Source organism: Nonomuraea sp. NPDC049141 (genome assembly GCF_040648415.1).
Lineage (GTDB): Bacteria > Actinomycetota > Actinomycetes > Streptosporangiales > Streptosporangiaceae > Nonomuraea.
Genome location: NZ_JBEZDR010000008.1, coordinates 337397 through 393195 on the forward strand (window position 1 = coordinate 337397; position 55799 = coordinate 393195).

General features: G+C 70.0%; 56 protein-coding genes (2 of these 56 running past the window's edge). 22 read left to right on the plus strand and 34 right to left on the minus strand.

Annotation, left to right across the window (positions count from 1 at the left end; genetic code table 11):
- Nucleotides 1–56: the beginning of a tRNA (adenine-N1)-methyltransferase gene (locus AB0B91_RS25960; protein ID WP_214636355.1), read on the minus strand. It extends 796 nt beyond the left edge of the window; the window shows 56 of its 852 coding nt (coding positions 1–56); it begins with the start codon at nt 54–56; the stop codon falls past the left edge of the window.
- A gap of 91 nt (nt 57–147) precedes the next feature.
- Here AB0B91_RS25960 and AB0B91_RS25965 point away from each other — a divergent pair, with 91 nt between their 5' ends.
- On the plus strand, nt 148–1203 hold the full coding sequence (locus AB0B91_RS25965) for a GNAT family N-acetyltransferase (protein WP_358324464.1): 1056 nt from the start codon (nt 148–150) through the stop codon (nt 1201–1203).
- Between the two features lie 131 nt (nt 1204–1334).
- Complete coding sequence (locus AB0B91_RS25970) at nt 1335–1832, plus strand: hypothetical protein (RefSeq protein WP_358324467.1); 498 nt, start codon at nt 1335–1337, stop codon at nt 1830–1832.
- Between the two features lie 350 nt (nt 1833–2182).
- Here AB0B91_RS25970 and AB0B91_RS25975 read toward each other — a convergent pair whose 3' ends face one another.
- On the minus strand, nt 2183–2884 hold the full coding sequence (locus AB0B91_RS25975) for an FCD domain-containing protein (protein ID WP_358324470.1): 702 nt from the start codon (nt 2882–2884) through the stop codon (nt 2183–2185).
- A gap of 117 nt (nt 2885–3001) precedes the next feature.
- Between AB0B91_RS25975 and AB0B91_RS25980 the strand changes: the two genes are divergently transcribed.
- Nucleotides 3002–3511 carry a gluconokinase gene (locus AB0B91_RS25980; protein WP_358324472.1) on the plus strand — a complete coding sequence of 170 codons (510 nt, stop codon included), beginning with the start codon at nt 3002–3004 and terminating at the stop codon, nt 3509–3511.
- Nucleotides 3512–3927: 416 nt separating this feature from the next.
- Here AB0B91_RS25980 and AB0B91_RS25985 read toward each other — a convergent pair whose 3' ends face one another.
- Complete coding sequence (locus AB0B91_RS25985; protein WP_358324475.1) at nt 3928–5388, minus strand: FHA domain-containing protein; 1461 nt, start codon at nt 5386–5388, stop codon at nt 3928–3930.
- A gap of 338 nt (nt 5389–5726) precedes the next feature.
- Complete coding sequence (locus AB0B91_RS25990) at nt 5727–6821, minus strand: site-2 protease family protein (protein WP_358324478.1); 1095 nt, start codon at nt 6819–6821, stop codon at nt 5727–5729.
- Nucleotides 6822–6977: 156 nt separating this feature from the next.
- Between AB0B91_RS25990 and AB0B91_RS25995 the strand changes: the two genes are divergently transcribed.
- From AB0B91_RS25995 to AB0B91_RS26005, 3 genes are all read left to right on the plus strand, one after another.
- Nucleotides 6978–7838, plus strand: coding sequence for a RecB family exonuclease (locus AB0B91_RS25995; RefSeq protein ID WP_358324481.1), 861 nt, complete (start codon nt 6978–6980; stop codon nt 7836–7838).
- A gap of 79 nt (nt 7839–7917) precedes the next feature.
- Nucleotides 7918–9075 carry a sensor histidine kinase gene (locus AB0B91_RS26000; RefSeq protein ID WP_358324484.1) on the plus strand — a complete coding sequence of 386 codons (1158 nt, stop codon included), beginning with the start codon at nt 7918–7920 and terminating at the stop codon, nt 9073–9075.
- The gene (locus tag AB0B91_RS26005) at nt 9072–9755 is read left to right on the plus strand and encodes a response regulator transcription factor (RefSeq protein WP_219528487.1); all 684 of its coding nucleotides are present in this window, start codon (nt 9072–9074) and stop codon (nt 9753–9755) included. Before AB0B91_RS26000 ends, AB0B91_RS26005 begins: the two co-directional genes overlap by 4 nt.
- A 62-nt stretch (nt 9756–9817) precedes the next feature.
- On the opposite strand, the gene AB0B91_RS26010 is transcribed toward AB0B91_RS26005, so the two are convergent.
- From AB0B91_RS26010 to metH, 8 genes are all read right to left on the minus strand, one after another.
- Nucleotides 9818–10843, minus strand: a complete 1026-nt coding sequence (locus AB0B91_RS26010; protein WP_358324488.1) for a dipeptide ABC transporter ATP-binding protein — start codon at nt 10841–10843, stop codon at nt 9818–9820.
- A complete protein-coding gene (locus AB0B91_RS26015; RefSeq protein WP_358324491.1) occupies nt 10840–11874 on the minus strand; it encodes an ABC transporter ATP-binding protein in 1035 nt (344 codons plus the stop codon). The genes AB0B91_RS26010 and AB0B91_RS26015 overlap by 4 nt, the downstream gene beginning before the upstream one ends.
- On the minus strand, nt 11871–12884 hold the full coding sequence (locus tag AB0B91_RS26020) for an ABC transporter permease (protein WP_214636344.1): 1014 nt from the start codon (nt 12882–12884) through the stop codon (nt 11871–11873). Before AB0B91_RS26020 ends, AB0B91_RS26015 begins: the two co-directional genes overlap by 4 nt.
- Before the next feature lie 93 nt (nt 12885–12977).
- Entirely contained in the window at nt 12978–14741 is a 1764-nt protein-coding gene (locus tag AB0B91_RS26025; protein ID WP_358324494.1) for an ABC transporter substrate-binding protein, read from the minus strand.
- A 56-nt stretch (nt 14742–14797) separates the two neighbouring features.
- Nucleotides 14798–15796, minus strand: coding sequence for an ABC transporter permease (locus tag AB0B91_RS26030; protein WP_358324497.1), 999 nt, complete (start codon nt 15794–15796; stop codon nt 14798–14800).
- Between the two features lie 251 nt (nt 15797–16047).
- Nucleotides 16048–16551 carry a cellulose synthase gene (locus AB0B91_RS26035; protein WP_358324500.1) on the minus strand — a complete coding sequence of 168 codons (504 nt, stop codon included), beginning with the start codon at nt 16549–16551 and terminating at the stop codon, nt 16048–16050.
- 474 nt (nt 16552–17025) lie between these two features.
- Nucleotides 17026–17667 carry an HAD family phosphatase gene (locus tag AB0B91_RS26040; RefSeq protein WP_358324503.1) on the minus strand — a complete coding sequence of 214 codons (642 nt, stop codon included), beginning with the start codon at nt 17665–17667 and terminating at the stop codon, nt 17026–17028.
- Between the two features lie 468 nt (nt 17668–18135).
- Nucleotides 18136–21600: a methionine synthase gene (gene metH, locus AB0B91_RS26045; protein ID WP_358324506.1), complete on the minus strand. Its 3465-nt coding sequence runs from the start codon at nt 21598–21600 to the stop codon at nt 18136–18138.
- Nucleotides 21601–21691: 91 nt separating this feature from the next.
- Here metH and AB0B91_RS26050 point away from each other — a divergent pair, with 91 nt between their 5' ends.
- The 3 genes from AB0B91_RS26050 to AB0B91_RS26060 all read left to right on the plus strand — a co-directional run bounded on the left by AB0B91_RS26050 (nt 21692) and on the right by AB0B91_RS26060 (nt 23944).
- Nucleotides 21692–22153, plus strand: coding sequence for a universal stress protein (locus AB0B91_RS26050; protein ID WP_358324509.1), 462 nt, complete (start codon nt 21692–21694; stop codon nt 22151–22153).
- Between the two features lie 222 nt (nt 22154–22375).
- A complete protein-coding gene (locus tag AB0B91_RS26055) occupies nt 22376–23230 on the plus strand; it encodes a PAC2 family protein (protein WP_219528497.1) in 855 nt (284 codons plus the stop codon).
- A 159-nt stretch (nt 23231–23389) separates the two neighbouring features.
- A complete protein-coding gene (locus tag AB0B91_RS26060) occupies nt 23390–23944 on the plus strand; it encodes a hypothetical protein (protein ID WP_358324514.1) in 555 nt (184 codons plus the stop codon).
- Between the two features lie 34 nt (nt 23945–23978).
- Here the strand turns inward: AB0B91_RS26060 and AB0B91_RS26065 are convergent, their stop codons facing one another.
- From AB0B91_RS26065 to AB0B91_RS26075, 3 genes are all read right to left on the minus strand, one after another.
- Nucleotides 23979–24311 (minus strand): hypothetical protein, encoded by a 333-nt coding sequence (locus tag AB0B91_RS26065; RefSeq protein ID WP_358324517.1) that lies wholly within the window; start codon nt 24309–24311, stop codon nt 23979–23981.
- A gap of 168 nt (nt 24312–24479) precedes the next feature.
- Nucleotides 24480–25226, minus strand: a complete 747-nt coding sequence (locus AB0B91_RS26070; protein ID WP_358324520.1) for a CbiX/SirB N-terminal domain-containing protein — start codon at nt 25224–25226, stop codon at nt 24480–24482.
- 44 nt (nt 25227–25270) lie between these two features.
- Complete coding sequence (locus tag AB0B91_RS26075) at nt 25271–26443, minus strand: uroporphyrinogen-III synthase (RefSeq protein ID WP_358324523.1); 1173 nt, start codon at nt 26441–26443, stop codon at nt 25271–25273.
- 227 nt (nt 26444–26670) lie between these two features.
- Between AB0B91_RS26075 and def the strand changes: the two genes are divergently transcribed.
- Nucleotides 26671–27153 (plus strand): peptide deformylase, encoded by a 483-nt coding sequence (gene def / locus AB0B91_RS26080; protein WP_358024930.1) that lies wholly within the window; start codon nt 26671–26673, stop codon nt 27151–27153.
- Here the strand turns inward: def and AB0B91_RS26085 are convergent.
- Entirely contained in the window at nt 27092–27364 is a 273-nt protein-coding gene (locus tag AB0B91_RS26085; protein ID WP_358324887.1) for a WhiB family transcriptional regulator, read from the minus strand. The genes def and AB0B91_RS26085 overlap by 62 nt on opposite strands.
- A 205-nt stretch (nt 27365–27569) precedes the next feature.
- Entirely contained in the window at nt 27570–28175 is a 606-nt protein-coding gene (locus AB0B91_RS26090; protein ID WP_358324526.1) for an HAD-IIIA family hydrolase, read from the minus strand.
- A gap of 321 nt (nt 28176–28496) precedes the next feature.
- On the opposite strand from AB0B91_RS26090, the gene AB0B91_RS26095 reads away from it, so the two are divergent.
- On the plus strand, nt 28497–28904 hold the full coding sequence (locus tag AB0B91_RS26095; RefSeq protein ID WP_358324529.1) for a glycosyltransferase family 9 protein: 408 nt from the start codon (nt 28497–28499) through the stop codon (nt 28902–28904).
- Complete coding sequence (locus AB0B91_RS26100; protein ID WP_358324532.1) at nt 28882–30081, plus strand: glycosyltransferase; 1200 nt, start codon at nt 28882–28884, stop codon at nt 30079–30081. The genes AB0B91_RS26095 and AB0B91_RS26100 overlap by 23 nt, the downstream gene beginning before the upstream one ends.
- Before the next feature lie 34 nt (nt 30082–30115).
- Here AB0B91_RS26100 and mshC read toward each other — a convergent pair whose 3' ends face one another.
- The 5 genes from mshC to AB0B91_RS26125 are packed head-to-tail and all read right to left on the minus strand — an operon-like array spanning nt 30116 to nt 34056.
- On the minus strand, nt 30116–31339 hold the full coding sequence (gene mshC / locus AB0B91_RS26105) for a cysteine--1-D-myo-inosityl 2-amino-2-deoxy-alpha-D-glucopyranoside ligase (RefSeq protein WP_358324535.1): 1224 nt from the start codon (nt 31337–31339) through the stop codon (nt 30116–30118).
- Between the two features lie 10 nt (nt 31340–31349).
- Nucleotides 31350–32000 (minus strand): NRDE family protein, encoded by a 651-nt coding sequence (locus tag AB0B91_RS26110; protein WP_358324538.1) that lies wholly within the window; start codon nt 31998–32000, stop codon nt 31350–31352.
- A gap of 50 nt (nt 32001–32050) precedes the next feature.
- Nucleotides 32051–32815, minus strand: a complete 765-nt coding sequence (locus tag AB0B91_RS26115) for an SCO1664 family protein (RefSeq protein WP_358324541.1) — start codon at nt 32813–32815, stop codon at nt 32051–32053.
- Nucleotides 32812–33360, minus strand: coding sequence for a DUF3090 domain-containing protein (locus AB0B91_RS26120; RefSeq protein WP_219528509.1), 549 nt, complete (start codon nt 33358–33360; stop codon nt 32812–32814). Before AB0B91_RS26120 ends, AB0B91_RS26115 begins: the two co-directional genes overlap by 4 nt.
- Nucleotides 33361–33369: 9 nt before the next feature.
- A complete protein-coding gene (locus AB0B91_RS26125; protein ID WP_358324544.1) occupies nt 33370–34056 on the minus strand; it encodes an MSMEG_4193 family putative phosphomutase in 687 nt (228 codons plus the stop codon).
- Between the two features lie 64 nt (nt 34057–34120).
- Between AB0B91_RS26125 and AB0B91_RS26130 the strand changes: the two genes are divergently transcribed.
- Together AB0B91_RS26130 and AB0B91_RS26135 are read left to right on the plus strand one after the other, a co-directional pair.
- Nucleotides 34121–35068: an aldo/keto reductase gene (locus AB0B91_RS26130; protein WP_219528511.1), complete on the plus strand. Its 948-nt coding sequence runs from the start codon at nt 34121–34123 to the stop codon at nt 35066–35068.
- 127 nt (nt 35069–35195) lie between these two features.
- A complete protein-coding gene (locus AB0B91_RS26135) occupies nt 35196–36026 on the plus strand; it encodes a hypothetical protein (RefSeq protein WP_358324548.1) in 831 nt (276 codons plus the stop codon).
- Between the two features lie 34 nt (nt 36027–36060).
- On the opposite strand, the gene fabI is transcribed toward AB0B91_RS26135, so the two are convergent.
- A complete protein-coding gene (gene fabI, locus AB0B91_RS26140; RefSeq protein ID WP_358324551.1) occupies nt 36061–36825 on the minus strand; it encodes an enoyl-ACP reductase FabI in 765 nt (254 codons plus the stop codon).
- Nucleotide 36826: 1 nt separating this feature from the next.
- A complete protein-coding gene (gene fabG / locus AB0B91_RS26145; RefSeq protein WP_214636319.1) occupies nt 36827–37522 on the minus strand; it encodes a 3-oxoacyl-ACP reductase FabG in 696 nt (231 codons plus the stop codon).
- Nucleotides 37523–37599: 77 nt separating this feature from the next.
- Here fabG and AB0B91_RS26150 point away from each other — a divergent pair, with 77 nt between their 5' ends.
- Both AB0B91_RS26150 and AB0B91_RS26155 read left to right on the plus strand, forming a co-directional pair.
- Nucleotides 37600–39093, plus strand: coding sequence for a TldD/PmbA family protein (locus AB0B91_RS26150; RefSeq protein WP_358324555.1), 1494 nt, complete (start codon nt 37600–37602; stop codon nt 39091–39093).
- Between the two features lie 41 nt (nt 39094–39134).
- Nucleotides 39135–40490 (plus strand): metallopeptidase TldD-related protein, encoded by a 1356-nt coding sequence (locus AB0B91_RS26155; protein WP_358324890.1) that lies wholly within the window; start codon nt 39135–39137, stop codon nt 40488–40490.
- 112 nt (nt 40491–40602) lie between these two features.
- Here AB0B91_RS26155 and AB0B91_RS26160 read toward each other — a convergent pair whose 3' ends face one another.
- Nucleotides 40603–40815: a dodecin gene (locus AB0B91_RS26160; protein ID WP_189126916.1), complete on the minus strand. Its 213-nt coding sequence runs from the start codon at nt 40813–40815 to the stop codon at nt 40603–40605.
- 99 nt (nt 40816–40914) lie between these two features.
- On the opposite strand from AB0B91_RS26160, the gene AB0B91_RS26165 reads away from it, so the two are divergent.
- A complete protein-coding gene (locus AB0B91_RS26165) occupies nt 40915–41229 on the plus strand; it encodes a DUF3099 domain-containing protein (protein WP_358324893.1) in 315 nt (104 codons plus the stop codon).
- A gap of 315 nt (nt 41230–41544) precedes the next feature.
- Here the strand turns inward: AB0B91_RS26165 and AB0B91_RS26170 are convergent, their stop codons facing one another.
- The 4 genes from AB0B91_RS26170 to AB0B91_RS26185 all read right to left on the minus strand — a co-directional run bounded on the left by AB0B91_RS26170 (nt 41545) and on the right by AB0B91_RS26185 (nt 44908).
- Nucleotides 41545–42606 carry a DUF6457 domain-containing protein gene (locus AB0B91_RS26170; RefSeq protein ID WP_358324558.1) on the minus strand — a complete coding sequence of 354 codons (1062 nt, stop codon included), beginning with the start codon at nt 42604–42606 and terminating at the stop codon, nt 41545–41547.
- Between the two features lie 137 nt (nt 42607–42743).
- A complete protein-coding gene (gene moaA / locus AB0B91_RS26175; protein ID WP_358324562.1) occupies nt 42744–43733 on the minus strand; it encodes a GTP 3',8-cyclase MoaA in 990 nt (329 codons plus the stop codon).
- Nucleotides 43734–43842: 109 nt separating this feature from the next.
- Nucleotides 43843–44607, minus strand: coding sequence for a phosphotransferase (locus AB0B91_RS26180; protein ID WP_358324565.1), 765 nt, complete (start codon nt 44605–44607; stop codon nt 43843–43845).
- Nucleotides 44608–44752: 145 nt separating this feature from the next.
- Nucleotides 44753–44908 carry a hypothetical protein gene (locus AB0B91_RS26185; protein WP_358324568.1) on the minus strand — a complete coding sequence of 52 codons (156 nt, stop codon included), beginning with the start codon at nt 44906–44908 and terminating at the stop codon, nt 44753–44755.
- An 80-nt stretch (nt 44909–44988) separates the two neighbouring features.
- Between AB0B91_RS26185 and AB0B91_RS26190 the strand changes: the two genes are divergently transcribed.
- On the plus strand, nt 44989–45255 hold the full coding sequence (locus tag AB0B91_RS26190; RefSeq protein ID WP_358324571.1) for an Atu4866 domain-containing protein: 267 nt from the start codon (nt 44989–44991) through the stop codon (nt 45253–45255).
- A gap of 91 nt (nt 45256–45346) precedes the next feature.
- Here AB0B91_RS26190 and AB0B91_RS26195 read toward each other — a convergent pair whose 3' ends face one another.
- From AB0B91_RS26195 to AB0B91_RS26205, 3 genes are all read right to left on the minus strand, one after another.
- Nucleotides 45347–45829 (minus strand): hypothetical protein, encoded by a 483-nt coding sequence (locus tag AB0B91_RS26195; RefSeq protein ID WP_358324574.1) that lies wholly within the window; start codon nt 45827–45829, stop codon nt 45347–45349.
- Nucleotides 45830–45991: 162 nt separating this feature from the next.
- Entirely contained in the window at nt 45992–47503 is a 1512-nt protein-coding gene (locus tag AB0B91_RS26200) for a hypothetical protein (protein ID WP_358324577.1), read from the minus strand.
- Nucleotides 47504–47569: 66 nt separating this feature from the next.
- Nucleotides 47570–49408: an AMP-dependent synthetase/ligase gene (locus AB0B91_RS26205; RefSeq protein ID WP_358324580.1), complete on the minus strand. Its 1839-nt coding sequence runs from the start codon at nt 49406–49408 to the stop codon at nt 47570–47572.
- A gap of 128 nt (nt 49409–49536) precedes the next feature.
- Between AB0B91_RS26205 and AB0B91_RS26210 the strand changes: the two genes are divergently transcribed.
- Together AB0B91_RS26210 and AB0B91_RS26215 are read left to right on the plus strand one after the other, a co-directional pair.
- Nucleotides 49537–51015 (plus strand): peptide MFS transporter, encoded by a 1479-nt coding sequence (locus AB0B91_RS26210; RefSeq protein WP_358324583.1) that lies wholly within the window; start codon nt 49537–49539, stop codon nt 51013–51015.
- 11 nt (nt 51016–51026) lie between these two features.
- Nucleotides 51027–51641 (plus strand): trimeric intracellular cation channel family protein, encoded by a 615-nt coding sequence (locus AB0B91_RS26215; protein ID WP_358324586.1) that lies wholly within the window; start codon nt 51027–51029, stop codon nt 51639–51641.
- A gap of 16 nt (nt 51642–51657) precedes the next feature.
- On the opposite strand, the gene AB0B91_RS26220 is transcribed toward AB0B91_RS26215, so the two are convergent.
- Nucleotides 51658–53091: a PLP-dependent aminotransferase family protein gene (locus AB0B91_RS26220; protein WP_358324588.1), complete on the minus strand. Its 1434-nt coding sequence runs from the start codon at nt 53089–53091 to the stop codon at nt 51658–51660.
- Nucleotides 53092–53155: 64 nt separating this feature from the next.
- Here AB0B91_RS26220 and AB0B91_RS26225 point away from each other — a divergent pair, with 64 nt between their 5' ends.
- On the plus strand, nt 53156–53758 hold the full coding sequence (locus AB0B91_RS26225; RefSeq protein ID WP_358324591.1) for a hypothetical protein: 603 nt from the start codon (nt 53156–53158) through the stop codon (nt 53756–53758).
- 78 nt (nt 53759–53836) lie between these two features.
- Nucleotides 53837–55600: a glycoside hydrolase family 15 protein gene (locus AB0B91_RS26230; protein WP_358324593.1), complete on the plus strand. Its 1764-nt coding sequence runs from the start codon at nt 53837–53839 to the stop codon at nt 55598–55600.
- An 18-nt stretch (nt 55601–55618) separates the two neighbouring features.
- On the opposite strand, the gene AB0B91_RS26235 is transcribed toward AB0B91_RS26230, so the two are convergent.
- Nucleotides 55619–55799, minus strand: partial view of a hypothetical protein gene (locus AB0B91_RS26235; RefSeq protein WP_358324595.1) — the 3' end only. The gene runs 689 nt beyond the window's last position; the window shows 181 of its 870 coding nt (coding positions 690–870); its start codon lies beyond the right edge, outside the window; it ends in the stop codon at nt 55619–55621.

A 55799-nucleotide genomic window follows, 5' to 3' on the forward strand; every position in this document is an offset into this window, starting at 1 on the left:
TCGGTGAGCTGCACCTGATCCCCCGCCTGAAACGGCCCATGCCTGCGGAAACCCATGGCCGCAAGGTTATAGGGCTTTCGAGCACGCCTCGACGCGCGATATCTATGAGGGATGTTTCCGCGCGAAGTGATCTCTACAGGTTCCCTGGTGTTGCGACGCCCCGCCGATTCCGACGCCGAGGCGATCGTGCGCGCGTGTGACGACCCGGTGACGGCCCGGTTCCTGTACGTGCTGCCGTCGCCGTACACGTTGCAGGACGCGCGTGACTACCTGCGTGCGGCGGAGGCGAAGTGGGCGGAGGGCGGCGCCGAGTTCACGATCACCGAGAACGGCCACTACGTCGGCGCCATCGGCGTCCGGCCGCCCGATCCCTGGGGCGTGGCCGAGATCGGCTATCTGGCCGCGCCGTGGGCACGCGGCAAGGGCGTGGTGACCACGGCGACGCGGGCGGTGACCGACTGGCTGTTCGACCATGGCGTCGAGCGCGTGGAGCTGAGCGCCGCGGTGGAGAACATCGCCAGCCTGCGGGTCGCCTTCAAGGCCGGTTTCCAGGAGGAGGGGCGCAGGCGTGACGCCAAGGTCATGCGTGACGGGCACCGCACCGACATCATCACGCTCGCCAGGATCCGGCGCGACCCCGGCGTGGCGGCCGAGCCGTACCTGCCGTTCTTCGACGGCGGCGAGCTGAGCGACGGGGTGGTGCGACTGGCGCCGATGGAGGTGGCCGACGCCGCCGACTTCCACCGGATGATGGGGGAGCCGAGCGTGGCCGCCTACGCGTTCGGACCGCGCACGACGTTGGCGGACAACGAGCGGCGCTGCCGCTACACCGGCTACTGGTGGGTGTCCGGGCAGCGGGTCGAGCTGGCGATCAGGGACGCCGTGTCCGGGGAGTTCGCGGGGCACCTGCAACTGGTGCAGGTGCAGCCGATGATCGGGCAGGGCATGATCGGCTATTCGCTGCTGCCGGAGTTCAGGGGCAGGGGGTTCATGACGCGGGCCGTGCGGCTGCTGGTGGACTGGGCGTTCGCCAACACCGCGCTGCACCGGATCGTGGCCGGGACCGACTTGGGCAACAAGCCCTCGCAGCAGGTGCTGGAGCGGGCCGGGTTCGTCCGGGAGTCGACGCACCGGGAGCTGTTCCCCAGGGAGGACGGAACCCGGGCGGACGAGCTGGAGTGGCTCCGTCTGCGTCCCCGGTGACTGAAAATTCCGATTTCCAGTTGGGGGCTGGTCAAGTGACACGCCGACGGCGAGACTCAGGGTCACCGCCCCTGAGATACGCGTGATCGGGCCGCGCGATCTCTTTCTCCCCTCCGCCGAGGGATACAGCGATGCCTTACAACCGTGTCGACGTCGCCATGCGTGAACTCATCGCCTCGTTCTCCTGCCTGGACTCCGCGGGACTGATCGACAGGCTGAGCCGGACCGCCGCCGCGGTCACCGGAACGGCCTACGCGGGATTCGTCCGGGTGGACGCTCTTCGGGAGGTCGCCCACGCCGTCCACGTGCACGCGCCCCCGGTCGATCCGCTGCGGGTACGCCCGTGGCTGGAGGAGTCGGGGGTGCTCAAGACGCTCGTCTCGGCGTCCGGCCCGGTGTTGATCGTGCCGGATCCGTCGATGGGCGAGCCGGGTTTCCTGGCCATGCCGCTGCCGCTCGCCACGAGGGACCACGCGTTCCTGTGGGTGGCGGGGCGCCGGTTCGGGGACCCGGACGAGCACCTGCTGAGCCGCTTCGCCACCGCCGCGGGCCGGGCCTTGGAGGCCGCCAACGGGCTGGAGGCCGCGGTACGCCTGTTACGCGGCGTTCAGGCTTTTCCTCGCGTTTGAGTGGCGCCGTGGTAGACCTGACCGCCTTTTTGCGATATTTACCTAAAAATGATTAGAAGTGCGCTGACGCGTGCTTTCGCACACCTTGGTCGGAGCCTCGGATCCTCACTGTCCGCGCTGCTCAGCGCCACCCCGGTGATCAATACTCTGCAGAACCTGGACACCGCGCCCGGCTGGTCTAATAACAGCCGGATCGGGCCGGAACCGACTTATACGGACCGTCTAGTTCGTACATGGGTGCGTCCTCCACAATCGGCGATGAATGGGCATCGTGCCGCCCCGCAGAACGGCGAGTGCCCATCATCAATAGCGCATCGGGCGCCTGATCCGGCATCGGGAGAATCGGCGCCTCAGCCGTCGGAGCCGAGCATGGCGTGCGTCGCCTCCTCGACGATGTCGCGCATCGCGCGTCGCGCCTCCGCGGGGTCACCGGCCTGGACCGCCTGGGCGACCTCCGCGTGCCGGCGGATCGCCGCCGGCTCCGGGAAGGCCGGCATCAGCCGGTGGTGCGTACGGCCCGCCAGCACCTCCGCCACCACCGTGGAGAGGCCGGCGAACATGTCGTTGCCCGAGGCCTCGAGCAGCGTGCGGTGGAAGACGATGTCGGCGGCCAGGTAGGGCTCCAGGTCGCCGGCCCTGCCGTGGACGGCCATCCGCATGACCGCCTCGGTCAACCGGCCGCACTGCTCGGGCGTGGCGTGGGCGGCGGCGAGGGCGGCCGCTACGGGTTCGACGCCGAGGCGGAGCTCGGACAGGGAGCGGAGCAGCGATTCGCGTTCGCCGCTGTCGAGCCGCCAGCGGATGACGCGCGGGTCGAACAGGTTCCATGAGGCGCGGGCCGACACCGTGACGCCGACGCGCCGGCGGCTGCTGACCAGGCCCATGGACTCCAGCACGCGTACGGCCTCGCGCACGACCGTGCGTGACACCCCGAACCGGGCCTCCAGCTGCTCGGTCCTGAGCACCTGCCCGGCGGCGTACTCGCCCGCGACCACGAGGGCGCCCAGCTTGCCGAGCACGGCGCCGTGCAGGCTCTCGTCCGCGACTCCCACAGCCTTATCCTCACACGAATCGGCGCCAAAAGTATGATTTATTCGCCGGTCCCGCTTGGTTGATATGATGTTAATTGTCTAGTCTGGCGCGCAGCCGAGCTCGAGAGGTTCCCCCGTATGGACGACGCAGGCCGCCCGCCACTCATCGTCGTGATGGGGGTGACGGGATCCGGCAAGTCCACGGTCGGTGCCGCGCTCGCCGAACGCCTCGGGGTGCCGTTCGCCGACGCCGACGACTTCCACAGCCCGGCGAACGTCGCCAAGATGTCCGCCGGAACACCCCTCGACGACACCGACCGGCTGCCGTGGCTGCGCTCGGTGGGCGCCTGGCTCGCCGAGCACGCCGCCACCGGGGCCGTGACGGGCTGTTCCGCGCTGAAGCGCCGCTACCGCGACCTGCTGCGGGAGGCCGCGCCCGAGGTGAGCTTCCTGCACCTCGACGGCGACGTCGACATGATCAGGAAACGGGTGGCCGGCCGGTCCGGGCACTTCATGCCCGAATCGCTGGTGGCCTCCCAGTTCGCGGCGCTCGAACCGCTCAGCCCCGACGAACGCGGCCTCGCGCTCGACCTGTCCCTCCCGGTCGACGACCTCGTGGACGCCTACCTCACCCGCACGGCATCCTGACCACACCCCCGGCACGCTCACAACGCCCCGGCCATGTCCGAGGCGCCTCCCGGAAGCAGGGGCCCGCGCGGCCCTCAGCGATGCGACACCCAGGCAAGCGCGCCACTACGTCGTGAGCGGGATGCCCCGCAGCGCCCGGCCGCCACCCCGGCATGGCAGAGTTGAAGGCTGCCCCCTGAAGGCCCTCAGCCCTGGTCGGTGGGTAGCCGAGGGCAGGTCCCCAGCGAGCTTGCGCCCAAGGAGGCGGGTGACCCGGGGGCCGGATCCCCGGGGAGGCAGGTGACCGGGGGCGGGTCCCCGGGAAGGCGGGTGACCGATGCCCGGCGTATGCGTAGAAACACCGCCCGCCCGCACAGCAGCGACTCACGAAAGAACGCCCGCACCCCCAGAGGAGAGCGGGCGTTCCGGAAGAGGGCTCAACCCCGGTGGGCCTCGAAACGCATGGTGCGGGAGACGCCGACGCGAACGGTGGTGCCCGGGACGATGGTGACGGGTTCGTTGGGCGGGATGTCGTAGAAGTTCGGGTCGCCGGGCGGCTGGATCTGGGTGCCGTTGACCGAGCCGAGGTCGACCAGGTTGACGTCCCAGCCGTCGAGCGCCACCCGCAGGTGCCTGCGGGACACCGAGCCGTCGGGGCTGGTCACCTTGGCGGGCCTGGCCGTGCCGCCCGCCACCTCCGGCGCGCGCTCGGGGTCGCGTCCCAGGAGGTAGTCGCTCTCCAGCGGCAGCGCGGTGCCGTCGTCAAGGATGAGGACGCCGAGCGGGGGCCGTGGCCCCTTGTACGGCACGAGGGTGCGCTGGACGAGCGCGATGCCGCAGACCGCGCAGTAGGGCACGCGAGGGTCGTTGAAGTGGTCGTTCTTGCAGTCGACCCCGTAGACGAGCTGCCGGTCGCCGTGCTCCTCCTGGGCGGGCGGAGGCGGCGGCTGTTCGAACAGCTCCCGAGGCTGCTCGAAGTGCTCGCGTGGTTGCTCGAAGTGCTCGCGGGGCTGGTCGAACTGCTCACGCGGCTGGTCGTACGCATCGCGTGGCTGGTCGTAGGGAGAGGCGGGCTGCTCGTACTGCTCCGGCATCGTGCCGTTGCCCGAGAGCGCCGGCGCGGGCTCGTCGTAGGTCGGGAACCCGCTCGGCTGCTCGGCCGGGGGCGGTGGGTCGGGGACCGCCGACAGGAACGGCGGCTGCTCCAGCACGGGCTGCGGCTGAGGCCCGGACGGAGGCTGGGGGTTGAACAGAGGGCCTGAGGACGGCTGCGGTCCCGAGGGCGTGGCGGGCTGGTCGTTGCCCGACAGTGGATAAGGTGCCATCTGCACCGGAGGCGGCACCACCAGCTCGGGCTCGAAGTGCAGAGCCGTGTTGGGCAGCTCGCTGGTCAATGGCCTGGACTGCGCCGGGGCCCGCTCGGGGACGTCGCCGAAGTCGCCCACCAGCCCGCCGCCGTGCACCACGCCGCCGTCGAACTGGACCGCGGGGTGCGGCTCGCCGCCGCCGGGCAGGCTCAGCCGGACGCGATGGACCGGCCCGTTGATGAGCCGGTCGGCCCAGGTCAGCGAGTCGCTACCGGCCAGCCGGGTCTCACCGGACGCGGTGGTGACCGTGGCCGACGCGGAGCCGCTGACCAGGACGGCCACGCCGTCGCCGACCGGTCCCGCGACCGCGCAGTCAGCGGGGTCGCCGGTCATGTTGGCCGCGAGCACCTGGGCGGCGCGCCTGGCCAGCGCCCGGCCGTCGCCCCCGGCGTCGGCCGTCTCGCGCAGTGCCTTGAGAAGTTCGTCGGCCGCGGCCTCGGCCGCGTCGCACACCAGCAACAGCCCGCCCAGATAGGCGACCAGCCCATCTCCGGGAAGCGGACGCACCGCCCCGAAGCCCTGGCCCGTCATGACTCCTCCTTCATGATGACCGCGCTGCGCTCATCTGTGCCCTCGCTGCGCTCGGTCACTCAACTCTCCTCCCCGGAAGCCGGCGGTATCACGGCATCCGCACTGCCGTGACGGCCACCAGCCATACGCATACCCCATACGGCGAGGCGGTGTCGCGGCCGCCCCGTCTCGATTCGGTGAACCGGTGGACCGCAACAAACCTCTCAAGTGTGCGAGTAGGCCAAACAGAACACTATCGGCCAGTCGTCGCATCCTCGAACCGCCAGGTGCGATCCGGAATCGCCTGATCACTGGACACGACACTAGCCGGGGGCTGCCGCATATACGAGTGGGACAAATCAGACGCCGCTGAAGACGCGGTTGACGTCGGCCGTGGCGAGCACGCCGTAGATCTCGCCGCCGCGCTCCACGAGCAGGTATTCGCCGGCGGGGGCCTCGCGCATGGCGTCGATGAGCGCCTCCCCCGTCAGGTCGGCGGCCAGCACCATGGACGGCTCCAGGGACTTGGCCATGGAGCCGGCGTTCACCCAGGGGCGGCGGTGCTCGGGGGTGGCCTGGACGGACGCCTCGTGCACGATCGCGACGGGGCGGCCCTCGTGGTCGACGACGACGAGGGCGCCGGCCCGCTTCTCGGCGGCCTGGCGCAGCGCCTCCGACAGCGGGGTCTCGGCGGCGACGGGGATCGCTCTGCGGGCCAGGGTGCGCGCGTTGACCTGCGGGATCCTGGCGCGGATGCGGGCCACGCGCAGCGACTGGGTGGCGCCGAGCCAGATGAAGGAGGCCAGCACCAGCGGCCAGAGCAGGTCGCGGGGGTCGACTTCCTGCCCGCTCATCAGCGACATGGCGAACGGCGACACGACCAGCAGCACGGCCAGCACCCTGCCGCCCCAGGCGGCGGCGACGGTGCCGGAGCCGGCGTTGCTGGTCAGCTTCCAGACTCCGGCGCGCAGCATCCGGCCGCCGTCGAGCGGTAGTCCGGGCAGCAGGTTGAACACGCCGACGATGAGGTTGGCCACCCAGAGCTGCCAGATCAGCACCTCGGGGATGCCGCCCCCGTTGACCAGGTAGACGTCGGCGGCCAGGCCGATCCCGGCCAGGCCGAGCGAGAGGGCGGGGCCGGCGGCCGCGACCATGAACTCCTTGCCGGGGGTCGGCGGCTCCTTCTCGATCTCCGACACGCCGCCGAGGAGGTAGAGGGTGATCCGGCGGACCGGCAGGCCGTACGACTTGGCCAGCACGCTGTGGGCCAGCTCGTGCAGCAGGACCGAGACGTAGAGGAGGACGGCGAAGACGAAGGCGACGGCGTAGGCGGCGGTGGCGTCGAGCTCGGGCAGCATGGCGCGCACCCGGTCACCGAACATCCAGGTGATGAAGGCCGCGACGATGAACCACGTCCACGACACGTAGACCGGGATGCCGAACGGCTTTCCCATCCGAAGACCGGAAAATTCTTGCTGCGGGCTCTGCTCGCTCACCGCGCTCCTTGCCGTCCAATACGTGCTGTCGCTGCCTTGATGCTACGCGCCGGATAGGGTGATCCCCGCTTCGCGGCCCCTATTCTGTCGGGCTCTTGACCTAGAGTGCGGTGCATGACGTTGACCGAACCGGTGATCATCGGAGCCCTCTCCCCCTCCCGGGCGGGCGACTTCATGACCTGTCCGCTGCTCTACCGCTTCCGCGTGATCGACCAGTTGCCGGAGAAGCCCTCACCGGCCGCCGTGCGCGGCACGGTGATCCACGCGGTCCTGGAGCGACTGTACGACCTGCCCGCGCCGCGCCGGTCGGTGGAGGCGGCGCTGGAGCTGCTGGCGCCCCAGTGGGAGCGGCTGCTGGCCGACGACCCCCACTACGCGGAGATGTTCGCCGACGACGCCGAGCAGGCGACCTGGCTGTCTCAGGCACGATCGATGCTGGAGCGTTATTTCACGCTGGAGGACCCGACGCGGCTGGAGCCCGCCGAGCGGGAGCTCTATGTGGAGGCGGTCCTCGACGGCGGCCTCATGCTGCGCGGCTACGTCGACCGGCTCGACGTGGCGCCGACCGGCGAGGTGCGGGTCGTCGACTACAAGACCGGCAGCGCGCCGGGCCCCGACTTCGAGGCCAAGGCGCTGTTCCAGATGAAGTTCTACGCGCTGGTGCTGTGGCGGCTGCGTGGCTCGGTGCCCAGGCTGCTGCAGCTGGTCTACCTGGGTGGCGGCGGCGAGGTGCTGCGTTACGCGCCCGACGAGGATGACCTGCTGGCCACCGAGCGCAAGGTGCGGGCGCTGTGGACGGCGATCGAGCGGTCGCTGGAGTCGGGTGAGTGGCGGGCGCGGCGCAGCCGGCTGTGCGACTGGTGCGACTATCAGGCGCTCTGCCCGGAGTTCGGCGGCACGCCGCCGCCGGTGCCCGACCGGCAGCCGGGCGACACGGTCAGGAGCAACCGGCGGGCGGCCACGGACGAGTTGTAGGAGGCCGGCTCTCCTCCCCTGGGAGGAGGTTCCGGGCTTTCACCTGGGCCTACAGTGAAGCGTGCGCATCGACCGGGCCATGTTCCACGACACAGTGCTCGCCGTGGTGCTGGCGGCGGCCTCGGTCGGGCTCTTCCTCTATTCCGACTCGGCCTGGCTGGAGCCGGGCGGGCTGGCGATCGACGGGATGCGGGGCGCCGACCCGTTCGGCGCCGTGCTGGTGGCGCTGGCGTGCGCGCCGGTCGCGGTGCGCAGGCGCTGGCCGCTGGCGGGTCTGTGCGCCGGGCTGGTGCCCGAGACCCTGCTGACCGCGCTCGGCTATGGCGCCGGTGCGGCGGGTGTGGCGGGGCTGGTGCTGCTGTACTCGGTGGCGTCCTACCGCGGGCTGGCCATGGCGCTGGGCGCGCTGCTGATCTCGTTCCTCGCCTACGCGCTCGCCGGGACGGTGACTCCGATCACCGGCCGCAACTGGAGTGAGCACCTGGTGGTGCTCATCGTGCTCCTGGCGGTCTGGGGGGCCGGGCGGAGCCTGCGGCTGCGCCGCGCCTATCTGGAGGAGCTGAAGGACCGTGCGGCCCGTCTGGAGCGCGCCTCCGCGGCCGACACGCGGGCCGCGCGGGCCGAGGAGCGGTCGAGGATCGCCCGCGAGCTGCACGACGTCGTGGCCCATCACGTGAGCGTGATGACGGTGCAGGCGGCGGCCGCGCGCCGGGTGCTCGCCTCCGATCCCGATCTGGCGCGCGAGGCGCTGTCGGCGATCGAGCACACGGGCCGGATGGCGATGACCGAGATGCGCAACATCGTGGGCGTGCTGCGCACCGACGCCCGTGCCGAGCTGGGGCCGCAGCCGGGGATGCAGGACCTGCCGGCGCTGGTGGAGCAGATGCGGGAGGCGGGGCTGGCCACGCGGCTGTCGGTCGAGGGCGATGCCCGGCCGATCCCCGCCGGGGTTGATCTGGCTGCCTACCGGCTGATTCAGGAGGGTCTGACGAACAGCCTGCGGCACGCGGGGCCGGGCGCCAAGGCCGTGGTGACCGTACGACATGATCCGCGTGAGCTGGACGTGCGGGTGGAGGACGACGGGCGGGGTGCGGCGGGCCTTTCTGGGCAGCCAGGGCATGGTTTGGTGGGCATTCGTGAGCGAGTTGCCCTCTATGGTGGAATCCTCAGCATCGGTCCGCGACCGGGGGGCGGTTTCGAGGTGCGCGCGAGGTTTCCGTTGAAGGACTCACCATGACGATCAGAGTGCTGCTGGTGGACGACCAGCCGCTGCTGCGCACCGGGTTCCGCCTGATACTCGAGGCCGAGCCCGACCTCACGGTGGTGGGGCAGGCCGGTGACGGCAAGGACGCGCAGGAGCAGACGCGGGCGCTGCTGCCCGACGTGGTGCTGATGGACATCCGGATGCCCGGGGTCGACGGCATCGAGGCGACGCGCAGGATCGTGCGTGAGGCTGCGCCGACGGCGCACGTGCCGAAGGTGCTGGTGCTGACGACGTTCGACCTGGACGAGTACATCGTGGAGGCGCTGCGGGCCGGGGCGTCCGGGTTCCTGCTGAAGGACGTGCCGCCGGACGAGCTGGTGCAGGCGATCCGGGTGGTGGCGGCGGGCGACGCGATCGTGGCGCCGAGCGTGACCCGCCGGCTGCTGGACCGGTTCGCGAAACGGCTGCCGTCGGCGTACGAGCAGGCGACCCCGGCCCGGCTCGACCGGCTGACCGAGCGGGAGCTGGAGGTGCTGCGGCTGATCGCCAAGGGGATGTCCAACGCGGAGATCGCCAGGAAGCTGGTGGTCAGCGAGACGACCGTCAAGACGCACGTCGGCAATGTGCTCACCAAGCTGGGCCTGCGCGACCGCGTGCAGGCGGTCGTCCTCGCCTATGAGACCGGCCTGGCCACGCCGGGCGGCGTTTCCTGATCTGGACGCCTGATCCGCACGGTCGGCGGCGGGGTGCCGCCGACCATGCCCGGGGTGCGGCGTCAGGGTGTCGCGGCGGCCGTCTTCGTCGCCGTTTCGGGGGCGTTCTCCGGGAAGTGGCAGGCCACCTGGTGACCGCTGGCGAGCTGCTCCAGCGGCGGCTCCACCGTCTTGCAGATGTCCTGGGCCTTCCAGCACCTGGTGTGGAAGCGGCAGGCCGGGGGCGGGTTGAGCGGGCTCGGCACGTCGCCCGAAAGCCTGATGCGCTCGCTCTTCGCGCGGGCCTTGGGGTCCGGGATCGGCACCGCCGACAGCAACGCGTTGGTGTAGGGGTGCATGGGGACGCTGTACAGGCTCTTGCGGTCGGCTATTTCCACGATCTTGCCGAGGTACATGACCGCGACCCTGTCGCTGATGTGGCGGACCACCGACAGGTCGTGGGCGATGACCACGTAGGTGAGGTCCAGCTCGTTCTGCAGGTCTTCCAGGAGGTTGACCACCTGGGCCTGGATCGAGACGTCGAGCGCGGAGACCGGCTCGTCGGCGATGATCAGCTTGGGCTTCAGCGCAAGCGTGCGGGCGATGCCGATGCGCTGGCGCTGGCCGCCCGAGAACTCGTGGGGGTAGCGGTTGTAGTGCTCCGGGTTCAGGCCGACCAGTTCGAGGATGTCCTGGACGGCCTTCTTGATCCCGTGCTCCGTCTGCACACCCTGGATGCGGAACGGGGCGCCGACGATGGTGCCGACCGTGTGGCGGGGGTTGAGCGACGAGAAGGGATCCTGGAAGATCATCTGCATGTCGCGACGGAGCGGCCGGAGCTTGCCCTGGCGCATGTGGGTGATGTCTTGGCCCTCGAAGACGACCTTGCCCCCGGTCGGCTCCAGCAGCCTGGTCACCAGGCGGCCGGTGGTGGACTTGCCGCAGCCCGACTCCCCCACCAGGCCGAGCGTCTCACCCTTGAACACGTCGAAGCTGATCCCGTCGACCGCCTTGACGGCCCCGACCTGCCGCTTGAACAGGCCCTTGGTCACCGGGAAGTGCTTCTCCAGGTCCTGGACGGAAAGAAGCGGCTCGTTCGTGGTGGTCACTGCGTCTCCAGCACTGGCTTGACTTCGTTCTCCCACAGCGTCCGCCGCTGCGTCCTGCTCAGGTGACAGCGCACCAGGTGGCCCGGGTCGGCCGGAGCCAGGGCCGGCACCTCGGCCTTGGACTGGCCGTCGGTCTGGTCGGAGTAGGGGCAGCGGGGGTGGAAGGCGCAGCCCGACGGCACGTTGATCAGTGACGGCGGGGTGCCCTTGACGGGCAGCAGCCGTTCGGTGGGCTCCCGGTCGAGGCGGGGCATCGAGCCCAGCAGGCCCCAGGTGTAGGGGTGCTCGGGCCGGTAGAAGATGTCGTCGGCCGAGCCGTACTCGATGCACTTGCCCGCGTACATGACCAGGATGTCGTCGGACAGCTCGGCCACCACGCCCAGGTCGTGGGTGATGATGATCAGCGCGGAGTTGAACTCGCGCTGCAGGTCACGCATCAGGTCGAGGATCTGCGCCTGCACGGTCACGTCGAGCGCGGTGGTCGGCTCGTCGGCGATGAGCAGCTCGGGGTCGCACGAGAGCGCCATCGCGATCATGGCGCGCTGGCGCATGCCGCCCGAGAACTCGTGCGGGTAGGAGTCGACCCGGCTCTTGGGCTCGGGGATGCCGACCCGGCCCAGCATGTCGATGGCGTGCTTGCGGGCCACGCTCTTGGACACCTTGTGGTGGATGCGGTACGCCTCGATGATCTGGTCGCCCACCGTGTAGAACGGGTGCATCGACGACAGCGGATCCTGGAAGATCATCGCCATCTTCCGGCCGCGCAGCCGGCGCACGTGCTCCTGTGAGGCGGTGACGAGGTCTTCGCCGTCGAGCCAGATCTCGCCGGAGACGTGCGCGTTCTTGCCGCGGTGCAGGCCGAGGATGCCGAGGCTGGTGACCGACTTGCCCGAACCGGACTCGCCGACGATGCCCAGCGTCTTGCCGCGTTCGAGGCTGAAGGACAGCCCGTCGACGGACTTGACCACGCCGTCGTCGGTCGAGAAGTGGATCTTCAGGTCCTTGACGTCGAGAAAGGCGCTCTCGCTCACGTCAGCCTCACTCTCGGGTCAACCACCGCGTAGAGCAGGTCGACGATCAGATTGGCCACGATGATGAAGCTCGCCGCGGTCAGCGTGACGCCCATCACCTGGGGAAGGTCGTTGTTGTTGATGGCGTCGACCGCGTACTTGCCGATGCCGGGCAGCGAGAACGTGCTCTCGGTGAGCACGGCGCCGCCGAGCAGCAGGCCCAGGTCGAGGCCGAACATGGTCATCACCGGCGTGAGCGTGGCGCGCAGGCCGTGTTTGACGACCACCATGCGTTCGGGCAGTCCTTTGGCCCGTGCCGTGCGGATGTAGTCCTCCGACATGGTCTCCAGCATGCCTGCTCTGGTGAGCCGGGCATAGCCGGCGGCGTACAGGAAGGCCAGCGTCACCCACGGCAGGATGAGGTTGTTCGCCCAGGTGAGCGGGTCTTCCGAGAACGGCACCCAGTCGGCGACGTCGCCGACCAGGCCGAGCTGGTCGCGGAAGATGGCCAGCGACACGATGCCGGTGAAGAAGATGGGCAGCGACACGCCCGCCAGGGCCACGCCCATCGAGAGGCGGTCGAAGAAGCTGCCGCGCCGCAGCGCCGACAGCACGCCCGTCGAGACACCGAACACCACCCACACCACGGCCGCGCCGAGCGCGAGCGACAGCGTGATCGGCAACCGGTCGAGCAGGTCGGGTAGCACCGGGTTCTGGGTGACGTAGGAGTAGCCGAAGCACGGAGCGGGGCAGTGCTCGACGCCGGGACCGTAGTTGCGGTCCACACCGAGGAAGATGCCCTTCACGAACCGCCCGTACTGCACGACCAGCGGGTCATTGAAGCCCAGCCTGACGGCGGCCTCGTGGATCATCTGATCGTTGGCGGCCTTGCCCACATAGCGGGAGGCGAGGTCGTCAGCGGACATCCCGGCGAGCCGCGGGACGAGAAAGAAGATGGCGAACGTCGCGATGCTCACCACGAAGAGCAGCATGACGGCCGCTATCAACCGTCTGATGATGTATGTGGCCACTGATCTCGGCTATGGCGGCCGGGCCTTGTGGGCCCGGCCGCCGAAGCCTTCACCTGCTTTCGACGAACGTTCCGGAGGTTTTCCCGGACCGGGTTACTGGGTGCTGAGCGTCAGGAACTCGTACATCCCGAAGTTCTGGCTGATGAACGCGTTCTTCAGCGTCGGCGGCCGGTAGAACAGGCCGTGCGCCCAGACGTAGGGCAGGATGAACGCGTCGTCGCTGACCTTCTTGTCGACCGAGGCCCAGATCGCGTTGCGCTTGGTGGCGTCCTGCTCCGCCGCGGCCTGGTCGACCAGCTTGTCGATCTCCGGGTCCTTCACGCCGAGGTTGGTGTTGCCCGCGGCACGGATGACGCGGCTGTCGACGATCTGCTGGAAGAAGCCGAAGCCCTCGGGGTAGTCGGCGCCCCAGCCGTAGACCATGAGGCCCAGGCCGTTCTTCTTGGCGAAGTCGGGCTTGCCGGCGTACAGCTTGAAGTAGTCACCCTGCGGGAAGCCCTTGACCTCCAGCTTGATGCCGACGCGGCCGAGCGACTGCTGCAGCGACTCGGCGGTCTGCTTCTCCGCCGCGCGCTCGACGCGGAAGGAGATGGTGGTGCTGAAGCCGTCAGGCTTGTTGCAGGCCTTCAGCTCTTCCTTCGCCTTGTTCACGTCGCCGCCGGGGTTGGCCTCGACGCCGTAGAGGTCGTTCTTCTCGTAACCGGTCATCTTCGACGGCATGAGGCTGAGAGCGATCTCACCGCCGGCGTCGGGACCGCCGTAGGCGCCCTGGATCGCGGAGCGGTCCGCCGCGTACATCACGGCCTTGCGGCAGTGGATGTTGTCCAGCGGCGGCACGTCCGCGTTGAGGTTGGTGAACCAGGTGCGGTCGAGCGGCGCGGAGTCGGCGTACTGCTTGACCTTGGGGTCGGTCAGCAGGGTCTTACGGGCGTTGGCCCCGACACCGGTGCTGTTGATCTTGACGTCGATCTTGCCCGAGAGCAGGCGCTGGTCGAGGTCGTCCTCGTTCTGACCGAGCAGCACCTCGACCGAGTCGTTGAGCTGCTTGCGGTTGGGGTCGGTCGCCGCGTCCCAGTTCGGGTTCTTGACCAGCTCGATGCGCTTGCCGAGCTCGTGGGCCTTGAACATGTACGGGCCGGTCGAGACCGGGTGCTCCTTGTACTTCGTGCCCGTGTCCTTGGCCGCCGGCACCGGGGCCGTCGACGGGAGCATGGCGAAGTAGTCGAAGCCGCCGTAGGCCTTCTTCAGATGGAAGACGACCGTCTGGTCATCGGGCGTTTCGACGCCCTTCCAGGAGTCGAGCTTGTCCTTCATCTTGTACGGGCCGGTGTAGTCGCCGTTGTCGAGCCAGTCGTTGAAGTAGGTCGGGCCGCTGGGCAGGATCTCCTTGTCCAGCGAGCGGGCCACGGCGTACTTCACGTCCTTGGACGTCACCGGGGTGCCGTCCTCGAACTTGAGGCCCGCGCGCAGCTTGTACGTCCAGGTCTTGCCACCGTCGCTGGCCTTGCCGAGGTCCTCGGCCAGGTCACCGACGAGCTGGAGGCCCTCCTCGCCCGGCACCGGCTTGAACATGGTCAGCGCGCGAGTGTAGAGCCGGGAGAAGTTCCACGCGTAGCCGTAGTACTGGTCGCCGGGGTCAACCGAGTCGAAGTCTCCCGGCATGCCCATGTGCAGCGTGCCACCCGTCTTGGTGGACGGGTTGACGACCTGCGTCACTCCAGCGTTGTACTGGCTGGCGGGCGCCTCGGCGGTGTCACCGCCGTTCTTCTTGGTAGAGCCGCCACCGCCACACGCGGAGACGACCAGGGCAAGAGCAGCGGTGATCGCGACCGCCGACGCCGTGGATCTTATCTTCATCGACCTGACACACCCCTTGTATCTAGGAGTAGAGAAATTGCGGATAACTCACGAGGTCATCGAGCCTTGGGATCGAAGGCATCCCTCAGGCCGTCACCGAGCAGGTTGAACGCCAGCACGGTGACGAAGATCGCGAGACCGGGAAAGAGCATGAAGTTGGGCGCCACGTCGTAGTTGTGGACCGCCTCGGCCAACATGCCTCCCCACGTCGGGGTCGGCGGCCGCACACCCACGCCGAGGAAGGACAACGCGGCCTCGAACAGGATGTTCGACGGGATGAGCAGCGTCGAATAGACCAGGATCGGGGCCAGCAGGTTCGGCAGGATCTCCTTGAACAAGATCACATGGTTGCGCGCGCCCAGGCTCCTGGAGGCGTCGACGAACTCCCGCTCACGCAGAGACAGCGTCTGACCTCGAATAATACGCCCAATGTAGGGCCAGTTGAAGAAGCCGATGATGAACACGAGCAGGCTGATCCTCAGCGTGTCACCGGACATCCCGAACGCCTTGTCGGGGATCACCCCGCCGAGCGCCAGCGCGAACACCAGCAGCGGGAAGGCGAGGAAGATGTCCATGAGCCGGCTGATGACCGTGTCGACCCAGCCGCCGAAGAAACCGGCGATCATCCCGAACACGGCGCCGAGCACCACGCAGAGCAGCGTCGCGAAGAACGCGATGAGCAGCGAGACGCGCGCGCCGTAGAGGATCCGGCTGAACAGGTCGCGGCCCGTGGTGGGCTCGACCCCGAACAGGAAGTCCTTGTCGATGCCGCCGAACGTGCCGAGCGGCGCCTGGATGGCCGGGTCGATCTTCTCCCGATGCCATTCCGCCGGTGGGTGGCCGAGCCACGACACCAGCAGCGGCGCGAAGATGGCGACGAGGATCAGCACGACGATGACGATCCCGCCGATCATCGCGACCTTGTCACGCTTCAGCCGCATCCATGCGATCTGACCAAGGGAACGCCCTCGGATGACTGAGGAGTCCGCGCCCTCCAGAACGGTTTCCGGTCCGGCTTCTATCGCCGAGCCCGGAACATCGAGCGGTGCGGTCATGCCAGTAGCCCCCTGGATTCCAGACGACGTCGTCCGTGTGGGCGCGGTCCCGATCAGGTTAGTGCGCCGCGCTGATGAAGTCGCGAGTCGCGGCCTCAGGAGGCAGAATCTATGGCCTGAGCTGCTATGACCAGTCCCTCAGGGCCCGATGTGGCTTAACTGTGATTGACGCGAAACTCATTCGTATCGATCTTGCAGTGAATGTCTACGGGCAGTCCCGGTTAAGTCTCGGAACTGTGACACACCTCGGACTAACTGATGCCCCTGCGCTTGAGAATATCCTCGATGTCGGAGAAGTCGTCGTCGTTGTTCTTCTTGGCCGCCGTCACGGCGGGCTTTCCTGCAGGCTGGCCCGCTGCCGGCCCGGCCTTCTGCCCCGTCACGGGACGTTGCTGGGGCGCGGTCGGCGCCTCCGCGCCCTTGTCCGGCTTACCGCCCCGCGCCAGCCGCAGCTTCCGGCCGCGCATGAACCCGGATACCACGAACAGCACCACGGCCAGACCTGTCACCGCGACGCCCGACCAGACGACCGGATTGAAGATCAGGCTCGTGACGAAGCCCACGACGGTGGTGCCTATGGTCCACAGGGCCTGCAGCGCACCGGTCAGGTAAGCGGCCACCGGGAGCAGCGCCCACGCGGCCACCCTCATGCCGGCCGCCGCGCCTCTGCGCCGGAAGGTCAGGAAGCTGAGCACCAATCCCGCGATGGTCACACCGGCGCACAGCGGCAACCACGCGATCTGATCGAAAGTCATTCCGCCGCCCCTCTGTCATTGCTTACGGCTCCCATCCTGGCACGCCGCTTCCCGCCCTGCCCTCCTCCCCAAGTACCGCCCCACCCTTAGGGGTCCCACTGGTTTCTCATGTGCGGCGAGGGGCCTCTTGTGCGGCAGGGGCCCTCTTGTGCGGCTCAGGATTCCCCCGTGCGACCAGGTTCATTTGCACAGATCAGGGGTCTTTCGTGCGTCAGGCGTCTTTTGCGCGACAAGGTTCCCTTGTTCGTCGGGGTTCTCTTGTGCGGCGAGCTTTCCTTGTGCCGCCAGGTTCTCTTGTGCGGCCAGGTTGTCTTGTGCGGCTCAGGGCTTTACTTTTTTGTACGGCAAGCATGGGTCACCCGCCACCCGCCGAACGGGGCTGAGGGTTTCCAGGAATACGGCCGCTGAACCCGCACATGGCCGGGCGCCGTTACGCGCGATTCTTCTGTTTCTCCAGGTCGTCGGCCATGGCGGTCAGCGAATCAACGCGCGCAGGGTGGGGACCGTGACCTCGGTCAGCGAGGGGACCACCAGGCGACCGGGAGCCGGGTCGATGGGCAGGAGGCTGGGGACCGCCACGACCGCGCAGCCCGCCGCCGTGGCGGCGGCGACGCCGTTGGGCGAGTCCTCCAGGACGACGCAGCGCACCGGCTCGACGTCCAGCAGCACGGCGGCCGTCAGGTACGGCTCGGGGTCGGGCTTGGTGCGGGTGACGTCGTCGGCCGTCACGATGGCGTCGAACCGGTCACGGCCGACGGCCTTGAGGACCGCGTCGGCGATCTCCCTGAGCGACGAGGTCACCAGCGCGACCGGGATGCCTTCCTCGCGTACGGCGTCAAGCAGTTCGGAGGCGCCGGGCATCATCCGCACACCGTCCACCAGGCGGGCCACCATGCCGTCGATCATCCACTCACGCAGGTCCTCCGGCGTGACGGACGAGCCCGAGACGGCGAGCATGTAGTCGACGGTGCGTTCCATGGAGCCGCCGACGAGGTGCACCTGGTGTTCGGGCGTCCATTCGGCGCCGAGGCGCGCCATCACCCCGGTCTCGACCTCCAGCCACACCTTCTCGCTGTCGACCAGCAACCCGTCCATGTCGAAGAAGACGGCTTCCATGCATTCCCCCGATCGGTTCGCGTGCGGCACCGCGACGGCACCCCGTCAGGCTATTCTCACCGCCGACAAGAAGATCGCCGACCCCGGGACACCGTCCCCAACGGCCTCTCGCCCTCGCCGCGCCCTCTCGCCACCGAGCTCCCCCGCGCTTGGGACACCACCCCAACGGGCGCCCCCGCACGGCCTGGGGATCCCGCAAACGGGCATCCTCGCCACGCGGGACCCCTCCCAAGAAGCTCCCTCTCCACGCCCCGATGCCGCCCGCAGAGCCTGCAAACGGGCATCCTCGCCACGCTGGGCCTCTCCCCAACAAGCTCCCTCGCCACCCCGCGACACCGCCCCCCACGGACCCCTTGCCGGGACACCGTCCCAACGAGCGCGCACGCATGGCCAGGGCCCCGATCAGGTGGCCGAGAGAGCAGGAGAAGTGTCCAGGAGGCCGTTCCGGTGGAACGGGTCGGGGGCCGGTCAGACGTTGAAGTACTTGGCCTCCGGGTGGTGGGCCACCAGGGCCGAGGTGGCCTGCTCCGGGTGGAGCTGGAACTCCTCCGACAGCGTGACCCCGATCCGCTCCGGGTCCAGGAGCTGGAACAGCTGCACCTGGTCCTCGAGGTTGGGGCAGGCCGGGTAGCCGAAGGAGTAGCGGCAGCCCTGGATGTTGACCTTGAGCATGTCGTCGAGCGACTCCTCGCCCCCGATCCCCCACTCGGCGCGGACCCGGGCGTGCCAGTATTCGGCCAGCGCCTCCGTGAGCTGCACCGACAGCCCGTGCAGCTCCAGGTAGTCGCGGTAGGCGTCCTTGGCGAACAGCTCGGCCGTCGCCTCGGAGATCTTGCCGCCCATCGTGGCGATCTGGAAGCCGACCACGTCCACCTCGCCCGACTCGCGCGAGCGGAAGAAGTCGGACAGGCACAGGTGCCGGTCGCGGCGCTGGCGCGGGAAGGTGAAGCGGGTGCGCTCGTCTCCGGCCTCGTCGAGGATGATCAGCGAGTCGCCGTCGCTGACGCACGGGAAGTAGCCATAGACGACGGCCGCCTCCAGCAGCCCCTCGGTCTGGATGCGGTCGAGCCACATGCGCAGCCGCGGCCGTCCCTCGGTCTCGACGAGCTCGTCGTAGCCGGGCCCGTCGCCGCCGCGCGTGGGCTTGAGGCCCCACTGCCCGAGGAACAGCGCCCGCTCGTCGAGGAAGGCGGAGTAGTCGCTGAGCGAGATGCCCTTGACGATGCGGTCACCCTGGAAGGGCGCCACCGGCAGCCGGTTGTCGGCGGCCACGTCGGAGCGGGCGGGCAGCTCCTCGACCGGCGTACGGGTCAGGACGGCGCCGGTCTTGACCCGGCGCTCGCGCAGCGGCGGCAGCGTGGCGCCGGCGACGCCGCGTTTGACGGCCATGAAGGAGTCCATGAGCCGCAGCCCCTCGAAGGCGTCGCGGGCGTAGCGGACCTCGCCGGCGAACAGCTCGGCCAGGTCCTGCTCGACGTAGGCGCGGGTGAGGGCGGCGCCGCCGAGCAGCACCGGGTAGCGGTCGGAGATGCCCCGGGAGTTCATCTCCTCCAGGTTCTCCTTCATGATGACCGTCGATTTCACCAGAAGTCCGGACATGCCGATGACGTCGGCCTTCTGCTCGTCGGCCGCCTCCAGGATCGCGGAGACCGGCTGCTTGATGCCGAGGTTGACCACCTGGTAGCCGTTGTTGGACAGGATGATGTCGACCAGGTTCTTGCCGATGTCGTGCACGTCGCCCTTGACCGTGGCCAGCACGATGCGGCCCTTGGTCTCGCCCTCGACGCGGTCCATGTGCGGTTCGAGGTAGGCGACGGCGGTCTTCATCACCTCGGCCGACTGCAGCACGAACGGCAACTGCATCTGCCCCGAGCCGAACAGCTCGCCGACCGTCTTCATGCCGTCGAGCAGCACGTTGTTGATGATCTCCAGGGCGGGCCGCTCCGCCAGACCGGCGTCGAGGTCGGCCTCCAGCCCCTTCTTCTCGCCGTCGATGATGCGCCGCTTGAGCCGCTCCCACAGCGGCAGCGCGGCCAGCTCCTCGGCCCTGCCCTCGCGCATGGCCGAGGCGTCGACGCCCTCGAACATGTCGATGAAGCGCTGCAACGGGTCGTAGCCCTCGCGGCGGCGGTCGTAGACCATGTCGAGCGCGACCTGGCGCTGATCATCGGGGATGCGCGACATCGGCAGGATCTTGGAGGCGTGCACGATGGCCGAGTCGAGCCCGGCGTTGACGCACTCGTTGAGGAACACCGAGTTGAGCACCATGCGCGAGGCCGGGTTGATGCCGAAGGAGATGTTGGACAGGCCCAGCGTGGTCTGCACGTCGGGGTAGCGGCGCTTGAGCTGGCGGATGCCCTCGATGGTCTCCAGGCCGTCGCGGCGGCTCTCCTCCATGCCGGTGGCGATGGTGAAGGTGAGGCAGTCGACGATGATGTCGGACACCTGCATGCCCCAGTTGGCGACCAGGTCGTCGATGGTCTCGCTCGCGATGCGTACCTTCTCGGCGGCGGTGCGGGCCTGGCCCTTCTCGTCGATGCACATGACCACGACGGCGGCGCCGTGCTCGCGTACGGCCGTCATCGTCTTGTGGAAGCGTGAGTCGGGACCGCGCCCGTCCTCGTAGTTGACCGAGTTGACCACCGCGCGCCCACCGAGCATCTCCAGCCCGGCCCGCAGCACCTCGGACTCGGTCGAGTCGAGCATGATCGGCAGCGTGGAGGCGGTGGCCAGGCGGAACGCCAGCTCCTTCATGTCGGCCACGCCGTCGCGGCCCACGTAGTCGACGCACAGGTCGAGCAGGTGAGCGCCGCCGCGAGCCTGCTCGCGCGCCATCTCCACGCAGTCGTCCCAGCGGCCTTCGAGCATGGCCTCGCGGAAGGCCTTGGAGCCGTTGGTGTTGCACCGCTCGCCGATGGCCAGGTAGGAGGTGTCCTGGCGGAACGGGACGGTCTGGTAGAGCGAGGACGCGCCCGGCTCGGGGTGCGGGCGGCGCGCGGCCGTCTCCCTGCCGCGCACGCGGTCGACGACCTGGCGCAGGTGCTCGGGAGTGGTGCCGCAGCAGCCGCCGACCAGCGACAGGCCGTAGTCGCGGGTGAAGGTCTCGTGCGCGTCGGCGAGCTCCTCGGCGCTGAGCGGATAGTAGGCGCCGTCGGAGGTCAGCACCGGCAGCCCCGCGTTGGGCATGCACGAGAGCTTCAGCCGGGAGTGCCGGGCCAGGTAGCGCAGGTGCTCGCTCATCTCGGCCGGGCCGGTGGCGCAGTTGAGGCCGATCAGGTCGACGCCGAGCGGCTCGATCGCGGTCAGCGCGGCGCCGATCTCGGAGCCGAGGAGCATGGCGCCGTTGGTCTCGATCGTCACCTGGGCGATGATCGGCACGTCGCGGCCCGACTCCTCCGCGGCCCGCCTGGCGCCGACGACGGCGGCCTTGACCTGGAGCAGGTCCTGGCAGGTCTCGATGATCAGCGCGTCGGCGCCGCCCTCGATCAGACCCGCCGCGTTCTGCCGGTAGGACTCGCGCAGGTTGTGGTAGGGCAGGTGGCCCAGCGTGGGCAGCTTGGTGCCGGGGCCCATCGAGCCGAGCACGAAGCGCGGCTGCTCGGGCGTGGACCAGTGGTCGGCCCGCTCGCGCGCGATCCTGGCGCCCGCCTCGGAGTATTCGAAGACCCGCTCGGGGATGTCGTACTCGCCCAGGGCCGCCAGGTTGGCGCCGAAGGTGTTGGTCTCGACGCAGTCGACGCCCACGGCGAAATAGGCGTCGTGGACGCCTCGCACGATGTCGGGACGGGTGACGTTCAGCACCTCGTTGCAGCCCTCGTGACCCTCGAAGTCGTCGAGGGTGGGGTCCTGGGCCTGCAACATCGTCCCCATCGCCCCGTCGGCGACGATCACTCGCTGGGACAAAACTTCGCGGAAGGACGGGGAGCTGCTCATGGCGTAGAGCTTATCGGCTGCCGCAGGACGAGTTCATCGACGGCTATCCTGCCGGGGAGACAATTGAATCTATGTCTAATAGGGGTTTGCCATGGCCTATCAGACCGTTCTGGCCGGCACCGACGGCTCCGCCTCCTCCTTCCGCGCCGTCTCCGCGGCGGCGTCCCTGGCCGGCGCGACCGGGGCCACCCTCGTTCTGGCCTGCGCGTACGTACCCATGCGGGCGAGCGAGCGGGCCGTCGCCGCGGACCGGCTCGGCGACCTCGCCTACAAGGTGAGCGGCTCCACCCCCGCCGACGACGCGCTGCGGGCCGCCCGCGAGCACGCGGTCGCCGCGGGCGCGAGCGAGGTCGTGCTGGCGGCCGAGGAGGGCGACGCGGTCGACGTGCTCATCACGCTGGCCGCCAAGCACCGGGCGGACCTGCTGGTCATCGGCAACCGCGGGCTCAACAGCCTGGCGGGGCGGTTGCTCGGCTCCGTGCCGTCGCACGTCGCCCACCGCGCCTCCTGCGACGTGCTGATCGTCCACACCACCTCCGGCGGCCGCGCCTGACCCTTCACCCGGCCGCCCGCGCTCACTCCGCGTCAGGGTCTGACAGGAGAGCGCCCGCCGGACAATGGCGGCCTGAACAGGCGATCTGACAGTGCTCGGCGCATCACCGCCTGACAGCATCTGACCGGTCGATCCGTGACGATGCCTGATCGTCGTTACTCCGTGACATGACCGCCTCCTCACCGCATAGGCTTAGCTGGACAGCGAGAGAGGAGGCGACACGTGATCGAGTTCGAAAGGCTCCCCGAGCTCGTCGACCCGGTGCTCATAGCCGCGTTCGAAGGGTGGAACGACGCCGGCGAGGCATCCAGCGGTGTGATCGCCCACCTCGAGTCCGCCTGGAAGGCGGAGCCGCTGGTCGAGCTGGATCCTGACGACTACTACGACTTCCAGGTCACCCGTCCCGTCGTGGAGATGGGCGATGGGCTGACCCGATCGATCATCTGGCCGACGACGCGGCTGCTGCGTGCCCGCCCGCCGGGCGTCGAGCGCGACGTGGTGCTGCTGCGCGGCATCGAGCCCAACATGCGGTGGCGCTCGTTCTGCGCCGACATCATCGAGGTCTGCCGCGAGCTCGGCGTCGAGCTGGCCGTGATGCTGGGCGCGCTGCTCAACGACTCGCCGCACACCCGCCCCGTGCCGATCCTGGGCAGTGCCACGGATGAAAACCTCGCCCGCTCGACCCACCTGGAGCTGAGCCGCTACGAGGGCCCCACGGGCATCGTGGGCGTGCTGCAGCAGTCGTTCGGTGAGGCCGGTCTCGACGCCGTCTCGCTGTGGGCGTCGGTGCCGCACTACGTGGCCCAGCCGCCCAATCCCAAGGCCACACTGGCACTGTTGCGCCGCCTTGAAGACCTGCTGGAGATCCCGATGCCGCTCGGCGAGCTGGACGAGGAGGCCCGCGCCTGGGAGAACGGCGTGGACGAGCTCGCCTCCCAGGACAGCGAAGTGGCCGAATACGTCAAGGAGCTCGAAGAGCGCAAGGACGCCGCCGAGCTGCCCGAGGCCAGCGGGGACGCGATCGCCGCCGAGTTCGAGCGCTACCTGCGGCGCCGGGACCGCGACACTGACAGCTGACTCGAAGCCTTTTTGCCGAATTTTCTGGAAGTTTCGAGTAATAATCAGTAACCGTACAAGTTTGCATCAAGTTGGAACCCCAGGACCGGCTGGTCGAGAGGCTCCGGTCGCGAATGCCACGTTGCACCTATCCATGTGACCGCGCACGTTAGGCCAACCATGGCGACTTCCCACATAGACCCGCACCAGAGGAGTCAGGACACCCGGCGACGCATCCTGGAGTTGGCCCTCTCCCTCAGGGAGGACCGCCCCGGCGGCTCCGTGAACCACTTCCTCGCCCTGTTGCAGGACCGGCTCCCGCTGTGGCTCAGCATCCTGCACGAACTCTCCCACCGCATCGGCCGGGGCAGCGTCGGCGACAACCTGCTGCCCATCGTGCGAGCGGGCATCGACTACTACACGGATGTGCAGGGCGCGGCGATGCCCGCGTTCACCTCTCCGTCGGTCACGGTCCGCTTCCGACAGGCCGTACGCGATCACGGGCTCGGTCCGATGGGAGAGATCCTCCCGCTGGCCGCCTATCTGGAGGGCGAGCAGCGCCTCGGACGGGTGGCCGCCTCGGTCGACCCGGAGGCCACCGCCCGGCTGCTGCTGGCCGGGTGCTTCCATCACGCCTACATCGAGATGTTCGTCGGCGCCGACGCGGGACCGTCCCGCGACGCGAGCGCTCTGGAGATCGTCCGCGAGCTCCGCCTGGAACCCGTGCCCGCCTGACGACTCCTCAGCCCGCGTCACGCGCGGCTCCCGCCTACGGAACGTTGAACGTCTTGCGGTTGGTGGCCCCGATGACCTCGATCCCCCTGGTGCCGAGAATGCCGTCGAGCGGCAGCGACACCGTGTAAGGAGCGGTGGCCGGGAGCCCGATGCCGTTCATCGAACCGATGACCTCGATCCCCCAGTATTCCGGCTGCTGGATGTAGACCAGCGGGGAGAGCGAGACCTTCATGTTGAGATATGGCTTGGTGCCGCTGACGATCAGGATGAAGGTCTTGGGCACGATGCCCGGGACGACCCGCGCCTCCTCGAAGTCGATCAGCCGTACGGATGCGGCCTGCGGCAGTTGGGCGAAGTCTTCAGTCATGCTTGATCCCCCTTGGTGAGAAGGCTAGCCTCCTGAAGATCGCGTCACGTGGCGACGCGCCGACCAGGGCAACGACCGCTCTGGACGGCTGCGCCCCGTTCGTGGTCCCCGGCGGCGCGGACCCGCCGGCGCGAGCTGGGCGACCATCAGCGTGACATGACCGACGCTCTAGGCGGTCCGTACGGCGGTCCGGGTGTTCGGTACGGCGGTCCGGGTGGTCGTCTCGTCGTAGCGGTGCCAGATCAGCTCCACCACGGCGGGATCGGCTCCCAGGGGTTCGCTGACCAGGTCCGCGCCCGCCTCCGTCAGGCGGCCGTGGAAGAACCCGGGCGCCAGCAGGTACGAGGCGACCGCCAGGCGTGGCGCCGGGCTCGATCTGACGCGTTCCACGGCCTCGCCGAGCGACGGGCTGCCCGCCGAGGTGAACGCGGCCGTGACCGGGCGGCCCAGCCGTACCGACAGAAGGTGGGCTGCGGCGCGCACGTCGGCGAGGCCGGCCGGGTCCGAGGAGCCGGCCGCGCCCAGGATGACCGTGTCGGCGGGACGGAGTCCCGCGCGGGCCAGCTTGCGGGCGAGCGCGGTGGTGAGCAGCCGGTGCGGTCCGAGCGGCGGCGCGACGAGGGCGTCGGGGCGGTGCTCGGCGACGACGTTCGGCAGGTCGATGTGGACGTGGTAGCCGCCCGCGAGCAGCAGCGGCACCACGACCACGGGTCCGGGGACCGTGGACAGCACGTCGGCCAGCAGAGGTGAGCTGATCTCCAGGTAGCTCAGCTCGACGCGATGCCGGGGCCGCGTCCGCCGGACCGCCGCGGCCAGCGCGGCCAGGGATCGCTCCCCCGCCGCGCTCCGCGTCCCATGCGCGGCCAGGACCAGCGTCGGCGCGGTTGCTCCGGTCCGTACGGACGCGACCGGCATCGGCGCCACAGAAACGGGAGCGACCCGCTTGGGCGAGGGCGACGTCACAGGGACGCCGCCTCGTGGGTGCAGGCGAGGCGGTAGCCCCGTTTGACCACCGTCTCGACTATCCCGCTGGGCCCGAGCGCGCGCCGCAGTCGCGTGATCGCCATCTCCACCGCGTGCTCCGCCGAGTCGCGCGACAGGCTGCCCGGCAGCACGGTACGCAGGTCGGTGCGGGAGACCACATGGCCGGGCTTGTCGGCCAGGCGCTTGAGCACGGCCATCGGCGCGGGCGGCAGCGGCCTGAGCTCGCCGTCGACGACCACCGCGTGCCCGCGGATCTCCAGCCGGTGCCCGCCCGCCTCCAGCCGGGTGACGCCGTGTTCCGGCAGGTGCCTGGCCAGCGCCCTGGCCAGCGCGCCGAGACGCGCCCGGTCGGGCTGCAGCGTCCGTACGCCACGCGTGACCAGGGGCCCGGCGGTGACCGGACCGACACAGGCGGCCACGACGCGGTCGCCGAACGCCGCCAGCAACTGCTCCTCCAGCCCTTCGGCCCGGGCGGCGCCGAGCATGGCGTGTACGGCGGGCGCGCTGGTGAAGGCCACGGCGTCCACGGCGCCGGACAACGTCTGGGTGATGAGGCGGCGCAGCGGCGAAGGGTCGCGGTACGGCAACCACCGGTAGACCGGGATCTCGATCACCTCGGCCCCGGCCTCCCGCAGCACGGCGACGAACTCCGTCAGCGGCTCGCCGTGCTGCTGCACCGCGATGCGGCGTCCGTGCAGGTCCTGGGCCAGGAGGTACTGCTTGACCTCCTCGCAGGACTCGGTGGCGGGGGTCCAGTGGTCGTTCAGCCCGGCGGCGCGCACCGCTCCCCTGGCCTTGGGGCCGCGGGTGAGCAGGCGGGCCCTGGTCAGGTGGTCGGCCAGGTCGGCGGACAGGCCCCAGCCCTCGGCCGCGGCCATCCAGCCGCGGAAGCCGACGCCGGTGGTGATGACCACGTCGTCCACCGGCCCGGCCAGGCTGAGCCGGGTGGCGGCCAGCAGGTCGGAGTCTTCGGAAAGCGGCACCAGCCTGATGGCGGGGGCGCTCACCACCCGCGCGCCGCGCCGTTCGAGCAGCGCGCCGAACTCCTCGCGCCGCCGGGTGGCGGTCACGCCGACGGTGAAGCCGGACAGCGCGTCCGGTGCCGTCTCCAGCGCCCGCGCCTGGTCGTCGAGGGGAAGCGCGCTCACGCGAACACCTCCTGTAGTGGTGGGCTTGGCCGGGCCCCGAGCACCCGGCCAAGCATCACAGGCCCATGAGCCGGAAGTGAGATCACAGAATAGATAGTGCTTTCAGGCGGTTTCGCCCCTGGGTCTCCCTTGTTACCGCTGTGCTACAACCCAGAACCCTGACGGTTGATCCCGAAGGCGGGCGGGAAGCCTCTCCCCCAGACGACGCGACCAATCGGGGAGTTGCGGTGACAGTCCGCCCTATCCGCGTGTTCAGCGATCCGGTGCTCCGCTCGGTGGCGGCGCCGGTTCACGACTTCGACCGGGAGCTCCGGGGGCTGGTCAAGTCCCTGACGGCGACGATGCGCGCCGGAGCCGGCCGCGCCGGCCTGGCCGCGCCCCAGATCGGGGTGTCGCTGCGTGTCGTCGTCTACTCCTACGACGGCAAGTCAGGGTGCCTGGTGAATCCGCGGCTGGAGCTGTCCGAGCGGCGTATCACGGCGGACGAGGCGTGCCTGTCGGCGCCCGGCCTGTGGTGGCCGCTGGAACGTTCTTACATGGTCACGGCTCGTGGCCGCGACGCGTTCGGCAAGCCCGTCACCGTGCGGGCGCTGGGCGTGCTCGCCAGGGTGCTGCAGCACGAGGTCGATCACCTCGACGGCGTGCTGTTCAGCGACCGCCTCGAGGACGGCGAGCGCCAACGCTTTCTCGCTGAGGTGATGTCAGGATGAGTTCGCGCCGCTGTGCCGGGTCGGTGCCTCCCCAGACGCCGTAGTCCTGTCCGGTGCTGAGCGCGTAGTCGAGGCAGGGCTCGCGTACCGGGCAGTCCCGGCAGACGACCTTGGCGCGCTCCACTTGCGCGTGGCCCGGCCCTTCGGGGGAGATCGGGAAGAACAGTTCCGGGTCTACGACCAGGCAGGATGCCTTACGCGACCAATCCATCATCATCATGTTGAAGGCCCCTACCCCGCCTTTTTCCGGTCATACCTCTGCAAAAAGTAGATCCCAATCGGCCAGGAACCCTGGTCAGCACGTAACGGACCGGTGCGGGAGCGCGGGCGGCCTTGCCGGTCCGGGCGGCGAGCTCCGGGGGCTTGACGAAGTTTTTACGCGCGTCGACCAGGACCTCGGCCCTGCTCGGCCCTCCTCACCAGCGGCTCCAGCCCACCAGCGGTGACCAGACCGCGGAGCCCATCCTCCCGGAAGTCACTCCGCCGGACTCGGCGACGGCGCTCAGCACGCGGTCCACGACGTCGGACAGGTCCTCGGCCACCTCGGCGGCCTGCTGGATCTCCTCCGCGCGGGTCTGGCCGGTCGGCACCAGGATGCCCCTGGCCCCCGCGGCCCTGGCCGCCTCCATGTCCCTGCCGATGTCGCCCACCACGACGCAGTCGCGCGGGCTGACGTCGAGGACGGCCGCCGCCCTGATCACCAGCCCCGGCGCGGGCTTGCGGCAGGTGCAGCCGTCGGTGTCGTCGTGCACGCAGATCGCCCACGCGTCGAACGGGCCGAGGAGCTCCTCGACCCTGGCGTTCACCTGATCCATCTCGTCCGGCGTGAGCAGGCCCTTGGCCACGCCCGACTGGTTGGTGACGACCGCCACCGGCACGTCGGCCCGGCGCAGGCGCATCAGCGCCTCCATCGCGCCCGGCATCGGCTCGACCCGCGCCGGGTCGCCGTTGTAGGGGACGTCTTTGATCAGGGACCCGTCCCGGTCGAAGAGCACCGCCCCGGGACGCCGTGGTTCGAACACCTTTCACCTCCGTCGCGCTGCCGCCCAGCTACCCGAGGGCCTCCCCTGCAAACAACTGCTCAGCGCGACCGTTCGCAGAGCCTCCGGCCTGTTTCCCCAGTACGTCAGGGCGGTCCCCGCGACCGGGCGGCCCAGCCCGCGCGCCACGTCGCCGGCGGCGGGCGTACGGCGGATCTGCGCGATCATCGAGGACTGTCCGGGCCCGAATTATCGCCCGATGATCAGGGAAAACTCGCTCTCCGCCCACCTCTTCCGGATATTGGGAACGTTATCGGGAACCCTATAGATACCGGCACAGGCGCCGGTGAAGGCGCGTACGTAGTGGTCCACCCGGGGACGTCAGCACCCGCCAGGACGCCTGCCGAGCGGCATCGGCAAGCGGTCCGGGAGCTGGCCGAAGACGGGCACCGGGTCGTCGTGACAGGCAAGGAGCGCGAGCTCACCGCCTATGTCGCCCACGATGTTGCGGTCGACCTCGGCGGTAGAACGACGCTCTCACAGCTGGCAGCCCTCATCGAGCGGGCCGGCGTGCTCGTGGCCGGAGACAGCGGCGCCGCGCACCTGGCAGCCGTGGTCGGTACGCCTGCCGTGAGCCTGTTCACCCCGACTGCCCGATGGGCTCTCTACCGAGTGCCGGTCCCCGGGCACCCATGTCCGTCGCAGGTGACAAGCGAGCAGGTGGTCAAAGCAGTGAGGGAGCTGACCAGTGAATGTCGATCTGATCTCTGAACACGCGGACCCCCTGGCCGCGATCGGCAGCGTCGACTCCGGCGGCCAGAACGTCTACGTCGCCGCGCTGGCCGTCGCGCTGGGAGAGCGCGGGCACACGGTCATCGTCCACACCCGCCGCTCCGATCCGGCCCAGCCGGAGTCGGTGCCCCTGGCACCCGGCGTCACGGTCGAGTACGTCACGGCCGGGCCCGCGGTGCCGATCCCGAAGGACGAGCTCCCGCGGTACATGCCGGAGTTCACCGACCGTCTCGCCGACCGCTGGGCCGTGCGCCGGCCCGACGTCGCGCACGCGCACTTCTGGATGAGCGGCCAGGCGGCCCTGCAGGCCTCCGAGGACGTGCCGGTGGTGCAGACGTTCCACGCGCTGGGCACGGTCAAGCGGCGCTGGCAGGGTCAGGCGGACACCAGCCCCGCGCACCGCCTGGCGACCGAGCGGGAGATCGGCTCCCGCGCCGACGCGGTGCTCGCCACCTGCGGCGACGAGGTGAACGAACTGCGCGCGATGGGCGTGCCCGAGCAGCGCATCGCGGTGGTGCCGTGTGGCGTCGACCTGACCGAGTTCTGCCCCCAGGGCCCGGTCGCGCCGCGCGCCGGAGCGGGTGTCCGGCGTCCGATGGTGCTCAGCATCGGCCGCCAGGTACCGCGCAAGGGCGTCGACACGGTGATCCAGGCCATGCGCCGGCTTCCCGAGGCCGACCTGGTCATCGCCGGCGGGCACCGGGACGGCGAGGAGTCGGTGCGGCTGCGCGAGCTGGCCGCCGGGTGTGGCGTCGGGGACCGGGTGCACGTGATCGGCAGCGTCCCCCGCGCCCACGTCCCGGCGCTCATGCGCTCGGCCGACGTGGTGGTCTGCGTGCCCTGGTACGAGCCGTTCGGCATGGTGGCGATCGAGGCGATGGCGTGCGGCGTGCCGGTCGTGGCCTCCGGGGTCGGCGGGCACCTCGACACGGTCGCGGGCTGCGGCGTACTGGTGCCGCCACGCCGCCCGCGAGCGCTGGCCAGGGCCCTGCGCGACCTGCTCGCCGACGAGGACCGGCGCAAGGCGATCGGCGCGGCCGGAGCACGCCGCGCTCAGGAGAGATACGGCTGGGCGCGCGTCGCCGAGCAGACCGAGGCCGTGTACGGGCAGGTGATCGACGGCAAGGTATGCCGCCTCGCCGCGCTTGGGTGGTGATCACGAGGGTCGACGACCACGCCGGGCTGTCCGGCTAGAGCGCGACGCCCAGCAGGGCGTCGGTCAGGTCGCGGACCAGGGCCGGTGCCGTCGGGTCCGAGCCGTCGCCCGACAGGGCCCGCTCGGCCCAGGCGTCGACGGCGGCCAGTGCGCCCGGTGTGTCCAGGTCGTCGGCGAGCCGTTCGCGTACCTGGGCCAGCAGCCCGCCCGCGTCGGGCGCCGCGGCCAGCCCGGCGGCCGAGCGCCAGGTGGCCAGCCGGGCCTCGGCCTGGGCGAGCTGGGCCGGGACGTACTCCCAGTCCTCGCGGTAGTGGTGCGCGAGCAGCACGAGCCGGATCGCCATCGGGTCGTGCACGGCCCGCAGCTTGGAGACGAAGACCAGGTTGCCCTTGGACTTCGACATCTTCTCGCCGTCGAGCGCCACCATCCCGGCGTGCGTGTAGAACTTGGCGAACGGCCACTCCCCGGTGGCCGCGTGCCCCTCGGAGGCGCCGCACTCGTGGTGCGGGAAGATCAGGTCGGTGCCGCCGCCCGCGACGTCGAAGCCGGCGCCCAGGTTGTCGAGGGCGATCGCGGTGCACTCGATGTGCCAGCCGGGCCGGCCGCGGCCGAGCGTTGAGTCCCAGGCCGGCTCGCCGGGCCGCTCGGCCCGCCAGAGCAGCCAGTCGAGCGGGTGGCGCTTGCCGGCCCTGCCCGGGTCGCCGCCGCGCTCGGCGAACAGCTCGATCATCCGCTCCTCGCTGTAGCCGGATACCTGCCCGAACTTGGGCGCGTCGGCCACGCTGAAGTAGACGTCGCCGTCGAGCTCGTACGTGACGCCCTTGTCCGCCAGCTTGGCGATCAGCTCGGCCACCCCGCCGACGACCTCGGTCACGCCGACGTACTCGCGCGGCGGCACGATGCGCAGCGCCTCCATGTCGGTGCGGAACAGCTCGATCTCCCGCTCGGCCAGGTGCTGCCAGCTGACGCCGGTCTGCTCGGCGCGTTCCAGGAGCGGGTCGTCGACGTCGGTGGCGTTCTGGGTGTAGTGCACCTCGTGGCCCGCGTCGCGCCAGAGCCTGCCGACCATGTCGAAGGCCAGGTAGGTGTTGGCGTGTCCCAGGTGGGTGGCGTCGTAGGGAGTGATGCCGCACACGTACATGCGGGCGGTCGGACCCGGATCGGTCTGCCGGACCTGCCCGGCCGCCGTGTCGTAGAGCCGCAGTGGGACGCTCTCACCAGGAAGAGCGGGAAAGGTGGGGGCAGACCACGATCGCATGTCTTTGAGCCTATCCGTCCCGATCAGCGGTCAGGTCAGTGAACTCGTACGTCACACCCTCCGGCGCCAGCGTGACCAGGGTCACGGACAGCGAGGCGAACACGCGGCCGTCGGGCAGCTCGTGCCGGAGGATCAGGGCCGACGGGTCGGCCGAGGGGGCGGCGGCGATGAGCTCGCGCCAGTCGGCGGATCTCTCGAAGCGCGAGCGGTAGGCGGCCACCCGTTCGTGTTCCGGGTTGAGGCCGGTGTTGACGATCATGCTGGTGCCGTCGGGCACCTCGGAGGCGCTGAGCCGTTCCCCGTCCCAGCTGAACAGCCGCGCCCGCGCCGGGTCGGCGAGCAGCAGGTGGAAGGGGTCGTAGCGGGCCAGGTCGACGTCGGGCAGGTCGTCGGCCCCGACGGCGAGGAGCGGCAGGTCGCCGCGGGAGATCTTGGTGGTCTCGGGCGCGGACCGGCCGTGCCCGTTGAGGAGCGCGGCCGCGCGGCGCCTGGCGGGGTCGACGGCCAGCCAGGTGCCGCCCGCCTTGAGGTCGCGCCCGCCCACCACGCCGGGGTGTTCGGGCCAGTGCTCCCCCGGCCCCTCCCAGGGCCGGTCGGCGAACTCGTCTCGCACGCCCATCAGCGTCAGGGGCCGGCCCGTCTTCACGATCACCGTGCACATAAGGCAAAGCGTAGTAAACGGATTTACCACGACCGCCAGGGGATGGCCGTTTACATCGGCGGCCAGGGAATGGCCGGCCAGTCGCGGGAGGGGTAGGGGTGCAGACCGGTTTCGAGCAGCCGTCTGATCCGGGTCCAGGTCGCCTCGACCTCGGCGAGCGTGAGCAGGTCACGCAGCCTGCGGCCGAGCTGGCCCGACTCGATGTCGCGCTCCAGCTTGGTGAGCGTGGCCACGGCCTCGCGGGCCAGCGGCTTGCCCCGCCACTGCCAGAGCACGGTGCGCAGTTTGTCCTCGGCGGAGAAGCAGACGCCGTGGTCGACCCCGTAGACGTGGCCGGTGGGCAGCGGCAGCAGGTGGCCGCCCTTGCGGTCGGCGTTGTTGATCACCGCGTCGAACACCGCCATCCGGCGCACCACCGGGTTGCGGCTGCGTACCAGGCGCATCAGGTCGACCTCGCGTTCGGTGTCGATCCAGAGCTGGCACATGCCGGGGCCGAACGGACCCTCCCGGTAGACGGTCGGCGGCACGATCTGCCAGCCGGTCGCCTGCGAGACCTCGAACGCCGCGACCTCACGGGCGGCCAGTGTGCCGTCCGGGAAGTCCCAGAGCGGGCGTTCGCCGCGTACCGGCTTGTACACGCACGCGGCGGTGCGCGCGCCGAGCGTGATCGAGCAGTAGAGCGTCATGTTGGTCGCCTCGACGAGGCGGCCCGCGACCTCCAGGCGGCCGTCGCGGAGCAGCTCTAGCGCCCCCTCGTCCTCCAGGGGCGACGGGTGCGACGGCCTGGTAGCCGGTTCGCTCTCCGGAGCGCTCATGACGTCGCCTCACCCCCGCGATAGCCGTTGAGACGGACGCAGACGTGTCCCTCGGGGTCGAGTGGCTGTCCGCAAAGGGGACACGCCGGGCGGCCCGCAGCGACAAGCTGGAGCGCCCGCTGAGTGAACGCACGGGCGACCCCGGCACTGATCCGCACCCGCAGCATGGCGGGCTCGGGTGCCTCGACGGCTTCCTCGTCGATGATCTCCTGCGCTTCGATCACCACCTGTGACGTGTCGGGATCCCAGGCCAGTGCCATGGTGCCGACCCTGAAGTCCTCGGTGACAGGCACCTCGAGGGGCTTGTCGTCGGTCAGGTCGGCGGGCGCCATGGCAGGCACGTGCGCGGTGCCCCCACTGCGGCGCAGCACCTCGTCGAGCAGCTCGTCCAGCCTGCCCGCGAGTGCGGCCACCTGCAGTTTTTCCAGCGCTACCGTGGTCAGTCTGCCCTCGGCTCTGGCCTGCAGAAAGAAGGCTCGCGCGCCCGGTTGCCCCAAGGCACCGGCCACGAACCTCTCTGGTGGGTCGTAGTCGAAGACCGGCATAGCCTGACCTTACGTGGTTCCGGGTCCACCGCCGACGGCGGCATCGCTCCCGGTGAGTTTTTCTCCCCCGTCTTTCTCCTCCGAATCCTCGGGAAGCTGCAATTCCCCCATATCGTTAAGCCTGAGCACAAAGGGACGCAGGGGGGCATAGCGAATGACGGTGAGAGCCGCAGGATCTGCTGTTATCCGTTGAAACTGATCCAGATGAAGCCCCAGAGCGTCGGCGACGATGGCCTTGATCACGTCTCCGTGACTGCAGGCCAGGTAGACGCCTTTCCCCCCGAGGCGTTGGTTCCACTCCCGTACGGCGGTCACGGCCCGGTGTTGCATAACGGTCAGTGACTCCCCTTCCGGAAATGTCACCGCACTGGGATGGGCCTGCACGACCTGCCACAACGGCTCCTTCGCCAGCTCCGCCAGCGGCCGCCCGGTCCACGCTCCGTAACCGCACTCCACGAACCGCTCATCGGTCTGTACGTCCATGCCGCGCCCTTCGGCGACGGCCAGGGCGGTCTCCTGGCAGCGTTCGAGCGGGCTGGAGACGATGGCGTCGAGCCGGACCCCCGCGATGCGCCCGGCCAGCGCCGCGGCCTGCGCCCGGCCCGCCTCGCTCAGATGCACTCCAGGAGTACGGCCGGCCAGCACCGGCCCGGTGAGGGCGGTGAGCCCATGGCGGACGAGAAGGAGGGTGGTCACCGACCAAGTGTCGCAGGCGTGGATCACGGCGTTTGACGCACCCGGGCGGTAACCTGGCGGGATCATGGAGCAGCGCTATGTCGGCCGGAGCGGCCTGTCGGTGTCCCGCCTGGGGCTCGGCACGATGACCTGGGGGCGTGACACCAGTGCCGACGAGGCTGCGGCGCAGCTCCGCACGTTCATGAGCGCGGGCGGCACCCTGGTCGACACGGCCGACGTCTACACGGGCGGCGACGCCGAGCGCCTGCTCGGCCGGATGCTGCGCGACTCGGTGCCGCGTTCCGAGCTGGTGATCTCCACCAAGGCGGTGGTGACGCCGTCGGGCCGGCGGCCGCGGGACGCCTCCAGGCGCCACCTGATCGCCGCGGTCGACGACTCCCTCAACCGGCTGGGCCTCGATTACATCGATCTCTGGCAGCTGCACACCTATGACGCCGAGGTGCCGCTGGAGGAGACGATGGCGGCGCTCGACGCGATCGTCTCCTCGGGCCGCGCGGTCTACGCGGGCGTCTGCGACTACGCGGGCTGGCAGCTGGCCGCCGCCGCGGTCATGCAGCGGGTGATCCCCGGCCGCATCCCGATCACCTCCGCCCAGGCCGAATACTCCCTGCTGGCCCGCGAGCCGGAGCGCGAGCTGCTGCCCGCCGCCGAGCACGTGGGCGCGGGCGTGCTGGCCTGGTCACCGCTCGGCAGAGGCGTGCTGACGGGGAAGTACCGGACGGGGATTCCGGCCGATTCACGGGCCGCTACGCCGCATTTCGCCGACTTTGTCCGCCCTTATCTCGACGAGCGCAGCCGTAGTGTGGTCGAATCCGTGATGACCGCGGCCGACGGGCTCGGGGTCTCGCCGTTGGCTGTGGCACTCTCATGGGTACGCGACCAGCCGGGCGTGGCCTCCGCTATCGTCGGTGCCCGTACGCACGCTCAGCTCGCCGGCGCACTGACCGCCGAGGACGTGGTGTTGCCGCGAGAGATACGTGAGGCCCTGGATGACGTGTCGTCGCTCGACTGAGAGCGAACGAGAGTCATGCTCGCGTGTCACGCGTCGATACCGAATCGCAACTTTAGCCGGAAAACACCTGCGTCGCACCGCCGAAGTCCATCAAGATTTCCTCCGTAAGCAACCCAGGAGGGGACGGATGGGGAGCAGGACCGCGATCTCGGCTGGAGCTCTCGCATTGGCGCTGGTCGCGATCCCGGTCGTCGCGTCGCCCGCGCTGGCCGAGGCCACCGACTGCACGCGCGGCGACGGACTGCTCTCCGGGGTGACGAACGGCCTGTGCAATGTCGTGGAGGCGGTCACCGGCACGGTCGACACCCTCACGGGCGACACGCTCGATCCCGTGACGAAGAAGGTCGACAAGACCGCGGACGACGTCCTCGGCACGGTGGGCGACGCGGTCCCGACGACGATTCCCACCGCGTCGGGGCAGCCCCAGCCGACACCCACGGACGACCACCTGCTGCCCAACACCCTCAGCGAGGTCTGTCTCCCGGTGGTGGGCTGCGAGAACCAGGACGTCCAGACACACCACAAGGACCCCCACCCCGAGGACTCCGCCAAGCCCACGCCCACCGCGAAGCCCAACAAGCGCGACAGGAAGGACTCAACGACGACGACCCTCCCGACGGGGGGCCCGACGCCGCCGGAGACCGAGCCGCAAGAGCTGGACACGACCGAACATCCGGTCAAAAGCATCCAGACCGCCGACACCGACGAGCCTCGAATAGACCTTCTGTGGCCCAACCCCTTCGCCAGGGATCTCACGGATCCCATGCGCGACCAGCCCATCATCCGCCCGTCGAAACCCGCCTCGGACGTCCTGGGCACCTCGCTGACGATCGCCCTGCTGACGTCGGCGATCCTGGCCACCCGCATCGTCCAGCAGCGCCGCCAGCGGATGGAGCAGCCGGACTCGATCCCCTTCGAACCGGCCAGAGCGGGCAACAGCCGCCACCGCCTGGCTTAGAAAGCCGGCGGCGACGGCCGCGGATCAGAACAGGTCAGCCGCCGATCGCGTGGGCGCCGCCGTCCACATGGACGATCTCGCCTGTGGTGGCGGGGAACCAGTCGGACATCAGCGCGACACACGCCTTGGCGGCGGGGACCGTGTCGGACAGGTCCCAGCCCAGCGGGGCACGCTCCGGCCAGCTGTCCTCGAACTCCTTGAAGCCCGGGATCGACTTGGCCGCCATCGTGCGCAGCGGCCCGGCGGCGACGAGGTTGACGCGGATGTTCTGCTTGGCCAGGTCACGGGCGAGATAGCGGTTGCACGACTCCAGGCCCGCCTTGGCGACGCCCATCCAGTCGTAGACCGGCCACGCCTTGCTCGCGTCGAAGTCGAGGCCGACGACCGCGCCGCCCTCCTTCATCAGCGGCAGGCAGGCGACGGCCAGCGACTTGTAGGAGTAGGTCGAGATGTGCACGGCCGTGGCGACGTCCTCCCAGGTGGTGTTGAGGAAGTTGCCGCCGAGGGCGCTCTGCGGGGCGAAGGCGATGGAGTGGACGACGCCGTCGAGGCCGTCGACGTGCTCGCCGACCCGGTCGGCCAGCGTGTCGAGGTGCTCGGTGTTCTGGACGTCGAGCTCGATCACCGGCGGTGTCTCGGGCAGCCGCTTGGCGATGCGCTCGACCAGGCTCATCCGGCCGAACCCGGTGAGCACCACGGTGGCGCCCTGCTCCTGGGCCAGCTTGGCCACCGAGAACGCGATCGACGCGTCGGTGAGCACGCCGCTCACGAGGATCCGCTTGCCTTGGAGAATTCCCACGTCAGTGCCCCATTCCGAGTCCGCCGTCGACCGGGATCACGGCCCCGGTGATGTAAGAGGCGTCGTCGCTCGCCAGGAAGCGGACGACGCGCGCGATCTCGCCCGGCGCCGCCTGGCGCCCGAGCGGGATGTTCTTGATGATGGCCTCCACGTCGAGATCGGCCGTCATGTCGGTGGCGACGAAGCCGGGCGCGACCACGTTGACGGTGATGCCGCGCGAGCCGTACTCGCGCGCCATGGACCGGCCGAAGCCGATGAGGCCCGCCTTGGAGGCGGCGTAGTTGGTCTGTCCGGCCGAGCCGGACAGGCCGACCACGGAGGAGATGAGGATGACGCGGCCGCGCTTGAGCTTCATCATGGGCCGGATGGCCCGCTTGGCCACGCGGTAGGCGCCGGTCAGGTTGGCGTCGATGACGTCGGTGAAGGTCTCTTCCTTCATCATCGCCAGCAGCGTGTCCTTGGTGACGCCGGCGTTGGCGACCAGCACCTCGACCGGGCCCTGCTCGGCCTCGATCTTGTCGAAGGCGGCCTCGACGTCGGACATGCTGGTCACGTCGCACTTGACGCCGAACAGCCCCTCCGGCGGCTCCCCCGATCGGTAGGTGACCGCGACGGCGTCGCCGGCCGCGGCTAGTTCACGGGCGATCGCGAGGCCGATGCCGCGATTGCCTCCGGTGACGAGTACTGAGCGTGCCATGGCACCAGACGCTATCTCCTACCGGCGGGTATCCCCTTGTCCGGGAGGTACAAGATCACGGGGTTAGGATCGTGGACATGCGCCAGATCGATTCCGATTTCCTGGAGCTGCCGATGCGGCAGCTGGCGGACGCCGCCCTGCAACGTGCTCGTGACCTGGGCGCCGAGCATGCCGACTTCCGGTTGGAACGCGTCAGAGCCGAGACGCTCAGCCTCTACGACGCCCGGCTCGAAGGAGCCATGGACGCCGACGACCTCGGCTACGCGGTCCGTGTCGTCAAGGGCGGCACGTGGGGCTTCGCCGCCGGCATCCAGCTCACGCCCGAGGCGGCGGCGACGGTGGCCGAGCAGGCGGTGCGGGTGGCCGAGGTGAGCGCCCCCATCAACCGGGAGCCCATCGAGCTGGCCCCCGAGCCGGTCCACTCCGAGACGGTGTGGGTCTCCGCCTATGACGTCGACCCGTTCGAGGTGCCGTCGGCGGAGAAGGTGGCGCTGCTGGCCGACTGGTCGGCCGGGCTGCTCAAGGGCGCCGACCACGTCTCGGCCCGGCTGCTCCAGGTCAAGGAGCAGAAGTTCTACGCCGACACGGCGGGCACGGTGACCACGCAGCAGCGGGTGCGGGTGCATCCGAAGCTCAACGCGATGAAGGCGGCGGGTGGCGGGTTCGACGACATGTCGACGATCGCGCCTCCGGTGGGCCGCGGCTACGAATACCTGACGGGCACCGGCTGGGACTGGGCGGACGAGCTGGCCCGGCTCCCCGGTCTGCTGGCGGAGAAGCTGGCGGCGCCCTCGGTGGAGGCGGGCGACCACGACCTGGTGATCGACCCGTCCAACCTGTGGCTGACCATCCACGAGTCGATCGGGCACGCCACCGAGCTCGACCGGGCGCTCGGCTACGAGGCGGCCTACGCGGGCACCAGCTTCGCCACGTTCGACCAGCTCAACGAGCTCGTGTACGGCTCGCCGGTGATGAACGTGACCGGCGACAGGACCGTCACGCACGGCCTGGCCACGATCGGCTTCGACGACGAGGGCGTGCAGGGGCAGAGCTTCGACATCGTCAGGGACGGCATCCTGGTCGGCTACCAGCTCGACCGGCGGATGGCGCTGATGAAGGGGTTCGGGCGGTCCAACGGGTGCGCGTTCGCCGACTCGCCGGGGCACATGCCGATCCAGCGGATGGCCAACGTCTCGCTCGCCGCCGCGCCTGACGGGCCCTCGACCGAGGAGCTCATCTCGCGGGTCGAGCGGGGGCTCTACATCGTCGGTGACAAGAGCTGGTCGATCGACATGCAGCGCTACAACTTCCAGTTCACCGGGCAGCGGGCCTATCGGATCTCGCACGGCAAGCTGGCCGGGCAGGTGCGCGACTTCGCCTACCAGGCGACCACGACGGACTTCTGGCAGTCGATGGAGGCCGTCGGCGGGCCGCAGACGTACGTGCTGGGCGGCGCCTTCAACTGCGGCAAGGGTCAGCCGGGCCAGGTCGCGCCGGTCAGCCACGGCTGTCCGTCCGGGCTGTTCAGGGGCGTACGGATCCTCAACACCGTGCAGGAGGGTGGAAAGTGAGCGAGCAGCGATCCCCTGGCGCGCAGATCTCTCCGCAGGACATGGTGGAGAAGGCTCTGGAGCTGTCCACCACCGACGGCTGCGTCGTGCTCGTGGACGAGGGGTCCACGGCCAACCTGCGCTTCGCGGGCAACACGCTGACGACCAACGGCGTGGCCCGCTCCGCCCGGCTGACCGTGATCTCGATCGCGGGCCAGGGCGTGGGCGTGGTCTCCCGGGCCGCCGTACGTCCGGATCAGCTCGCCGGCGTGGTGGCCGCGGCCGACCGGGCGGCGCGCGAGGCGCGGCCCGCCGAGGACGCGCGGCCGCTGGTCGAGGGCGTCCCGGCGAGCGCCTCGTGGGCGGAGCCGGTGATTCCGACCGACATCGGGGTGTTCGAGCGGTTCGCGCCCGCGCTCGGCGACGCGTTCGCCGCCGCCGAGGCCGGTGGCAGGCGGTTGTACGGCTTCGCGGAGCACTCGCTGACCACGACGTTCCTCGGCACGTCCACCGGGCTGCGCCTGCGCCACGACCAGCCGTCCGGGCGACTGGAGCTCAACGCCAAGTCGGCCGACCTGAAGCGCTCGGCCTGGACGGGCGTGGGCACCCGCGACTTCTCCGACGTGGACGTGGCGGCGCTGGACGCGTCGCTGGCGCAGCGGCTGGAGTGGGCCAAGGTCCGGGTGGACCTGCCCGCGGGGCGCTACGAGACCGTGCTGCCGCCGAGCGCGGTGGCCGACCTGATGATCTACGCGTACTGGTCCGCGGGCGCCAGGGACGCCCTGGACGGCCGCTCGGTCTTCGCCAAGCCGGGCGGCGGCACCCGCGTGGGCGAGCAGCTGGCCACGCTGCCGGTGTCGCTCGCCAGCGATCCGGCCGCCCCCGGCATCGAGTGCGCGCCGTTCGTGATCGCCCACGCCTCCAGCCGCGAGAGCTCGGTGTTCGACAACGGCCTGCCGCTGTCGGCGACCGACTGGGTGAAGGACGGGCGGCTCGGCGCACTGCAGCAGACCCGCTACTCGGCCGAGCTCAGTGGGCTGCCCGTCACGCCCGCGATCGACAACCTGATCATGCGGGCGCCCGGCGACGGGCGTTCGCCGGCCGAGATGATCGCCGGCACCGAGCGCGGCCTGCTGGTCACCTGCCTGTGGTACATCCGCGAGGTCGATCCGCAGACGCTGCTGGTGACCGGGCTCACCCGTGACGGGGTCTACCTGGTCGAGCACGGTGAGGTCGTGGGCGAGGTGAACAACTTCCGGTTCAACGAGAGCCCGGTCGACCTGCTGGGGCGGCTGTCCGAGGTGGGTTCCAGCGAGCAGACGCTGCCGCGCGAGTGGAACGACTACTTCAGCCGTACCGTGATGCCCGCCGTCAGGGTGCCGGACTTCAACATGTCGACGGTCAGCCAGGCGAGCTGACCGTGCTCCGGTAGCGCGCGCCCGGGTCGCCCGGGCGCGCGCTTCGCGGTGCCGTCATCCACGGGCCGTCATTCGCGCGTGCAGCCATCCGCGGGCAGCCATTCGCGGGCCGTCAGGAGTCTTCCAGGCGGAAGCCCACCTTCATGCCGACCTGGAAGTGCGCGACCTCGCCCGCGTCGATGTGCCCGCGAACCTCCGTCACCTCGAACCAGTCCAGGTGCCGCAGCGTCTCCGACGCGCGCCTGATCCCGTTGCGGATGGCCTGGTCGACGCTCTCCCCCGATGTGCCGACGATCTCGGTCACCCGGTACGTACGATCCGTCATCTCCACATCCTCCTTACTCGAAGGCCATGATCGCATGACCGCTGCCGCCGACCCAGGTCCCTGTCGCAGGCGACCCCTACGGGGTCTACCGTGGAAGTCATGAAGGGGTGGCGCAAGAAGCAGGACGTCCACCAGGTCACCGACGCGCAACCGTCGCTGAGCTCGGACATCCATCGGCGGGAGATCAGCTACCTCATCAAGATGGGCATCCGCACGATGTGCCTGATCCTGGCCGTGGTGGTGCCGGTGCCGTGGCCGTACCGGCTGCTGTTCATCGCCGCCGCAGTTTTTTTGCCATACATAGCGGTAATCGGGGCCAATGAGAGGGGTCGGGATGCCCCTCCCTCGACCTTTCACACACCGGAAGCTAACCAAAGCGAGATACCAAGGCATCGACGCGAGATCGGGTCGTGACTAAGTCTTGACGCATCCCATGGGTTGTAGGTGTACGCTTTAGACAAGCGCTCCGGTCCCCCGTCGGAGTGCTGGTGCCGGCGTTCCGGGCCCCCGTCGGAACGCCGATGAAGCGACGCCGGGTGGTTTGCCCCCGTAACCACCCGGCGTCGCCCCTTTCCTGGGGAAACTCCCTCTCGGACGATCAGTCCAACAGCCCTGGAACCCTCTTGGGTAGGGCCGCTTTCCCGAAATCGTTTACGCTCCGCGGCGCTCATTGTTCGCACGAAATCCGCAACTTTGAGCACGGCTTGACATCAACAGTTCGTTGGAGTGTCAACTGTCGGTCAGCGTCTCGGCCGTGGCCTCACCCCAGTTCCTGGCGAGCTCGGTAATCCGGGCGACCGCGTCGGCGGGCGCGGTGCCAGCGCCCTCGGCGAGCCCCAGCAGATAGGCGGTCAGCGGGGCGGCGGGCCTGGCGACGCCGTGCGCCACCTCCTTGGTCAGCTCCAGGATCAGGTCCCGGTCGACGCGGGCGGGGTCGACGCCCAGCTCCTTGCAGGCCAGGGCGGTCCATTCGTTCAGCACGTTCATGCGAGCCTCCTCTAGATCGTCCATTGTGTCGCAGTCGAACCACGGCCGGCCGGGCAGCGCCACGCGCGCGTGGACAAGCGGTCCGAGCAACCCTCTCAGGGAGCGCCCCGTATAGCCGTCCAGCGCCCGGCGCAGCGTCTCGGCAGGCCACAGGCTCAGCAACCACTGCTCCCGCCCGCCATCGTCGACCACCACGACCCCACCGCCCACGTCGCCAGCGCTCTCGTGGTCGGCGCTCACATAGCCGCCGATGTACGCGCCGCTCAGGTCGCCGCCGCTCACATCGGCTCTCACGTCTCCGCCGCCCCGCCCGGCGGCTGCTGCCTGGGACGAGGCGTGGAGCAGTTCGGTGATGTGCCCGGTTCTGAGGTACGGCAGATCTCCGGCGAGCAGCACCACCCGTGGCGCCGTGACCTCGCGCAGCCCAGCCCGTAGCGCCGGCACCGGCCCACTGCCAGGCGGGTCCTCCCGCGCGAAGACGATCCGCGGCCGCTCCTCCAACCAGGGCGCCGTCCCCTTCCAGCCCTCGCGCATGGGCGCCGCTCTTTGCCGAGTCTCGCGCGGGGGCTCCGCTTCTTGCCGGGCCTCGCGCGAAGGCCCCACCTTCCCGTGGTTCTCGCGGGCCCCCGGGAGCGGGCGTTCGGGGCCGACCACGATCACCGTGCGGGCCCCTGACGCCGCCAGCACGACGCTCTCGATCATCGCCCGGGCCCCGACGCTCAGACCAGGCTTGTCCAGGCCGCCCAGCCGACGCGCCTGTCCCCCGGCCAGAATGATCGCGTCGTACTCTCCACCGATCGTCACGCCCCCACGGTACGCACTCCGGCGGGGGGCCAACCGGCCACCCCGTTTCGGCACGCGACTCTCGCCGGGCGGCGACTCCTACCGCACGTCGTACGGAAAAAGTGAAGCCGTTCCGTACGACGCACGATAAAAGGCGGTCAGCCGCCGATCGCCGACATCGGCCGGGACGGCTGGAGGAACGACGGGTCGTCGATGCCATGTCCGGCGCGCTTGCGCGACACGGCGGCGATCCAGCGGGCGGCGAGCTCCTCGTCGGAGGCGCCGTCCCGCAGAGGTGTCTTCAGATCGGACTCCTCCGTGGCGAAGAGGCAGTTGCGGATCTGCCCGTCGGCGGTCAGCCGTACGCGGTCGCACGCGCCGCAGAACGGGCGTGTCACCGACCCGATCACGCCCACCCGCGCGGGCCCGCCGTCGACCAGGAACCGCTCGGCGGGCGCGCTGCCGCGCTCCTCGAGGTCGTCGGGCGTGAGGTCGAACGAGACCGACAGCAGCGCGAGGATCTCGTCGGCGGTCACCATGCCCTCGCGGCTCCAGCCGTGCTGGGCGTCGAGCGGCATCTGCTCGATGAAGCGCAGTTCGTAGCCCCGATCGAGGCAGTAGCGCAGCAGCGGTACGGCCTCGTGGTCGTTGACGTCGCGCATCAGTACGGTGTTGACCTTGACGGGACGCAGGCCCACGTCATGGGCGGCGCTCAGCCCGGCGATGACGTCCTCGAACCTGTCGCGGTGCGCGAGCCGCTTGAACGTGTCGCGGTCGAGCGTGTCGAGCGAGACGTTCACCCGGTCGAGACCCGCCTCGACGAGCGTCCCGGCCAGCCGGGCCAGCCCGATGCCGTTGGTCGTCAGCGACACCTGCGGCTTGGGGCTGAGCGCGGCGGTACGGCCGACGATGTCGGGCAGTTCGCGGCGCAACAGCGGCTCGCCCCCGGTGTAGCGGACCTCGGTGACACCCAGTTGTTCGACGCCGATCGTGACCAGCCTGACGATCTCGTCGGCCGTGAGGAGCTGGGCGTTGGGCAGCCAGTCGAGCCCTTCGGGTGGCATGCAGTAGGTGCAGCGCAGGTTGCACTTGTCCGTGAGGGACACCCGCAGATCCGTCGCCACCCGTCCGAACGAGTCTCGCAACATGGCGTCACCTCCTGTATCGCTAGAACGCCAGCCTATGTCGGTCTTCCGGCCGCCCCAAAACCGACAAGTCACCCGACGACAACGCGGCTCGCGATCAGGTGATTCCTGGCTAGGCGTGCCGGAACGTGGTGGCGTGGCGGGTGATGTGTTCGATGTCCGTCAGGTAGAGGTCGGCGTGCCCATCGGCCAGGTGGGCGGCGAACGCCTCGTTCCCGGCCGCGGCCTGCTGCCGCATGTGGTCGACCAGCGCCCACAGCCGTTCCGCCGCCACCTCGGGCAGCGCCGCCCGCTCGTCGTCGGAAAGGCCGTAGGCGTCGCCGAGCAGCCGCAGCCGCTTGGCCTGCTCTTTCACCGTCAGTACGGCCTCGCCGTTGCCGACGGCCGACAGCGGGACGAACCGGTAGGCGGCGTAGGCGACGTCCCACAGGCGCGGCCCGGGATGGGCGGTGTCGAAGTCGATGAGCGCCACCGGCAGGCCGCCGCGGTAGACGCAGTTGTAGGGCGCGATGTCACCGTGGCAGATGACTTCGGCCGGTTCGCGCGCCGGGAAGTACCACTCGGCGTCCTGTTCCGTGAAGTCCGCGGTGGCGTCGTGGTAGGCCCGCATGAGTACGGCCAGCGCCTCCAGCGCGGTGTCGCTCCAGGCGTAGGCGGGCAGCGGGTAGTGCGCCACGTCTCCCGGGACGAAGTCGAGGACCTCCCGACCGGCCTCGTCGAGCCCGTGAGCGCGGGGCGCCCCTTCGAACCCGGCCGCGGCGAGGTGCTCCAGCAGGCGGTGCACGGCCGGCGTCCAGGGACCGACCGGCCGCCGGACGGTGGCACCGACCCGGACGACCAAGTTGACCCCGCCTCCGGCCAAAGGCTCTTCGATCACCCGCGGGACTCTACGCCATGGCCGCGACCCTCGGCTGAGAGCCCTGTGGTCTGGGTTCGAGGAGCGCGGTCTCACGAGCACCCGGCCTCGGGATCCCCGCTTCAGGGACGGCGCCTCACGAGGACCGTCTCATAGGACCTCGGCCTCAAGATCGAGCACGTGGTCCGTCGGTGATGACCAGGAGATGCGCGATGTCCGGGAGCCGGCCGACCCGCGCGATCATCATCACCACGATCGCTCGACGCACCTCCATCAGGCCATCAGCGGTACTTCGACCATCGGCTTCCTGGGTGTCGCGCACCCAGGAAGAGCGCAGCCTGTCACCGGCTCCGGGCGGGCGGGAGACTGACGCCGGAACAGGCAACCGACGAGGGGGATGCGATGTCCGGCGAGGCAGCCGACGTGAACGTGGTCGGCATGTGGGTGACGGCCGACGGCTACATCCGGCAGGAACTGCTGGCGAACGGCCGCTACGACGAAGCTCGCGGTGATCGGCGCAGCGCCTACACCGGCCGCTACACGGTGACGGGCGCCCACCTGGATTATGTGGACGACACCGGGTTCACCGCGACGGGCGACATCCGCGACGGCGTCCTCTACCACGAGCACCTCGTGCTCTACCGGGAGGAGCCGCGCCCCGGAGCGTGAATCCGTCGCTTCCGGATCCGGGGCGGTGAAAGACACGAAAACGCCCGGCGCCCTCCTGGGGACCGGGCGCGTTCGCGAGCCGGGTGCGTGGTCAGTGGCGGCGGCCGCCGACGACCTTCACCCAGTCGGTGGCCTGCGCGCCATCGAGATACCTGGACCCCTCGAAGACGGCCTTCCAGGTGCCCGAGGTGTACGCGGGGACGCGGGTGGAGAAGTAGCCGTCACCGCTGGTCCTGACCGACTCCACGTACTCCCAGCGGCCGCTGCCGTCCGCCTGGAAGAGGATCGCGACCCGCTTCCAGCCCAGGCGGTGCCACGACTCCGACTCCTTGCAGTAGTCGGCGTTGTGGACGGACACGAAGCCGCTGATGTAGTCCTCTTCGCACTCCACCGACAGCTTGCCTTCGAGCGTGAGCGGCTTGCCGCGCCAGGCCGGTTCGGGGTTGGCGTCGAGCTGCAGGCGGGTGTGACCACCGTCGAACCCGGGATCGGCCAGCGCCGGCGTGGCGGCGGTCGCCACGACCGTGGCGCCCAGAGCAGCCGCCGCCAGTCCGGCGGCGAGACGTCGCATCATGAATGAACTTCCTTCCCCGTAGGAGAACGCGCCCCAAGGACAGAGCACGTCAACGCCAATGACGCCCAAAGGAAAGAGAAAGTTGCGAAATCCTCGATCACAATCGTGCAACGACAATTCGCCTGACGGGCTTTATCGCACGATTTTTATGCTTTTATCCGGTTATTCGGAGCTCTCGTGGATCCGGGAGACCTTTGGGGCGTAGTGGTCGGTGCCCAGGTAGCGGGCCCGCCAGAAGCCGTCGGCGCGTCCCTGCACCGTCTTGGCGAAGTCGCCCGTCTCGCCGGTGGTCGTGACCGCCACCCGCTCCCACTCGTCGTCGGCCTCCGCGCGCCACAGGATCTCCACCCGCTGGTCCGCGAACGGCGCATATTCCGCGTATCCGCGCGGGTCCACCCTGGTCAGGGAGCCGTGCAGTCGTACGGAATCGGTAGCGCCCGCCTTTTCCGCTCGTACGGACGACAGCTTGGTCTCGCGCTTGAGCTGGAACGTCTGATGCCGCGTCACGCTCGTGCCGTCGTCGCCCGTCGCGGTGGCGGTGATCGTCCACGTTCCCGAGGGGTAGAAGCGGTTGAGTGCCTTGTCGGGGAGGAACCGCCAGGTCTGCCAGTCGTCTCTCATCCGCATCCCGCCCGGCGTCGTACGCCAGACCGGCATGAGTGCCAGGGCGGGTTCGACGTTGACGGGGCGGGGCTGCGGCTCCCTGGCCGCCGCCCAGGCACCCGGCCCGAACCATGCCGGCCACCCGGCCCGGCCGGGCTCGGCAGCCGTGTTGACGCCCCCGGCAGCACGGTCCACGGCGACCTCTCCGCCCGGGACGGGGTTGATGGCCGTCTTGGCGTCTGAGACGGGGTTGATCGCCGTCTTCGCGCCCTGGGCAGGGGCCGTGTTCCCGCTCTGGGCCAGCATCGTGTCCGTGCCTTGGGCGGGCGTCGTGTCCGTGCCCTGAGCGGGCGTCGTGTTCGCGGCCTGGGCGGGCGTCGTGTCCGTGCCCTGGACGGGGGTCGCGTCCGTACCCTGGACGGGGGTCGCGTTCGCGCCCTGAGTAGCGGGGGTGGTGGAAAGTCGTACGCCCTGGGTTGGCCTCGCGTCGTGGGCGGTCGGTGGTGCGTCCCAGGCGGACCATACGGCCAGACGGGCGTGCCCGGTGCGCTGCAGGAGAGCGGCGGGAAGCCCCTGGGCGCGAGAGGCGTCATCGGGCCCGCCGGCTGCCACCCGCAAGGCGCCACCGGGCCTGGTGGCCGCGACGCGCAGGGCGCCACGGTGCCCGCCGACGGCGGCGCGTGGAGCCGGGGCCGGAGCCGCTGCGGCCGACCGGCCCGCGGCGGACCGAGCCGCGGCGGACCGAGCTGCGGCGGACCCTGTGGGGCCGGGTGCGAGCACCCCGGTGCCGGGTGGGGAGGGCTTGGAGGTGATGGGGGATCCGCTGGTGACAGAGCCTGTGGCGTCGGGTGTGGACCCGGGCTCGACCTGGATGGTCACCCCGTCCCTCCCCTTCACCCCCTTGGCGATCACGTCGATCACCAGCCGGACGGAGTTCCCGGCCCCGACCACAGGGCTCGCCGGTCGTATGTTGATCTCACGGATCGCGAGCTCGGTCGCGGCGGAGGACGCCGGTATGGGCACCGTGAGCGCCCCCGCCGCGAGCGAGACGAGAAGAAGACTTCTGGTCATGATCGAGACGGTAGGAACCACCCGGTAATGACCACGACCACGACTCACGCTCCCAACGGCAAAGGATCAGCCGGAGTACAGCCCCTCGATGACGTCGGCGTACTTGGCGTGGATGACCCGCCTCTTGAGCTTCAGGCTGGGCGTCAGTTCCTCGGTCTCGGCCGTCCACTCGGTGCCGAGCAGCGCCCACCGCTTGACCTGCTGCACCCTGGCCAGCTTGGCGTTGGCCACCGCGACGGCGGCCTCCACCTCCTTGAGCACGTCGGAGTGCTCAGCCAGTTCGGCGAGCGAGCCGAACGTGATGCCGCGCGCCTGCGCCCAGCCGGGCGCCACCTCGGCGTCGAGCGTCAGCACGGCCACCGGGTAGGCCCGGTTGTCGCCGTAGGCGAGGGCCTGGCCGACGAGGGGGTGTTCCTTGAGGTGGTTCTCGATCTCGGCCGGGGAGATGTTCTCGCCGCCGGCGGTGATGATCAGCTCCTTCTTGCGGTCGACGACGCGGTAGAAGCCGTCGGCGTCGACCGTGCCGATGTCGCCGGTGTGCAGCCAGCCCTCGTCGTCGATGAGCTGGGCGGTCTCCTCGGGGCGGTTGAGGTAGCCGCGGGTGTTCAGGGGGCTGCGGGTGAGGAGTTCGCCGTCGGCGGCGATGCGGACCTCGACGCCCGCCTCGGCCCGGCCGACGGTGCCGAGGCGGTAGCAGGCGGGGCCATTGCCGGTGAAGGCGCCGGTCGTCTCCGTCATGCCGTACACGTCGATGACCTTCAGCCCCAGACCGGCGTAGAAGCGTTGCACCTCGGCGGGGAGCGGCGCGGCGCCGGTGGCGGTCCACTCGGCGCGGTCGAAGCCGATCATGCCTCGGATGATGGACAGCAGTGAGGAGTCGGCCTGCTCGTAGGCGGCCCTGATCTCGGGGGTGATCGTGCCGCCGTACTGCCCGGCCTCGACGTAGGCGACGCCGGCCGCCATGGCCTGGCGTACGGCGGCCTGCTGCTCTTCCGGCTGGGTGGCCAGGACCGCCAGCAGGCGGGCCATCATCTTCTCCCACACGCGTGGCACGCCGAAGAACATCATCGGCTTGACCTGCCCGAGCGTGGCGCCGAGGTTGGCCAGGTCGGTGCAGAAGTGCACGTGGGAGACCTTCACCAGCGGCAGGTAGAGGCTCAGGACCCGCTCGGCGATGTGGGCGTAGGTGAGGTAGGAGATCTGCGTGCCCTGGATGGGCAGTGAGGTGATGCGGTCGGTCGATTCGACCTCGTAGAAGACGTTCGCGTGGGTGAGGGGGACGCCTTTGGGCCGGCCGGTGGTGCCCGAGGTGTAGAGCACGGTGGCCACGTCGCCCGCCGTCACGGCGCGCCATCGGGCCTCGACCTCTTCCGGGTGCGCGGCCAGCGCGGAGCTCCCCAGCTCCAATAAGTCCGGCCAGGACATGAACCGGTCATCGTCGTCGGGCGCGCCCTCCAGCATGATGATCTTGCGCAGTCCGGTCAGCTCGCCGAGCACCGGCCGCCAGCGGGCCAGTTCCGCGGGCCCGCCGAGCACCACGATCCGGGCGCCCACGTCGGCCGCGACGAACGCGACCTGGTGGGGCGCGAACGTCGAGTAGACGGTGCAGCCGACGCCGCCCGCGTGCACGGCGCCGAGGTCGGCCAGCACGTGCTCGCTCCTGTTGACCATCATCAGGGCGACCGACTCGCCGGGTTCCAGGCCGAGTGCGGCGAATCCGGCCGCTATCTCCAGCACCCGCTGCCTGGCCTGGCCGTAACTCAGCGTGCTCCAGCCACCGTCGACGGGATCGGAGTAGGCGGGCGCGTCGGGGTATCGCTCGGCGAGCTCGCTGAGCTGCCCGCATACGGTACGTCCGGCGATTGACCGCTCGATCTCCGCCCGGACCTCGAGGACATCTGCCATGGCACCCGCCTCCAGTCAGTGGTCACTTGCTGAGCTGGCATGCATCGCACCACACCACCGGGGTAGCGGCAAGGCCTCGGCACCACCGTCACGTAGAGTGATGAGTCGCACGCGGAAGGAGACGGCGCATGAGCAAGGGCGAGCGGACGTTCTTCGGGCATCCGTGGGGCCTTGCCACGTTGTTCGGCACCGAGATGTGGGAGCGTTTCAGCTGGTACGGCCTGCGCGCCATCCTCGCCACCTTCATGGCGGCCTCACCCGCCCAGCACGGCCTCGGCATGACCGAGCAGACCGCACAGGCGGTCGTCGGCGTCTACGGCGCGCTGATCTACCTGGTGGCGCTGCCCGGCGGCTGGATCGCCGACCGGATACTGGGCCCGCGCAAGTCGGTCTTCTGGGGCGGCTTCATCATCATGTGCGGCCACATCAGCATGGCCCTCCCGGTCGGTGGGGCGTCCTTCATCTGGCTCGGGCTGCTGCTGATCATCTCCGGCACCGGCCTGCTCAAGCCGAACATCTCGGTCATGGTCGGCCGGCTCTACCGCGACGAGGAGGACGGGCGCAGGGACGCCGGGTTCTCGCTGTTCTACCTGGGCATCAACCTGGGCGCCTTCATCGCGCCGATCGTGGTGGGCGGGCTGGCCGCGGGCGATCGCTGGCATCTCGGCTTCGGCGCGGCGGCGGTCGGCATGGCACTCGGCCTGCTGCAGTACACGCTGGGCAGGAAGAGCCTCAGAGGCGTCGGCGACCAGCCCGGCCTGCCGCTGACGCCGCCCGAGCGGGACCAGGCCATCAAGATCGTCTCGTTCGCGATGGCCCTGACCGTGGTGGCCATGGCGATCTGGGTGGCGACGGGCACGTTCACGCTGTCCAGGTTCACCGTGGTGGTGACGGTCGTGGTGCTGGCGGTGCCGGTGCTCTACTTCGGTTACATCATGCTCGGCAGCCACGATCTGACCGAGGACGAGCGGTTGCGGATGAAGGCCTACATCTGGCTCTTCGTGGCGGCCGCGATCTTCTGGATGATCTTCGATCTGGCGCCGAGCAAGCTGCTGTTCTTCGCCCAGAACAACACCGCCCTGTCGCTGTTCGGCATCCCGATCCAGGCGGCGACCACGCAGTCGTTCAACTCGCTGTTCATCCTGATCCTGGTGCCGGTGTTCGCGGCGCTCTGGACCAAGCTGGGGACCCGGGTGAGAACGCCGCAGAAGTTCGCGTTCGCGCTGTTCATGGCGGGTCTGAGCTTCGTGGTCATGGCGGTGGCGGCCAGGCTGGCCGAGACGGGCAAGGTCTCGGTCTGGTGGCTGGTGCTGGTCTACCTGATCCAGGTGTTCGGCGAACTGTCGCTCAGCCCGGTGGGGCTCTCGGTCACCGCCAAGCTGGCGCCGCGGGCGTTCAAGGGGCAGATGCTCGGCATCTGGTTCATCGCGGTGTCGGTGGGCGACGCGGTCGGCGGGCAGACCGGACGGCTCGGCGCCGTGCTGTCCGAGCCCGCGTACTACCTGCTCCTGGCCGCGATGGCGGTCGTGGGCGGAGCGGTGCTGCTGGTGTTCACGCGGCGGCTGCGGGCGCTGATGGCCGAGCACCATCCGACCACTTTCAGGTAGAAATCAGTCTTGTGTCGGTAATTCTCGATCTCGTAGGTATCTTCGTCTTCGCCTTGTCGGGTGCGCTGATGGGCGTACGCAAGCGGCTCGACGTGGTGGGCATGGCGGTGATCGCCGAGATGACCGCCCTGGGGGGCGGCGTCGTGCGGGATCTGATCCTGAACGTCCGGCCCACCGCCTTCCAGAGCTCCGGCTACGTGCTCGTGCCGGTGGTGGCCACGGCCATCGTGTTCTTCTGGCATCCGCACGTGGCCAAGGTGATGCCCGCCATCCTGGTGCTCGACGCGGCGGGCCTCGGCCTGTTCTGCGCGGTGGGCACCGAGAAGGCGCTCGACTACGGGCTCGGCCCCCTGCACGCGGCCCTGCTCGGCGTCACGACGGCCATCGGCGGCGGCATGCTGCGCGACGTGCTGGCCGGGGAGATCCCGACGCTGCTGTACGACCGCCAGCTCTACGCCGTGCCCGCGATGCTCGGCTCGGCGGCCATGGCGGCGCTCTACACGATCGACCTGCACGGCTGGCAGGCCACACTGGCCGCCGCCGTGCTGGCCTTCGTCCTGCGCATCGCCGCGATGCGTTACAACTGGCGCGCCCCGCTGGCCAGGGGCGTCAAACCGGCAGAGTGAACCGGGCCGGTGCCGGTCAGACCATCGGCATGAGCGAGTCGGGCAGCCGCGGCCGGACGCCGACTGGCCCGCGCTCGTGGGCCGCCGCGATGCGGGTGACGGCTTCGGTGAGCACCTGGGGCGGCTGCGTGTACGGCAGGCGCAGGTAACCCTCCAGCGTGCCCTCCAGCCCGAACCAGGGCCCCGGCGCGAGCCGTACCCCATGATGGGCCGCGGCGTCGGCCAGGGCGACGGACGAGCCGCCGTCGAGCCGCACCCACAGCGTGCCGCCGCCCTTGGGCACGGTGAAGCTCCACCCGGGCAGCCGTTCGCGGAGCTCGGCGACGAGCGTGTCGCGGGAGGCCCGCAGCGTGCGGCGGCGCTCGGCCCTGGTCTGCTCCATCCGGTCGAACAGCCGCGCCACCACGAGCTGCTCCAGGACCGGGCTGGCGATGTCCACGGCCCCGCGGTGCACCGCCAGGCGGCGGGCCAGCGCGGCCGTGGTGCGCACCCAGCCGATGCGCAGCCCGCCCCACCACAGCTTGGAGGCCGAGCCGATGCTGATCATCCTGCTGTCGGTGTCGAAGGCGGCCATGGGCGCCGTACGCGGCACCTCGTCCAGGGCCAGCTCCGACCAGGTCTCGTCGATGACCAGCATGGTGTCCGTGCGCCTGGCGGCCCCGGCGATCGCGGCCCTGGTGGCGTCGTCCATGATCGCGCCGGTCGGGTTCTGGAAGTCGGGCATCAGGTAGGCCAGCCGCGCCGCGGACTGGCGCATGGCGCAGGAGACCAGGTCGGTCTGCCAGCCCTCGTGCGAGATGCCGACGGGCACCATCCGGGCGCCGCGCCCGCGGGCCACGTCCATGGCGTGCGGGTAAGTGGGCGACTCGAAGAGCACCGGGTCACCCGGGCCGACGAGCAGGCCGAGCACGAGCTGGATCGCGTGCTGGGAACCGGTGGTGACGAGGATCTGCTCCGGCCTGGTGGCCAGCCCGCGGCCGGTGTAGTGGGCGGCGATCCGCTCCCTGAGCACGGGCAGGCCCATCGGGTCGTAGCCGTGGCCCATGCCGTACCTGGGCAGGTCCGCCACGGCCTCGGCCATCGCCTCGGCCAGCGCCGACGGGGCGGGCGGGGCGGCGCAGTGGAGCGGGATGAGCCCGTCGCCGTCCTGGGACAGCCACGGGTTCTCCGCCGACATGGCCGGGTCCGGCAGTACGGTCCAGCTTCCCGAGCCCTGCCTGCTCTCCAGGTAGCCCCGCTCGCGCAGCAGGTCGTAGGCGGCGGTTACCGTGGTGCGGCTGACCGCCAGCGTCTGGGCCAGGTCCCGCTCGGCCGGCAGGCGCACCCGGACCGGCAGCTGGCCGTCCATGATGAGCTCACGCACGGCGTCGGCGAGCGCGCGGTAGTACGGCCTGGCGCCCGCCGGGATGTCCACCAGCCTGGCCACCTGCGTCGCCGACAAAAACCTCATAAAGGCCACTTTCCGGGATTGGCCCTGGTTTGGCAAGCGGTGGCCCTGCCACTCTGTGACCACTATGAGCGAAGCATCCGTCCCCCGCCCGAACACCCTGCCCATCCGCCTCCTGCGCCTCTACGGCGGTCTGGCTCTGTACGGCGCGGGCATCGGCTTCCAGGTCGACTCCGGGCTCGGCAACGCCCCGTGGAACGCCCTCCACCAGGGCCTGGCCATGCGGACGGGCCTGTCGATCGGGACGGTCATCATCGTGGTCGGCGCGCTGGTGATGCTGCTGTGGATCCCGCTGAAGGAGAAGCCCGGGATCGGCACGATCAGCAATGTCGTCTTCGTCGGCCTGTTCGCCGACGCCGCGGTCTACGTGCTGCCCACCGCCACGCACTGGGCGGCGAGCTGGCTGTACCTGGTGCTCAGCGTGGTGTCGATCGCGCTGGCCACCGTCCTGTACATCGGCGCGGGGCTGGGCGCGGGATCGCGGGACGGCATCATGACCGGCCTGACCCAGCTCGGCCTGTCGCTCCGGCTCAGCCGCCTGCTCATCGAGGCCACGGTGCTGGTCCTCGGCTGGCTGCTCGGCGGCACGGTCGGCGTCGCGACGCTGGTCTACGCGCTGGCCATCGGCCCGGTGACCCAGTTGTTCGCCCGCCGGTTCCCCCTGACGTGATCTCGCGGCCGTGCCCGCTCACGACGCGACGTGCACGGAGCGGCCGCGAGATCGCCTTCCCGCCGGTAGCGTCGGTACATGCGGATCGAGGACTACGCGCTCATCGGCGACATGCAGTCGGCGGCCCTGGTCGGCAGAGACGGTTCCATCGACTGGCTCTGCCTGCCCAGGTTCGACTCCCCCTCCTGTTTCACGGCGCTGCTCGGCAGCGAGCGCAACGGCCACTGGTGGCTCGGCCCCACCGGCAGGCGGGCCGCCACCCGGCGGCGCTACCGGCCCGACACGCTGATCCTGGAGAGCGAGTGGGACACCCCGACGGGCACGGTCCGCGTGATCGACTTCATGCCGCCCCGTGACCGCAACCCCGACGTGGTCCGCATCGTCGAGGGCGTCTCGGGCACGGTTCAGATGTCCACCCAGCTCAGGGTCCGCTTCGACTACGGCAGGATCGTGCCGTGGGTGCGCCGCACCAACGGCCACCTGCAGGCGATCGGCGGCCCGGACTCGATCTGGCTGCACTCCCCCGTCCCGCTCAAGGGCGGCGACTACGCGCACCGCGCCACCTTCACCGTCAAGGAGGGCGAGCGGCTGCCGTTCGTGTTCACCTGGCACCCGTCGCACCAGCCGATGCCGCCGCGGATCCACGCCGAGACCCAGCTCGCCGAGACCGAGGCGATGTGGGCCGAATGGGTGGCCAAATGCACCTATGAAGGCCCCTACCGCGAGGCCGTCGTCCGCTCACTGATCACGCTCAAGGGCCTCATCTACGACCCCACCGGCGGCATCGTGGCCGCCCCCACCACCTCCATCCCCGAGGACCTGGGCGGCGTGCGCAACTGGGACTACCGCTACTGCTGGCTGCGTGACGCGACGATGACGCTCGACGCGCTGATCAACTCCGGCTATCTGGACGAGGCCGAAGCCTGGCGGGCGTGGCTGCTGCGCGCGATCGCCGGCCGCCCGCAGGACCTGCAGATCATGTACGGCGTCGCGGGCGAGCGCCGGCTGCCGGAGATGCAGCTCGACTGGCTCGACGGCTACGAGGACTCCCGCCCGGTCAGGATCGGCAACCAGGCCGTCAAGCAGCTCCAGCTGGACGTCTACGGCGAGGTGATGAGCTGTCTGTTCGTTTCCAGGACCTCCGGCCTGGCCGCCGACGACCGCGCCTGGGCGATCCAGCGCCAGTTGCTCGACTACGTGGCCGAGCACTGGGACGAGCCCGACGAGGGGCTGTGGGAGGTACGCGGCCCGCGCCGGCACTTCACCCACTCCAAGGTGATGTGCTGGGTGGCGCTCGACCGGGCCGTCCAGTACGTGGAGCGGTTCGGCAGGACCGGCCCCGTCGAGCGGTGGCGTGAGCTGCGCGACGCCGTCCACGCCGAGATCTGCGAGAAGGGCTTCGACGCCAGGCGCAACACCTTCACCCAGTCCTACGGCTCGCCGGACGTCGACGCCGCGCTGCTGCTCATGCCCCTGGTGGGCTTCCTGCCGGTCGACGACCCGCGCGTGGCCGGCACGGTGGCGGCCGTCGAGAAGGAGCTGATGTCCGACGGTTTCGTGCTGCGTTACCCGGTGGCCGAGGACAACGACGTCGACGGGCTGCCCGGCGGCGAGGGCGCGTTCCTGGCGTGCAGCTTCTGGCTGGTCGAGGTGATGGCCATGCAGGGGCGCAAGGAGGAGGCCAAGCAGCTGTTCGAGCGGTTGCTGGCGCTGCGCAACGACGTGGGGCTGCTGGCCGAGGAGTACGACCCGCGATACGCCCGGATGGTGGGAAATTTCCCCCAGGCGTTCAGCCACGTCCCCCTCGTACACGCCGCCCGCGCGCTCTCCCAACCGGGCTGAGCTCCACTGGCCCGGCGGTCAGACGGCGAGCCGGGCCAGCACCTTGGCGAACTCCGGCGGCGGCGCCACCACGAGGCGGGCCAGGCCGTCCTGCAGGACGATGTCCGCCCTGATGAGCGTCAGCCGCCCCTCGTGCCACCAGTAGACCTGCGGGCTGAGCCCGTCGGTGCGTACGGCGTGCACACGCAGGCGCTCCAGC

Bases quoted from the DNA above. Each gene is read 5' to 3' on its own strand.
- AB0B91_RS26190 (WP_358324571.1), top strand. From the start codon at position 44,989: ATGTCCGGCGAGGCAGCCGACGTGAACGTGGTCGGCATGTGGGTGACG.
- AB0B91_RS25970 (WP_358324467.1), top strand. From the start codon at position 1,335: ATGCCTTACAACCGTGTCGACGTCGCCATGCGTGAACTCATCGCCTCG.
- mshC (WP_358324535.1), bottom strand. From the start codon at position 31,339: ATGCGATCGTGGTCTGCCCCCACCTTTCCCGCTCTTCCTGGTGAGAGC.
- AB0B91_RS26135 (WP_358324548.1), top strand. From the start codon at position 35,196: ATGGGGAGCAGGACCGCGATCTCGGCTGGAGCTCTCGCATTGGCGCTG.
- AB0B91_RS26065 (WP_358324517.1), bottom strand. From the start codon at position 24,311: ATGACTGAAGACTTCGCCCAACTGCCGCAGGCCGCATCCGTACGGCTG.
- AB0B91_RS26130 (WP_219528511.1), top strand. From the start codon at position 34,121: ATGGAGCAGCGCTATGTCGGCCGGAGCGGCCTGTCGGTGTCCCGCCTG.
- AB0B91_RS26110 (WP_358324538.1), bottom strand. From the start codon at position 32,000: ATGTGCACGGTGATCGTGAAGACGGGCCGGCCCCTGACGCTGATGGGC.
- AB0B91_RS26165 (WP_358324893.1), top strand. From the start codon at position 40,915: ATGAAGGGGTGGCGCAAGAAGCAGGACGTCCACCAGGTCACCGACGCG.
- AB0B91_RS26050 (WP_358324509.1), top strand. From the start codon at position 21,692: ATGGCCTATCAGACCGTTCTGGCCGGCACCGACGGCTCCGCCTCCTCC.
- AB0B91_RS26155 (WP_358324890.1), top strand. From the start codon at position 39,135: ATGGTGGAGAAGGCTCTGGAGCTGTCCACCACCGACGGCTGCGTCGTG.
- AB0B91_RS25985 (WP_358324475.1), bottom strand. From the start codon at position 5,388: ATGACGGGCCAGGGCTTCGGGGCGGTGCGTCCGCTTCCCGGAGATGGG.
- AB0B91_RS26025 (WP_358324494.1), bottom strand. From the start codon at position 14,741: ATGAAGATAAGATCCACGGCGTCGGCGGTCGCGATCACCGCTGCTCTT.
- AB0B91_RS26000 (WP_358324484.1), top strand. From the start codon at position 7,918: ATGTTCCACGACACAGTGCTCGCCGTGGTGCTGGCGGCGGCCTCGGTC.
- AB0B91_RS26160 (WP_189126916.1), bottom strand. From the start codon at position 40,815: ATGACGGATCGTACGTACCGGGTGACCGAGATCGTCGGCACATCGGGG.
- AB0B91_RS26225 (WP_358324591.1), top strand. From the start codon at position 53,156: ATGAGCGAAGCATCCGTCCCCCGCCCGAACACCCTGCCCATCCGCCTC.
- AB0B91_RS26040 (WP_358324503.1), bottom strand. From the start codon at position 17,667: ATGGAAGCCGTCTTCTTCGACATGGACGGGTTGCTGGTCGACAGCGAG.
- AB0B91_RS26085 (WP_358324887.1), bottom strand. From the start codon at position 27,364: ATGGATTGGTCGCGTAAGGCATCCTGCCTGGTCGTAGACCCGGAACTG.
- AB0B91_RS26120 (WP_219528509.1), bottom strand. From the start codon at position 33,360: ATGCCGGTCTTCGACTACGACCCACCAGAGAGGTTCGTGGCCGGTGCC.
- AB0B91_RS26150 (WP_358324555.1), top strand. From the start codon at position 37,600: ATGCGCCAGATCGATTCCGATTTCCTGGAGCTGCCGATGCGGCAGCTG.
- AB0B91_RS26060 (WP_358324514.1), top strand. From the start codon at position 23,390: ATGGCGACTTCCCACATAGACCCGCACCAGAGGAGTCAGGACACCCGG.
- AB0B91_RS25990 (WP_358324478.1), bottom strand. From the start codon at position 6,821: ATGGGAAAGCCGTTCGGCATCCCGGTCTACGTGTCGTGGACGTGGTTC.
- AB0B91_RS26205 (WP_358324580.1), bottom strand. From the start codon at position 49,408: ATGGCAGATGTCCTCGAGGTCCGGGCGGAGATCGAGCGGTCAATCGCC.
- AB0B91_RS25995 (WP_358324481.1), top strand. From the start codon at position 6,978: ATGACGTTGACCGAACCGGTGATCATCGGAGCCCTCTCCCCCTCCCGG.
- fabG (WP_214636319.1), bottom strand. From the start codon at position 37,522: ATGGCACGCTCAGTACTCGTCACCGGAGGCAATCGCGGCATCGGCCTC.
- moaA (WP_358324562.1), bottom strand. From the start codon at position 43,733: ATGTTGCGAGACTCGTTCGGACGGGTGGCGACGGATCTGCGGGTGTCC.
- AB0B91_RS26220 (WP_358324588.1), bottom strand. From the start codon at position 53,091: ATGAGGTTTTTGTCGGCGACGCAGGTGGCCAGGCTGGTGGACATCCCG.
- AB0B91_RS26035 (WP_358324500.1), bottom strand. From the start codon at position 16,551: ATGACTTTCGATCAGATCGCGTGGTTGCCGCTGTGCGCCGGTGTGACC.
- AB0B91_RS26210 (WP_358324583.1), top strand. From the start codon at position 49,537: ATGAGCAAGGGCGAGCGGACGTTCTTCGGGCATCCGTGGGGCCTTGCC.
- AB0B91_RS26070 (WP_358324520.1), bottom strand. From the start codon at position 25,226: ATGCCGGTCGCGTCCGTACGGACCGGAGCAACCGCGCCGACGCTGGTC.
- AB0B91_RS26115 (WP_358324541.1), bottom strand. From the start codon at position 32,815: ATGAGCGCTCCGGAGAGCGAACCGGCTACCAGGCCGTCGCACCCGTCG.
- AB0B91_RS26200 (WP_358324577.1), bottom strand. From the start codon at position 47,503: ATGACCAGAAGTCTTCTTCTCGTCTCGCTCGCGGCGGGGGCGCTCACG.
- metH (WP_358324506.1), bottom strand. From the start codon at position 21,600: ATGAGCAGCTCCCCGTCCTTCCGCGAAGTTTTGTCCCAGCGAGTGATC.
- AB0B91_RS26230 (WP_358324593.1), top strand. From the start codon at position 53,837: ATGCGGATCGAGGACTACGCGCTCATCGGCGACATGCAGTCGGCGGCC.
- AB0B91_RS26005 (WP_219528487.1), top strand. From the start codon at position 9,072: ATGACGATCAGAGTGCTGCTGGTGGACGACCAGCCGCTGCTGCGCACC.
- AB0B91_RS25980 (WP_358324472.1), top strand. From the start codon at position 3,002: ATGGACGACGCAGGCCGCCCGCCACTCATCGTCGTGATGGGGGTGACG.
- AB0B91_RS26030 (WP_358324497.1), bottom strand. From the start codon at position 15,796: ATGACCGCACCGCTCGATGTTCCGGGCTCGGCGATAGAAGCCGGACCG.
- AB0B91_RS26195 (WP_358324574.1), bottom strand. From the start codon at position 45,829: ATGATGCGACGTCTCGCCGCCGGACTGGCGGCGGCTGCTCTGGGCGCC.